Annotated in this window: 64 protein-coding genes (2 of these 64 cut by a window edge); 32 read left to right on the forward strand and 32 right to left on the reverse strand. The window is 40.5% G+C overall.

Annotated features, from left to right (window positions below):
* Both ACPPVU_RS09940 and ACPPVU_RS09945 read right to left on the reverse strand, forming a co-directional pair.
* Nucleotides 1–1,058: the 5' portion of a hypothetical protein gene (locus tag ACPPVU_RS09940; protein WP_426671547.1), read on the reverse strand. The gene continues 2,671 nt to the left of window position 1, outside the view; 1,058 of the gene's 3,729 nt are visible here — the first part of the coding sequence; it begins with the start codon at nt 1,056–1,058; the stop codon falls past the left edge of the window.
* Between the two features lie 200 nt (nt 1,059–1,258).
* Entirely contained in the window at nt 1,259–2,029 is a 771-nt protein-coding gene (locus ACPPVU_RS09945) for a class I SAM-dependent DNA methyltransferase (protein WP_426671548.1), read from the reverse strand.
* Between the two features lie 104 nt (nt 2,030–2,133).
* On the opposite strand from ACPPVU_RS09945, the gene ACPPVU_RS09950 reads away from it, so the two are divergent.
* Complete coding sequence (locus ACPPVU_RS09950) at nt 2,134–2,397, forward strand: hypothetical protein (RefSeq protein ID WP_426671549.1); 264 nt, start codon at nt 2,134–2,136, stop codon at nt 2,395–2,397.
* Nucleotides 2,398–2,472: 75 nt separating this feature from the next.
* Here ACPPVU_RS09950 and ACPPVU_RS09955 read toward each other — a convergent pair whose 3' ends face one another.
* From ACPPVU_RS09955 to ACPPVU_RS10000, 10 genes are all read right to left on the reverse strand, one after another.
* Nucleotides 2,473–2,616 carry a hypothetical protein gene (locus tag ACPPVU_RS09955; RefSeq protein ID WP_426671550.1) on the reverse strand — a complete coding sequence of 48 codons (144 nt, stop codon included), beginning with the start codon at nt 2,614–2,616 and terminating at the stop codon, nt 2,473–2,475.
* A 163-nt stretch (nt 2,617–2,779) separates the two neighbouring features.
* Complete coding sequence (locus ACPPVU_RS09960) at nt 2,780–3,286, reverse strand: hypothetical protein (RefSeq protein ID WP_426671551.1); 507 nt, start codon at nt 3,284–3,286, stop codon at nt 2,780–2,782.
* Nucleotides 3,287–3,445: 159 nt separating this feature from the next.
* Nucleotides 3,446–3,958, reverse strand: a complete 513-nt coding sequence (locus ACPPVU_RS09965) for a DUF6252 family protein (protein WP_426671552.1) — start codon at nt 3,956–3,958, stop codon at nt 3,446–3,448.
* 121 nt (nt 3,959–4,079) lie between these two features.
* The gene (locus tag ACPPVU_RS09970; protein ID WP_426671553.1) at nt 4,080–4,769 is read right to left on the reverse strand and encodes a 3-keto-disaccharide hydrolase; all 690 of its coding nucleotides are present in this window, start codon (nt 4,767–4,769) and stop codon (nt 4,080–4,082) included.
* A 113-nt stretch (nt 4,770–4,882) separates the two neighbouring features.
* A complete protein-coding gene (locus tag ACPPVU_RS09975) occupies nt 4,883–5,230 on the reverse strand; it encodes a hypothetical protein (protein WP_426671554.1) in 348 nt (115 codons plus the stop codon).
* Nucleotides 5,231–5,237: 7 nt separating this feature from the next.
* Complete coding sequence (locus ACPPVU_RS09980; protein WP_426671555.1) at nt 5,238–6,317, reverse strand: hypothetical protein; 1,080 nt, start codon at nt 6,315–6,317, stop codon at nt 5,238–5,240.
* 378 nt (nt 6,318–6,695) lie between these two features.
* Nucleotides 6,696–7,766, reverse strand: a complete 1,071-nt coding sequence (locus ACPPVU_RS09985) for a HAMP domain-containing protein (protein WP_426671556.1) — start codon at nt 7,764–7,766, stop codon at nt 6,696–6,698.
* A 262-nt stretch (nt 7,767–8,028) separates the two neighbouring features.
* Nucleotides 8,029–8,793, reverse strand: a complete 765-nt coding sequence (locus ACPPVU_RS09990; protein WP_426671557.1) for an SDR family NAD(P)-dependent oxidoreductase — start codon at nt 8,791–8,793, stop codon at nt 8,029–8,031.
* A gap of 96 nt (nt 8,794–8,889) precedes the next feature.
* The gene (locus tag ACPPVU_RS09995; RefSeq protein ID WP_426672192.1) at nt 8,890–9,096 is read right to left on the reverse strand and encodes a helix-turn-helix domain-containing protein; all 207 of its coding nucleotides are present in this window, start codon (nt 9,094–9,096) and stop codon (nt 8,890–8,892) included.
* A gap of 37 nt (nt 9,097–9,133) precedes the next feature.
* A complete protein-coding gene (locus ACPPVU_RS10000; RefSeq protein ID WP_426671558.1) occupies nt 9,134–9,799 on the reverse strand; it encodes an AraC family transcriptional regulator in 666 nt (221 codons plus the stop codon).
* A 159-nt stretch (nt 9,800–9,958) separates the two neighbouring features.
* On the opposite strand from ACPPVU_RS10000, the gene ACPPVU_RS10005 reads away from it, so the two are divergent.
* Nucleotides 9,959–10,219, forward strand: a complete 261-nt coding sequence (locus ACPPVU_RS10005) for a (2Fe-2S) ferredoxin domain-containing protein (RefSeq protein WP_426671559.1) — start codon at nt 9,959–9,961, stop codon at nt 10,217–10,219.
* Here the strand turns inward: ACPPVU_RS10005 and ACPPVU_RS10010 are convergent, their stop codons facing one another.
* From ACPPVU_RS10010 to ACPPVU_RS10020, 3 genes are all read right to left on the reverse strand, one after another.
* Nucleotides 10,220–10,750 (reverse strand): ferritin, encoded by a 531-nt coding sequence (locus tag ACPPVU_RS10010; protein ID WP_426671560.1) that lies wholly within the window; start codon nt 10,748–10,750, stop codon nt 10,220–10,222.
* 93 nt (nt 10,751–10,843) lie between these two features.
* Complete coding sequence (locus tag ACPPVU_RS10015) at nt 10,844–11,176, reverse strand: hypothetical protein (RefSeq protein WP_426671561.1); 333 nt, start codon at nt 11,174–11,176, stop codon at nt 10,844–10,846.
* A gap of 620 nt (nt 11,177–11,796) precedes the next feature.
* Nucleotides 11,797–12,126, reverse strand: coding sequence for a GIY-YIG nuclease family protein (locus tag ACPPVU_RS10020; RefSeq protein ID WP_426671562.1), 330 nt, complete (start codon nt 12,124–12,126; stop codon nt 11,797–11,799).
* Nucleotides 12,127–12,226: 100 nt separating this feature from the next.
* Here ACPPVU_RS10020 and ACPPVU_RS10025 point away from each other — a divergent pair, with 100 nt between their 5' ends.
* The 7 genes from ACPPVU_RS10025 to fabF all read left to right on the forward strand — a co-directional run bounded on the left by ACPPVU_RS10025 (nt 12,227) and on the right by fabF (nt 18,191).
* A complete protein-coding gene (locus ACPPVU_RS10025; protein WP_426671563.1) occupies nt 12,227–13,165 on the forward strand; it encodes a helix-turn-helix domain-containing protein in 939 nt (312 codons plus the stop codon).
* A gap of 333 nt (nt 13,166–13,498) precedes the next feature.
* Nucleotides 13,499–14,239: an SDR family oxidoreductase gene (locus tag ACPPVU_RS10030; protein WP_426671564.1), complete on the forward strand. Its 741-nt coding sequence runs from the start codon at nt 13,499–13,501 to the stop codon at nt 14,237–14,239.
* Between the two features lie 188 nt (nt 14,240–14,427).
* Nucleotides 14,428–15,180 carry an SDR family oxidoreductase gene (locus ACPPVU_RS10035; protein WP_426671565.1) on the forward strand — a complete coding sequence of 251 codons (753 nt, stop codon included), beginning with the start codon at nt 14,428–14,430 and terminating at the stop codon, nt 15,178–15,180.
* Between the two features lie 112 nt (nt 15,181–15,292).
* Nucleotides 15,293–16,150, forward strand: coding sequence for an NAD(P)-dependent oxidoreductase (locus ACPPVU_RS10040; protein WP_426671566.1), 858 nt, complete (start codon nt 15,293–15,295; stop codon nt 16,148–16,150).
* A 4-nt stretch (nt 16,151–16,154) separates the two neighbouring features.
* Entirely contained in the window at nt 16,155–16,502 is a 348-nt protein-coding gene (locus tag ACPPVU_RS10045; protein ID WP_426671567.1) for a hypothetical protein, read from the forward strand.
* An 8-nt stretch (nt 16,503–16,510) separates the two neighbouring features.
* Nucleotides 16,511–16,834 carry a hypothetical protein gene (locus tag ACPPVU_RS10050; RefSeq protein WP_426671568.1) on the forward strand — a complete coding sequence of 108 codons (324 nt, stop codon included), beginning with the start codon at nt 16,511–16,513 and terminating at the stop codon, nt 16,832–16,834.
* Nucleotides 16,835–16,952: 118 nt separating this feature from the next.
* The gene (gene fabF / locus ACPPVU_RS10055; protein WP_426671569.1) at nt 16,953–18,191 is read left to right on the forward strand and encodes a beta-ketoacyl-ACP synthase II; all 1,239 of its coding nucleotides are present in this window, start codon (nt 16,953–16,955) and stop codon (nt 18,189–18,191) included.
* A 10-nt stretch (nt 18,192–18,201) separates the two neighbouring features.
* On the opposite strand, the gene ACPPVU_RS10060 is transcribed toward fabF, so the two are convergent.
* Both ACPPVU_RS10060 and ACPPVU_RS10065 read right to left on the reverse strand, forming a co-directional pair.
* Nucleotides 18,202–18,600 carry a type II toxin-antitoxin system VapC family toxin gene (locus ACPPVU_RS10060; RefSeq protein WP_426671570.1) on the reverse strand — a complete coding sequence of 133 codons (399 nt, stop codon included), beginning with the start codon at nt 18,598–18,600 and terminating at the stop codon, nt 18,202–18,204.
* Complete coding sequence (locus ACPPVU_RS10065) at nt 18,585–18,821, reverse strand: hypothetical protein (protein ID WP_426671571.1); 237 nt, start codon at nt 18,819–18,821, stop codon at nt 18,585–18,587. The genes ACPPVU_RS10060 and ACPPVU_RS10065 overlap by 16 nt, the downstream gene beginning before the upstream one ends.
* Before the next feature lie 80 nt (nt 18,822–18,901).
* Here ACPPVU_RS10065 and ACPPVU_RS10070 point away from each other — a divergent pair, with 80 nt between their 5' ends.
* Nucleotides 18,902–19,237 (forward strand): cupin domain-containing protein, encoded by a 336-nt coding sequence (locus ACPPVU_RS10070; protein ID WP_426671572.1) that lies wholly within the window; start codon nt 18,902–18,904, stop codon nt 19,235–19,237.
* Between the two features lie 3 nt (nt 19,238–19,240).
* Nucleotides 19,241–19,885, forward strand: a complete 645-nt coding sequence (locus ACPPVU_RS10075; protein WP_426671573.1) for a CPBP family intramembrane glutamic endopeptidase — start codon at nt 19,241–19,243, stop codon at nt 19,883–19,885.
* Between the two features lie 84 nt (nt 19,886–19,969).
* Here the strand turns inward: ACPPVU_RS10075 and ACPPVU_RS10080 are convergent, their stop codons facing one another.
* On the reverse strand, nt 19,970–20,764 hold the full coding sequence (locus ACPPVU_RS10080) for a LytR/AlgR family response regulator transcription factor (RefSeq protein ID WP_426671574.1): 795 nt from the start codon (nt 20,762–20,764) through the stop codon (nt 19,970–19,972).
* A 204-nt stretch (nt 20,765–20,968) separates the two neighbouring features.
* On the opposite strand from ACPPVU_RS10080, the gene ACPPVU_RS10085 reads away from it, so the two are divergent.
* Genes ACPPVU_RS10085 through ACPPVU_RS10095 form a run of 3 tightly spaced genes read left to right on the forward strand, consistent with a single transcriptional unit; the run spans nt 20,969 to nt 23,321 of the window.
* Nucleotides 20,969–21,598, forward strand: a complete 630-nt coding sequence (locus tag ACPPVU_RS10085) for a YceI family protein (protein WP_426671575.1) — start codon at nt 20,969–20,971, stop codon at nt 21,596–21,598.
* Nucleotides 21,595–22,752 carry an FG-GAP repeat domain-containing protein gene (locus ACPPVU_RS10090; RefSeq protein WP_426671576.1) on the forward strand — a complete coding sequence of 386 codons (1,158 nt, stop codon included), beginning with the start codon at nt 21,595–21,597 and terminating at the stop codon, nt 22,750–22,752. Before ACPPVU_RS10085 ends, ACPPVU_RS10090 begins: the two co-directional genes overlap by 4 nt.
* Before the next feature lie 59 nt (nt 22,753–22,811).
* Nucleotides 22,812–23,321, forward strand: a complete 510-nt coding sequence (locus ACPPVU_RS10095) for a GNAT family N-acetyltransferase (RefSeq protein ID WP_426671577.1) — start codon at nt 22,812–22,814, stop codon at nt 23,319–23,321.
* A gap of 687 nt (nt 23,322–24,008) precedes the next feature.
* Here the strand turns inward: ACPPVU_RS10095 and ACPPVU_RS10100 are convergent.
* A complete protein-coding gene (locus tag ACPPVU_RS10100) occupies nt 24,009–24,698 on the reverse strand; it encodes an HAD family hydrolase (RefSeq protein WP_426671578.1) in 690 nt (229 codons plus the stop codon).
* A gap of 438 nt (nt 24,699–25,136) precedes the next feature.
* Between ACPPVU_RS10100 and ACPPVU_RS10105 the strand changes: the two genes are divergently transcribed.
* The gene (locus ACPPVU_RS10105) at nt 25,137–26,129 is read left to right on the forward strand and encodes an IS110 family transposase (RefSeq protein ID WP_426668270.1); all 993 of its coding nucleotides are present in this window, start codon (nt 25,137–25,139) and stop codon (nt 26,127–26,129) included.
* 221 nt (nt 26,130–26,350) lie between these two features.
* Nucleotides 26,351–26,710, forward strand: a complete 360-nt coding sequence (locus tag ACPPVU_RS10110) for a DUF1493 family protein (RefSeq protein ID WP_426671579.1) — start codon at nt 26,351–26,353, stop codon at nt 26,708–26,710.
* 122 nt (nt 26,711–26,832) lie between these two features.
* Here the strand turns inward: ACPPVU_RS10110 and ACPPVU_RS10115 are convergent, their stop codons facing one another.
* From ACPPVU_RS10115 to ACPPVU_RS10125, 3 genes are all read right to left on the reverse strand, one after another.
* Nucleotides 26,833–28,083, reverse strand: coding sequence for a hypothetical protein (locus tag ACPPVU_RS10115; RefSeq protein ID WP_426671580.1), 1,251 nt, complete (start codon nt 28,081–28,083; stop codon nt 26,833–26,835).
* A gap of 125 nt (nt 28,084–28,208) precedes the next feature.
* Complete coding sequence (locus tag ACPPVU_RS10120) at nt 28,209–28,622, reverse strand: type II toxin-antitoxin system VapC family toxin (RefSeq protein WP_426671581.1); 414 nt, start codon at nt 28,620–28,622, stop codon at nt 28,209–28,211.
* Entirely contained in the window at nt 28,619–28,864 is a 246-nt protein-coding gene (locus ACPPVU_RS10125; RefSeq protein ID WP_426671582.1) for a DUF6364 family protein, read from the reverse strand. The genes ACPPVU_RS10120 and ACPPVU_RS10125 overlap by 4 nt, the downstream gene beginning before the upstream one ends.
* A 198-nt stretch (nt 28,865–29,062) precedes the next feature.
* On the opposite strand from ACPPVU_RS10125, the gene ACPPVU_RS10130 reads away from it, so the two are divergent.
* The 6 genes from ACPPVU_RS10130 to ACPPVU_RS10155 all read left to right on the forward strand — a co-directional run bounded on the left by ACPPVU_RS10130 (nt 29,063) and on the right by ACPPVU_RS10155 (nt 35,500).
* Nucleotides 29,063–29,983 (forward strand): hypothetical protein, encoded by a 921-nt coding sequence (locus ACPPVU_RS10130; protein ID WP_426671583.1) that lies wholly within the window; start codon nt 29,063–29,065, stop codon nt 29,981–29,983.
* 142 nt (nt 29,984–30,125) lie between these two features.
* On the forward strand, nt 30,126–30,767 hold the full coding sequence (locus ACPPVU_RS10135; RefSeq protein ID WP_426671584.1) for a hypothetical protein: 642 nt from the start codon (nt 30,126–30,128) through the stop codon (nt 30,765–30,767).
* 174 nt (nt 30,768–30,941) lie between these two features.
* A complete protein-coding gene (locus ACPPVU_RS10140; RefSeq protein WP_426671585.1) occupies nt 30,942–31,589 on the forward strand; it encodes a family 16 glycoside hydrolase in 648 nt (215 codons plus the stop codon).
* Nucleotides 31,590–31,648: 59 nt separating this feature from the next.
* The gene (locus ACPPVU_RS10145) at nt 31,649–32,290 is read left to right on the forward strand and encodes a hypothetical protein (RefSeq protein ID WP_426671586.1); all 642 of its coding nucleotides are present in this window, start codon (nt 31,649–31,651) and stop codon (nt 32,288–32,290) included.
* 161 nt (nt 32,291–32,451) lie between these two features.
* Nucleotides 32,452–34,866, forward strand: a complete 2,415-nt coding sequence (locus tag ACPPVU_RS10150; RefSeq protein WP_426671587.1) for an ABC transporter permease — start codon at nt 32,452–32,454, stop codon at nt 34,864–34,866.
* A 334-nt stretch (nt 34,867–35,200) separates the two neighbouring features.
* The gene (locus ACPPVU_RS10155) at nt 35,201–35,500 is read left to right on the forward strand and encodes a hypothetical protein (RefSeq protein WP_426671588.1); all 300 of its coding nucleotides are present in this window, start codon (nt 35,201–35,203) and stop codon (nt 35,498–35,500) included.
* Between the two features lie 159 nt (nt 35,501–35,659).
* On the opposite strand, the gene ACPPVU_RS10160 is transcribed toward ACPPVU_RS10155, so the two are convergent.
* The 3 genes from ACPPVU_RS10160 to ACPPVU_RS10170 form a co-directional block, all read right to left on the reverse strand.
* A complete protein-coding gene (locus ACPPVU_RS10160) occupies nt 35,660–36,268 on the reverse strand; it encodes a hypothetical protein (protein ID WP_426671589.1) in 609 nt (202 codons plus the stop codon).
* A gap of 500 nt (nt 36,269–36,768) precedes the next feature.
* Nucleotides 36,769–37,113: a YciI family protein gene (locus ACPPVU_RS10165; RefSeq protein ID WP_426671590.1), complete on the reverse strand. Its 345-nt coding sequence runs from the start codon at nt 37,111–37,113 to the stop codon at nt 36,769–36,771.
* A 6-nt stretch (nt 37,114–37,119) separates the two neighbouring features.
* A complete protein-coding gene (locus tag ACPPVU_RS10170) occupies nt 37,120–37,824 on the reverse strand; it encodes an endonuclease/exonuclease/phosphatase family protein (protein WP_426671591.1) in 705 nt (234 codons plus the stop codon).
* 91 nt (nt 37,825–37,915) lie between these two features.
* Here ACPPVU_RS10170 and ACPPVU_RS10175 point away from each other — a divergent pair, with 91 nt between their 5' ends.
* From ACPPVU_RS10175 to ACPPVU_RS10190, 4 genes are all read left to right on the forward strand, one after another.
* Nucleotides 37,916–39,895: a glycoside hydrolase family 97 protein gene (locus tag ACPPVU_RS10175; RefSeq protein ID WP_426671592.1), complete on the forward strand. Its 1,980-nt coding sequence runs from the start codon at nt 37,916–37,918 to the stop codon at nt 39,893–39,895.
* An 83-nt stretch (nt 39,896–39,978) separates the two neighbouring features.
* On the forward strand, nt 39,979–41,313 hold the full coding sequence (argH, locus tag ACPPVU_RS10180; protein ID WP_426671593.1) for an argininosuccinate lyase: 1,335 nt from the start codon (nt 39,979–39,981) through the stop codon (nt 41,311–41,313).
* Between the two features lie 39 nt (nt 41,314–41,352).
* Complete coding sequence (locus ACPPVU_RS10185) at nt 41,353–41,550, forward strand: YwbE family protein (protein WP_426671594.1); 198 nt, start codon at nt 41,353–41,355, stop codon at nt 41,548–41,550.
* A gap of 19 nt (nt 41,551–41,569) precedes the next feature.
* Entirely contained in the window at nt 41,570–42,253 is a 684-nt protein-coding gene (locus tag ACPPVU_RS10190) for a DUF1345 domain-containing protein (RefSeq protein ID WP_426671595.1), read from the forward strand.
* Nucleotides 42,254–42,345: 92 nt separating this feature from the next.
* Here ACPPVU_RS10190 and ACPPVU_RS10195 read toward each other — a convergent pair whose 3' ends face one another.
* Nucleotides 42,346–43,644: an MFS transporter gene (locus ACPPVU_RS10195; RefSeq protein WP_426671596.1), complete on the reverse strand. Its 1,299-nt coding sequence runs from the start codon at nt 43,642–43,644 to the stop codon at nt 42,346–42,348.
* An 85-nt stretch (nt 43,645–43,729) separates the two neighbouring features.
* Here ACPPVU_RS10195 and ACPPVU_RS10200 point away from each other — a divergent pair, with 85 nt between their 5' ends.
* From ACPPVU_RS10200 to ACPPVU_RS10210, 3 genes are read left to right on the forward strand one after another with little or no spacing between them, the layout of a single operon-like run.
* The gene (locus tag ACPPVU_RS10200; RefSeq protein WP_426671597.1) at nt 43,730–45,016 is read left to right on the forward strand and encodes a DUF2851 family protein; all 1,287 of its coding nucleotides are present in this window, start codon (nt 43,730–43,732) and stop codon (nt 45,014–45,016) included.
* Between the two features lies 1 nt (nt 45,017).
* The gene (locus ACPPVU_RS10205) at nt 45,018–45,233 is read left to right on the forward strand and encodes a PspC domain-containing protein (RefSeq protein ID WP_426671598.1); all 216 of its coding nucleotides are present in this window, start codon (nt 45,018–45,020) and stop codon (nt 45,231–45,233) included.
* 20 nt (nt 45,234–45,253) lie between these two features.
* The gene (locus ACPPVU_RS10210) at nt 45,254–45,508 is read left to right on the forward strand and encodes a hypothetical protein (RefSeq protein WP_426671599.1); all 255 of its coding nucleotides are present in this window, start codon (nt 45,254–45,256) and stop codon (nt 45,506–45,508) included.
* Here the strand turns inward: ACPPVU_RS10210 and ACPPVU_RS10215 are convergent.
* The 3 genes from ACPPVU_RS10215 to ACPPVU_RS10225 form a co-directional block, all read right to left on the reverse strand.
* Nucleotides 45,487–45,999: a GNAT family N-acetyltransferase gene (locus tag ACPPVU_RS10215; protein WP_426671600.1), complete on the reverse strand. Its 513-nt coding sequence runs from the start codon at nt 45,997–45,999 to the stop codon at nt 45,487–45,489. The genes ACPPVU_RS10210 and ACPPVU_RS10215 overlap by 22 nt on opposite strands.
* Entirely contained in the window at nt 45,996–46,754 is a 759-nt protein-coding gene (locus ACPPVU_RS10220) for a GNAT family N-acetyltransferase (protein ID WP_426671601.1), read from the reverse strand. The genes ACPPVU_RS10215 and ACPPVU_RS10220 overlap by 4 nt, the downstream gene beginning before the upstream one ends.
* A gap of 69 nt (nt 46,755–46,823) precedes the next feature.
* Nucleotides 46,824–47,888 carry a M20 family metallo-hydrolase gene (locus ACPPVU_RS10225; protein WP_426671602.1) on the reverse strand — a complete coding sequence of 355 codons (1,065 nt, stop codon included), beginning with the start codon at nt 47,886–47,888 and terminating at the stop codon, nt 46,824–46,826.
* 454 nt (nt 47,889–48,342) lie between these two features.
* On the opposite strand from ACPPVU_RS10225, the gene ACPPVU_RS10230 reads away from it, so the two are divergent.
* Entirely contained in the window at nt 48,343–49,965 is a 1,623-nt protein-coding gene (locus ACPPVU_RS10230) for an amidase (protein ID WP_426671603.1), read from the forward strand.
* A gap of 191 nt (nt 49,966–50,156) precedes the next feature.
* On the opposite strand, the gene ACPPVU_RS10235 is transcribed toward ACPPVU_RS10230, so the two are convergent.
* Nucleotides 50,157–51,104 (reverse strand): bifunctional helix-turn-helix transcriptional regulator/GNAT family N-acetyltransferase, encoded by a 948-nt coding sequence (locus tag ACPPVU_RS10235; RefSeq protein WP_426671604.1) that lies wholly within the window; start codon nt 51,102–51,104, stop codon nt 50,157–50,159.
* Between the two features lie 128 nt (nt 51,105–51,232).
* On the opposite strand from ACPPVU_RS10235, the gene ACPPVU_RS10240 reads away from it, so the two are divergent.
* On the forward strand, nt 51,233–52,150 hold the full coding sequence (locus ACPPVU_RS10240; protein WP_426671605.1) for a DUF72 domain-containing protein: 918 nt from the start codon (nt 51,233–51,235) through the stop codon (nt 52,148–52,150).
* A 76-nt stretch (nt 52,151–52,226) separates the two neighbouring features.
* On the opposite strand, the gene ACPPVU_RS10245 is transcribed toward ACPPVU_RS10240, so the two are convergent.
* Both ACPPVU_RS10245 and ACPPVU_RS10250 read right to left on the reverse strand, forming a co-directional pair.
* Complete coding sequence (locus ACPPVU_RS10245) at nt 52,227–54,050, reverse strand: hypothetical protein (RefSeq protein WP_426671606.1); 1,824 nt, start codon at nt 54,048–54,050, stop codon at nt 52,227–52,229.
* 21 nt (nt 54,051–54,071) lie between these two features.
* Nucleotides 54,072–54,767, reverse strand: coding sequence for a hypothetical protein (locus ACPPVU_RS10250; protein WP_426671607.1), 696 nt, complete (start codon nt 54,765–54,767; stop codon nt 54,072–54,074).
* A 419-nt stretch (nt 54,768–55,186) separates the two neighbouring features.
* On the opposite strand from ACPPVU_RS10250, the gene bla reads away from it, so the two are divergent.
* Nucleotides 55,187–55,809, forward strand: the 5' portion of a protein-coding gene (gene bla, locus ACPPVU_RS10255) for a class A beta-lactamase, subclass A2 (protein WP_426671608.1). 268 nt of this gene lie beyond the right edge of the window; 623 of the gene's 891 nt are visible here — the first part of the coding sequence; the start codon lies at nt 55,187–55,189; its stop codon lies off the right edge, out of view.

Below are 55,809 nucleotides of genomic sequence, written 5' to 3' on the forward strand. Positions count from 1 at the left end.
ATCTTTTCATGCATTTGTTCGTAAGAATTGGATGAATTAATCACAGGAATGACAGGGATGATGAAATCAAAAAATTTCGTTCTTGTTTTATCTTTAAACATATCATCCTTTATGGCGTAAACAAACGTGACTTTTCTAATAATTTGATCAGCGTTATTGATCAATAAATTCATTTCTCGCAGTTTTGTAAAAATTTCGGGATCGTTAAAACGATCTAGGTCTTCTATAAAGATTACGTTAAATCTTGTTACCTGAAAAAAATATAAAATCTCATCAAGGTGTTTGTTCAGAATAGAGGTTTCGCTTTTGGGGTCCAATTCCACCTCTCCTTTAATTAAATTAATCTTGTTAAATTTCGAAGTGTTTAAAAGCCTAAAAACGAAGGCACTTAAATTGACAATTGCAGGAATTGAAAACAAAATGCCTATATATTTAGGCCAGTCGCAATAAGGTTCATGTAAAAGGGTATACCAAGCGAATGTGTCATAAAATGCTGGGAAAAGTAATAAGGATATACCCAAAATTGTCATTAGAACGACTATAACATAATAGGTCATTCTCCATCTACTAATTTTTTGGATTCGATTAAAACGTGAGTCAGGAATGGCTTTACCCTTAACCCTATAGAACATTTGCTGTAATATACTTAGCTCTATAAGTTGATGCCTGTCTTCCGCTGAATTCGGCGATGTCGACCCAATCAAATTAGTCGGGAGTGTTTCATTTTCAGTTATTAATACAGCTTCATCCTGAAAGGAGGCTAATGAAATTTTTAAGTAACTATATTTAGGAAATTTTTTCTCAAAGGTTCGGAGAATACTGCTTTTACCAGAACCGTATGGTCCGGAGAGCGCAATATTTTTCACATTTGGATTCTGTAATCCCCAATTCAGCGCCTCCAAATAATTCTGACTTTGTTTAACATCATCTACCGGTGTTAAATCTTCATATCCATTTGAATTGAGTGAGTCTTTCCCGGATTCAATTTTTGGGTTCAGATATCTTATTTTTTTTGATATAAAGTTGAATGGCTGAATTAAAGCGGACCTGATATTCATCGATAAGCACTTAGGTAATAAAGAATTGAATAAATCGATATAAATATAGGCAGTTTATTACTGTAAAAATAAGCGAGTAATGTATTATTATACAATAATTGTAAATACATGTACACCTAAAGCTTTTAAACATGGAGAAAAGCCAACAGGATTCACAAGCGAAGAACAAAAGGTGAATTTTTTGACTCCCAGATTGGAATTTATGCCTTAAATGCCACCATCACAGGCTGATAATACTCTGATTCCTCAGGCATCAACCATTTAATCCCTGTAAACCCCGCATTCTTAAAAATAGCATCCATTTCATTGCGCTGATAAGCCCGGTATTGTACTTTTCTTAAGCCTGTAGTGAAATTATCAGGTGCACCTTTTATAACGTAATGGTTGAGGGTATAAATGTTATTCTCCAGCCATTCCCAGGTTTGGAAAGTGAATGTTTTGGCGCCATCAATATCAGAAATAATAGGATATGTGCTGATGGGCTTATTTTTTAATAATTCATCGTAATCCCTGGTGCTGGCAATGAACAAACCTCCTGGTTTTATTTTCGATAGTATATTTTTTGCGGCCAATTGCAATTCGGCATCGCTTAGCAAATGAGGTAGGGAGTTGTCACAGCTGATCACTACATCAAAGATATCTTCGATCTCATTCTCGATCCGCAGAAAATCTGCAACTTTGAAATGTATACTGACATTTCTTTTTAATGCTTCTTCTTCGGCCCTTTTAATTGCCAGCGGACTTAGATCTGACGCTGTAACCGTATAACCCATTTGCGCTAAACCAATGGCTTGTGTACCAATGCCACACGAGCAATCTAATAATGTTTGGGCTGATCCATTCGCATATTCTTTGATGATCTTATCCAGGATTTTGGCCTGATTGGCAATCGCCTCATCCCAGTTACCAAAATTAAGATGGTAATCTGCAGACAGCTCATCATAAAATGTTTTTACCGGATTAAGCTCCATTATTGATTAATATAAGTCCACTATAAAGTTATCGACTAAACTTACTATTCGGTTTATCAGATCTAAATTTTTAAATTGTGAACTTTTGCAAAACAGTTCAATTTATGGAAGTATTTTTTATCAGGTATCGAAAAGTGCTGCTTTTCGCAAGTGTATTCATGTTTTTATATTTCTTTTATGAAATGTACAAGGGAATTGAAAGTATAAATTCAAGCAAGAAAGGCGAAGGTATCGGAACATTAATTGACGCTTGTATATCTCTTTTTGTATCGATTTACTTTTTTATTAACGTTCGCAAAGCAAGCAGAACACTCAAAGAAGCAAATACTGTTGCAGAACCAAATAGCGATAAAAATCCAGAAGGATGACAACTCAGAATTTACTGCACAAAAAAAGCGTTCATTGAACGCTTTTTCTTCATAGGTAGATGATATGTATTAATATTAAGCAGCGATCTGTCGCAGAAACGCGATGTTATTTTCATGTTGCTGAGCGGCCTTGAAAGCTTTTAAATCATTTATTAAAATAGCTCTCAGCTCAATGTCAAATGCTTTAAGCAGGATAGTTGTTTTAGTTGAGTTTTTCATAGTCTGGTTATTTATATACTCCATAATATATAAATATGATGCCAGTAGGAGTTTCCTGTTAATACAAGAATTCTCACTCCTGAAATTGTATGCTTTTGTGGACGTTTTTGCTTTAAATTGCTTACTAAATAGTTACCTACAACCAAACAAACAATCCCAATCTTTACTTGATAGTCAGGTTAAATTTCCCGTTAGTAACATTCTTTACAGTTGTTCCATCAGTAAAGAGTAGTTTACCGCTAAATGTACCTTGTATGTTTGTACTGCTCATCGAAGTGATCGTTACTGTTGTAGGATAGGCACCGTTTACATCTGTCGTATAATAAGATGGATGAGCGAGTGAGAATGGGCCTTTATTGTAAAGTACTGATACATAGCTTGAGTTATTAGTGCTGGCATTAGTATAACTGCCTTTTGCAAGGGTATTGTTAGATTCTATCGTGATCGCCATGCTGTCAGAACCAGTGCCGCTGCCATTACCCCCGGAGATTATAAGGTTGGAATTTAAGCTAATTGCAGTACCCAATTCAGCAATGGGATTGGTATTAAAACTTTCATCTACGCCGTCGATTGTTGCAGAAATCGTGTTCACCGGAATGTCGGAAGAGCTTTTTTTACATGAAGAAAATGCGAGTGTAACACAGATTGTAAATAGTAGGAGTTTTTTCATTTGATAATTTAATTTTTTAGTTCAGGTGCCGGTTATTACGATAAAGGCATAAAAGGGTTATGCGGAAATTGTCACCTTTTTATTACATATGCCGATGTGTGCAGTAAATCAGGTAGTTAATTTACCATCTGGCGGATAAGTTTACATTAAGTTATATTGTTAAAATGTCCTATCAAAGCGACCCTGGTCTATCGTCACTTCATCGCCTGCGGGGCTGACGGCCTTCATCGAAAAAATACCGGATATGATACGCTGCTGCCCGTCAAAAAAGGTAATGTCCATTGTGCCTTGCGTACATTTATACCGTGTTGTATCACTAAAAAAAATCGCAACGTTCACATTGGTCGTCAAATCATAGCTCCCTGTAGAGGTAACGTTCGGGACATTAAAGGTAATATACTGGTTCCCGCTGTTAGCAGCAAGGGTAAATGAATTAGACTGTAAATAAGAGTACAGTGCCGGTCCGCTGTCAGGACCTTTACTTTTGGGAAGCCATAATTGCCCGTTCAAATTAAACCCAAAGGTGTTTTTTCCCACATGCGTTTCCGCCGGGAGGGCAGGGGGGACGGCATCAGGGAAGATATGGATCTTAATGCAACCACAGGTTGCCATAACAAAAATAAAAACAAGGCCGGCAATTAAGTTTTTAGGATAAGGAAGTTGGACTTTCATTTTCGGTTAGGATGTTAAGGTTTTAGGATTTACATAAAAGTAAAAATTTACTTTAACATATACAACATTTCAGCCTGCGATCGGCGTCATTCCCATAGTAGTTCTAAGAACTTTTACAACCCTACAGCCTCTTTATCTTAATATTTCTGAGCCACACCTTTTGCCCGTGATGCTGGAACATGATATGCCCGCTGGTTGATTTGGCAAAGTTAGGGTTAGTGCGATATTTACTTTTGGCGATGAGGTCGTTGATCTCTTTTGAGTTTAGTTCGTATTCAACAACTTTAACGCCATTTATCCATTGCTCCACATGACCGTGATCTACGAGTAAACGTGCTGTATTAAATTCGCCTACCGGTTTCAGTACTTTGTTTTTCGGGGTTATCAGATCATACAATGAACCGGCTGAGCGCCTGGGCTCGTGGTCGTTAAAATCAATATCATCCAGTAGCTGGAACTCAAAATTATCCAACCAGTTGGGGCTGTTACCGTTACCTGATTCGTGGCTTGAGTTTTCCTGCACGTTATAAAATATCCCGCTGTTACCGGCTTTGGACATAGCCCATTCTAAAGTCAGGTCGAAATTGGTGTAAGTGTCTTTGGTAACCAGGTCGACATTCGGCACATCGGTTTGCGCTACCAGTGCACCGTTTTCCACTTTCCATGCGTTGGGGAAAGAATCCATTTTGTAGCCCCTCAATTCGTTTACAGATTTGCCGTCGAACAGGTAATGCCATCCATCTGATTGCTGCGCATAGATTATGGTGCCGAGGCAAAGTAGGGATAAACAAAGGATAAGGGTCTTTTTCATATTGATGGATAAATGTCAGGATAAAGCTAAACTTAATTTTTTATCTGTTCAAGAGGGCACAAGGTTGTTACATTATACGTGGTTTAAAGGGAGGTGGGTAAGATAGATGAACTTTAAATAATCCCTCCTGAAGCTGCTGCGGCAGCAACATTAATCAATATCCCTACCATGTTGCTGACCGTTTTGATAGTGGCAGCTATTTCGTCAAGTTTTTCGGCAGCCTCGTTGATCTGATCAGCCAGCTGATCAAGATTGTCGCCAACCCCTTTAAGTGCATCTATCAGGTCTTGTTCCGATTGAATAATGATATTGTTCTGAATATCACGAAGTGCGACAAGTGTATGTTCCAGTGCGGTACGGTTTGCTGATGCAATTGAGGGATCAGTTAGATTGATTTGTACCTGGCCGATTGCGTCAGTAACCTGTTGCAGCGTGAGCGATTTTGCGGTATCTAAATCCATAGCGTGATTATTTTACTTTTTTAATGGCTTTCAGGGTGGTATACATATTCTTGACATCACCGCAATAAGCCTGAACCTCGATAGCGATCTCTTTCAGGTTCTTTTTTTCCTGGACATCAATCAATAATTTATGATGCGCCTTTTTTAAACTTTCAATAGCGGTTAGCGTTTGGTTATACAATAGTTCCAGGTTGTCCAGGTCTTCCAGCATCTGGAAACAATCATGGTCATTGGCCAGGGAAGCAAACCTTTGGTTTTGTATCGTCCCCTTGTAAACAGGGAAGGCGACGGTATCCTTAACAGATGTTTTTGATTTCTCTTTGCCGCTTGATTTTTTTTGAACTTGTTTTAATGACTCAGGACGAAGACTTATCGAATCAGGTAAAGGGTTATAGCTCAGGAAAAATACATAATCCTGATGTACTTCTTTTCGTTCGTTAGCGATCAATTCAGGAAAAGTTAACGGGGTTCCAGTAGGGGATTTTAATGGTCCTTTAAGATGAGCAAGCATGGCATCCGCTAGCTGGGCGATCATCGGATCGGCCTTTTGTACAAACTCCTTCACTTCTTTTGCCTGCCGCGAGCGGATAAATTGCTCGCCACCGAGCGTCACCAATTCGGAAACTGCACCGCCAATGCCGGTGGGCAAGGGGTGGGCACTATTAATGGAATTGTATTGCTCAATCAGCCCGTCTAAATTAGTGCCCAGGCTTTGGGCGGCTGTGTCCAGTTGGGCACTGTGTTCGGGCGAAGTAAGGTATACTAATGATTGTCCGTACTTATCTATGATATGGATCGTCAGATCCAATTCCTGGTTTTTTGCAGTCAGGCTTTTTTTAAGCTGATAGGCAGAATTGATCGACTTATAATGATCTTCTGGTCCTGTTATAGAATTGGCGCTATACATCAGCGCTTTTTCATGTATAGCCAGGTACGAGCTATATAAGCTAACAGGGTACATAGAAAAGTTTGCGGTAAGAGAGCCGAACTCGTTCACCTCGGTTAACTGTGATTTTGTTAGGGATGCGCATCTGCTGAGTAGCAACAGGCTCAACAAAGCGCATAAGGTTTTGATGGTTATCTTCATGATCTAAAAATGCTATCCGATATTATTATAATAATATACAGACGTTTATCATTTTGATTTTAAACATTTTACAGATCAAATATAATTGTATTAATAGTATTTATATATGCGTAGAAATACGCTTTTTAATAGTATATTGATATATGTATAGTTGTGATAGCCGTTAGAACAATGACATTTTTCAGAAGCTGTCTATTTTTGATTTGAACACAAACGATGTAAGTTCATTGCCGTTGACTTCAGTCAACGGAATATTGGATAAAATAGGTGGCTTTAGCCCAAATATCCGCCCGAATAATTCGGCTAAAGCCAGATAAAGGCCCTACTTCACCGTTGACTGAAGTCAACGGCAATGAATGAAATGTTTTAGATGGTTTCTCAGATCTCGTGGAATTCTGTCAAATTCCGTAATACATATATTTTCCCGGCTGATACACGGGCAATATTGATTTCGTCATCCTTCAGATTTGTTATGTTCGGAATAAATATCTCTACACTTTCAAGCTGAAAGACAGACTCTTTACCTGCATGCGCAATTTTTAGAGAACTATTGTCGCCCTGGCTTTCCAGTATCGATTTAAGTATATTATTATTGGCCTGAAATTGGGGGGCAGTTTTGCCTTTTAGTTTATGATCATGCAAGTTTAGCAAGTCTTGTGCGGCTGTGTTGACGAACAATATTTCCTGCTTTTCATTCAAAACGAGAACGGCATCATGTACATGCTCAATAATGGTTTCGATGCGTTGTTGCTCTGCTAATATTTGACTTGAATTATTTTGGTCGAGGTTTTTCAGGTTTTCGGCCATATTGTTAAATGCTGCAGACACTTCTGCAAATTCATCGCTCTTGCTAAAGTAGAGGCGGTGGTTGTAATTTTTCCGGCTGATTTCGCCTAATCCATCTGTAAGTGTTATTAGTGGTTCGGCAATAAAGCCACTGATGTTTACACTAAAGCTAAAAAGGGCTAAAAAAGTAACGCAGCCGATAATACCGAGAATTAGTGTAGCATTGTTTACAGATGCCTGAGCTGCGTCGGTTTTACGCACAATAGCCTGCATATTTAATTCTTCTACCTTACGCAGGTCTAAACGGGCATCGTGTTCGGCATTTTGTTGTTGTGCCAGGCTGATTGCTGGTAGTTTTAATATGCTAAAGGCTGTTCTTAGAGCAGATGTAGCATCGCCTTCACCGTTTTCGGTGATGTTATTCTCCTGTTTTAGCAGTTGTTTATTGAATGCTGATCTCGCTGCATCGCTTAGTGGAAGATTGTTTTCGTCCAGCACCGTTCTCATTTCCCTGGCGAAACTGAGACTCTCATAATTGTTTTTGAGGATGACTTTGGAACTCTCGGATAGCCTGTTGATGAAAAATATAGATAACGCTCCTGCGAAAAGAATGGAGATAAAAATAAGGCTAAAGCCAAGCCTGATCTTATATTTAATTTTCATGACCTTTTTTGTTTTACGTGGTTACTATGATCCGGAACAAAATTTAATAAGGTCTTGTTTAAGATAAAATTACGGAATTTTTTTTCGCATACCAGAGAAATCAGGAAGATAATATACTAATCAGAAGGGTGGAATGCCCTTGCGGAACTAAGTGAAATAGTGGAATGTTATGCGAGCCGGTCGAAGGATGGGGGCAAAGGCCTGCCGCACCGCTCTTCGACAGGCTCAGAGTGACAACCTTTTTAACTTAATACATTGTGTTTTACACAAATATACCACCTGATAACTCAATGCGTTGTGCATTAACCCATTTGGCATCTTCGGTGCATAAAAAGGCGACAACACCACCTACATCATCGGGCAAGCCAACACGGCCCAGGGCGGTTAAACCGGCTATCATTTTATTTAAATTTTCATTGTCTCTAACTGCGCCGCCACCGAAATCGGTTTCGATAGCGCCGGGGGCAATCACATTTACTGCGATGCCGCGTTCGCCCAGTTCTTTAGCCATATATCTGCTTAATACTTCTATTGCGCCTTTCATGGCTGCATAAGCTGAATAGCCGGGAAAGCTGAAACGTGCCAATCCGCTTGACAGGTTAATGATGCGGCCACCGTTATTAATCAGCGGTAATGCTTTTTGTGTCAAAAAGAATACGCCTTTAAAGTGAATGTTCATCAGCTGATCAAACTCATCTTCGCTGGTTTCGGCAAATGAGTTATGGACGCCGATGCCTGCATTGTTGATCAGGAAGTCGAAATGATCTGTTCCGAATGTGTCTTTCAATACGATTTTCAGCTGACCGAAGAACGTGTCGAAGCTTTTAATGTCGCCGGTGTTCAATTGTAAGGCGGCGGCTTTTCGACCTGCCTTTTCAATTTCGGTCACTACAGCTTGTGCGTCGTCTTTTTTACTGTTGTAGGTAAGCACTACGTTGATGCCTTTTTTGGCAAGGCTTAAAGCCATGTCTTTGCCCAGTCCGCGGCTGCCGCCGGTTACCAGTGCTATTTTGTTCTTTGTTTCCATCTTATCTAAATGTTTTGATAGAACAAAATTACAACGGATTGTTTTTAGCTGTTTGCAAACATCAATCCAATAGTTGCAAAATTCAAATATGCGATATTAAGAGCGGAAGGCTAAAGGTGCTAATGTGGTCTGTTTCCTGAAAAAGTTTGAAAAATGTGCTACCTGTTCAAAACCGAGACTGTAGGCTATTTCAGAAATGTTCCAGTCGGTTTGTTTAAGTAATATTTTAGCTTCCTGTATTATCCGGCCGGCAATAATATCTGTGGTGGTTTTACCGGTATTCTCTTTTAATACTTTGTTCAGATGATTTACATGAACAGCAAGGCGATCTGCATAATCTTTAGCGGTTCGTAAACCTACCTAATTTTTGATGCTGCGATTCTATTGGGAATTGCCTCTCTAACAATTCGATAAATAAAGAGGATACCCGTGCAGAAGCGGTATGTGAGGGGTAGAGCGCAGTAGCTGGTTGCAGCTTCTGTCCATAATGGATCAGCTCCAATACATAGTTACGGATAAGATCATATTTGAACGCATAATCAGATGCAAGCTCTTTGTGCATCTTCTTTAGGATTGCGGTTATTTCTTCAGCTTCCTCGTCTGATACCTCAAAAATAGGATAGCCGCCCGGCTGGAAGATGGGCAGGTCATCCAGCACAACGCCGCTTTTGCTTTGTATCAGAAATTCATCGGTAAAAATGCAAAAGTAGCCAGATTGGTTATCATCCTGTGGTACATAGTTGTAAGGTATCTTTGGCGTGGCAAAGAGCAGGGCATTCTTTTCAATGTCGATCACCTTATCAGCATATTCTGCTTTGTTATGACCACGGATCATGCTGATCTTATAATAAGCGCGCCTGTTGTAAGGCATTATGCCCTTTTTGGCTGCGCTGCCCATAAAATCATCTATCTTGAACACATTAAAATGACCGATTTCCTTATTGATCCCTTCAGGAATAAGAATGGAAGTTTGCTGATAAAATTCTTCCAGTGATGTAATTGCCATGACCCTTTGCTTTGCAAAATTCAAATATAGGGGTTGGTGATCAGAGATTGGTGATTAGTAGTCAGGTTTTTACTTCGGCAAATTAAAATGACATTTGCTTATTACTATCTACAAAATAAATGACCAACTTTGATATTAAGTAAAAGTTAAATAAAGGTAATGAGCAAGTTTACAGTGCCTGATAAAGTGCTATACGTGTGCACCGGCAGCAAGTGCGGCAAAAAAGGAGGGAAGGAAATGTTTAAACTGTTAAAATCCTATACCAAACATTTACCGCACGGCAAAGATATAGAAGTGATACGCACCGAATGTACCGACCGCTGCGACTACGCCCCGGTATGCGCCATACAACCCGGCAATATCTGGTTAAAGGAATATCACAAAAAAGAGGTGCTGAAATTACTTGGGCTTGCAGACTGACTAAGCTTCAGGGTTGTACCTGATATCGCCCACATGCTTGTCTATCTGCCATCTGCCGGTACCTTCTTCGCCAATTACTTCGAATAGTTCCAGCGCACGGCGTGCTTTGTATTCTTCTTCGCGCTGTTCTTTCAGGAACCAGTTTAGAAATTCCATGGTTACAAAGTCCTGCGATTTAAGGCAGCGGGCATAGATGTTATTGATGGCATGGGTAACGCTGATCTCCTGGTCAAGGGCTTCCTCAAACACTTCGCGGAATGAATTATATTCCAGTTTAATGTCAGCTATTTCGGGTGATACGGCATTGCCGCCCATATCCAGTATATACTTGTAAAATTTAAGCTGGTGCTGTCTTTCCTCATTGGCTTGTTTAAAAAAGTATTCAGACGAGAAATCGTAACCGTTGCGGTTACACCATGAGGCCATAGATAAATATACGGCTGATGAATATGCTTCTTTCTTAACCTGTTGGTTGAGCAGCATTTCTATTTCGTTCGAAATAAGCGATTTTACACGGATGAGGTCTTTCATAACGGCTTATATTGAGTATGTTAACAATAGATATACACAATATTAACGCTATAGTTTGATATTCAAATCAAATATATGCTATCAGTTTAAATATCAGGCGTATATGCGTTGCAACCTGTCGTGGAGGATGTTATTTAGTTCGAGCATTACAAATGTGCCTTCCAGTATTTCTTTAAGGGCGATGATCTGTATCAGGGTAAGTACGTAGCAATGGTCGCAGGCGCAGATGAAAATGATCTCTACATCCGGAGATTTAGAATCATCCAACAGGGCCTTTTCGATATCGACATTATAAACGGCTTTACGCAGTTTAAGGAGATTGCGGTAATCAAAGCGGGCAAATTTTCCGGCGAAATCAACATACCAGCACCTATCCGTATCACATTGAAAAATTGCACCCTTGTCTGTGCCGAAAACCTCTGTCATTTTTTAATCAGCAATATAAATTGTAAGACGGGTACAAATATGAGTCTTATTTATAATTAATCCAAATAAACCAATCAATTTTTATTTTGTCATGTTGAGCATAGCGAAACATCTTCTTCACCCTGCTAATCGGTTATGCATATAGAAGAAGATTCTTCACTATGTTCAGAATGACAAGTTTGTTTTTTTACTATTTGTCATGTTGAGTGATAACGAAACATCTTCTTCACCCTGCTAATCGGTTATGCATATAGAAGAAGATTCTTCACTATGTTCAGAATGACAAGTTTGTTTTTTTACTATTTGTCATGTTGAGTGATAACGAAACATCTTCTTCGCCCTGCTAATCGGTCATGCATATTGAAGAAGATTCTTCACTATGTTCAGAATGACAAGTTTGTTTTTTTACTATTTGTCATGTTGAGTGATAACGAAACATCTTCTTCACCCTGCTAATCGGTTATGCATATAGAAGAAGATTCTTCACTATGTTCAGAATGACAAGTTGGTTTTTTTACTATTTGCCATGTTGAGTGATAACGAAACATCTTCTTCACCCTGCTAATCGGCTATGCATAACGAAGAAGATTCCTCACTACGTTCAGAATGACAGAGGCTGATTAAAATTCACTGTTGGATTTAGGCGGCCACTCCATAATATCACTATTCAAAAATCGCCACCCAGGATTTTCTTCTTCAATTAATTTTATTTTCTTACTTCTTAACCAGCCTTTGATCTCCTTTTCTCTTTCAATAGCATGGTTAACATATTGATACCTTTCATACCATAGAAGATAAAAGCATTTGTATTTACTTGTAAAGCTTTCCTTTTGATCAATTCCGAAGTAATGTTCATATAGTCGTCTTTCCAAATCGTTTGTTATGCCCGTGTAAAGAACTTTTTTGCTATAGTTAGTTAAGATGTAGGTATAGAAATTGTATTGACGCATGGTTTAGTGAGGGAAAATTAAGAAATGTTCTTGATAAACAGAGGATCACCAGATGATTTTTAGCTGTAATAATAAAACGCTTTTGTTATTTTGCATTATTATGCAGGCAGCAGAAAAGATATTAGTTTTCAATAGCATTCAGGAATTGTACCGATACCTCAACCTGCCTGTCGATAAGATCGATGAGAAAACAGAGTTTGCTATCCATAATCTGAAGGATATACACGCCGAACTACCTTACCGGTCGCCTTTGTTCAAGATCAATTATTTTTCGTTTCTATTTGTTAAAAACGCGAAAGGAAGATACTCGACTGATGAGCAATATTTTGATACCCAACCGGGCACTATTTATTTTACTAATCCGGGGCATTACAAATCATTTGAATGGGAACGGATAGATGAGGTTTACCAGATCAATCTAAGCGAATCCTTTTTAAAGGAAAACGTACATCCCCATATATTCGATGAGTTTTCCTTTCTGCTGGCCGAAACCGTACCACCTCGCAACCTGACGCCAGAAGTATTTGCGGAGTTTGAGCACTTGTACCTGCAAATATTAAAAGAATACGTTTCACATTCGCCGTACCGAAACCGGCTGATCGGTAACCTGTTTGTGGTACTGTTATTAAAGATAAAGGAATATTTCTGGCACGACTACAACCCGATATATGAAGGTAACCGCAGTTCAGTCATCGTTAAAAATTTTAAAATGCTGCTTGAGAAACATTACCGTGACCTGAGCAAGGGCCTGGTAGAAAAAGCTTATCGTGTACAGGATTATGCCGATGCTCAAAGCCTGCACCCTAATTATTTGAATAATGTGATCACTGCCAAAACCGGAAAGTCTGTCGGCACCTGGATCGCTGAAAAAACCATTGCGGAGGCTAAATCACTTTTGCAAAATTCATCCTCATCTATTAAAGAAATATCCTATTTGCTGGGCTTTTCAGAATCGACCCACTTCAGCAATTATTTTAAAAAGCATACAGGTATCTCCCCGGTTTTGCACAGAAATCAGCATAGTAAGGCGGTGTCTTAGTGTATTTGCTTGTCCTATTATTAGGTGGCTCCTATGGAGCCTAGCGACTGATTTTAATTTTCTATAAACAGGGAGCTCCTATGGAGCTATTAAATGGGCTAGGCCAGACTCCATAGGAGTCACCTGTTTATAGAAATCAGATTAAAAGAATTACAAGGCTCCATAGGAGCCTCCTTTATAAACCATACCTCACCGTTTAACGCATCGAGTCAATTGTATTTTTGCTGCTCTCCTCACTACATCTTTGAAACTTGCATGTAATGCTTTGAGATGTGTATCATTCGGGGGGCCTTCTCTCCGCACCTTTGTTATATCATTTAAAACAAAGGAAATATGAAAACGTTAGAATCAAAAGTAATCTTAGTAACCGGCGCCTCAAGAGGCATTGGTGCAGCAGTAGCTCTTAAAATGGCAGATGCCGGGGCTAAAGTAATTATCAACTATGCAGGCGGCCAGGATGCTGCCGAACAAACCGTTAACCAGATCAAACAACAGGGCGGCGATGCCATAGCCCTGCAGGCTGATGTAAGTAAAGCCGACGAAGTAAAGGCCATGTTTGATGCCGCCATCGCCCACTATGGCCGTATTGATGTACTGGTAAACAATGCCGGTGTCATGACGCTAAAACCTTTGAAGGATTCGACCGACGAAGATTTTTCACGCCAGTTTGATATCAATGTACGAGGCACTTTCAACACCTTGCGTGAAGCTGCTACCCGCCTGGCCGATAATGGTAGTATCATCAATTCCTCTACTACCCAAACCCGCGCCAGCTTCCCTGGTTATGGCATCTACGCAGCAACTAAGGCGGCTGTGGACCAGTTCACCCGCATATTCGCAAAAGAAGTTGGCGGCAGGGGTATTAATGTGAATTCAATACAGCCCGGCCCAATAGCAACTGCCCTGTTCCTGGACGGAAAATCAGAAGAAGTAATTGCCAGACTTGCTGCTGCTAATCCCTTCAACCGGTTGGGTACTCCCGATGACGTTGCCCGCGTGGTAACCTTCCTTGCCAGCGACGATGCCAAATGGATATCAGGTCAGAATATTGCGCTAAATGGTGGTATGGCGTGAGGGGAGGAAGTCGGAAGTCGGAAGTCGGAAGTCGGAAGTCGGAAGTCGGAAGTCGGAAGTCGGAAGTCGGAAGTCGGAAGTCGGAAGTTGGAAGTTGGAAGTCGGATGTTGGAAGTCGGAAAGATTGAAGTAAATCGGTGTAATCAAAACAAAATCAGTGTAATCAAAAATAAAAAAACATAGAAATCATGAACACATTAAAAAATAAAGTAGCTCTTATAACCGGATCAGCCAGGGGATTGGGTAAAGCCATTGCGGAACGTTATGCAGCAATGGGAGCAGACATTGTTGTCAATTATTCAAGAGATAAAGCATCTGCCGATGAAGTGGTGAGCAATATCAAAGCAATGGGTGCAAGGGTGATAGCCGTTCAGGCCGATGTGAGTAAAGTAGCCGACATTGCAAGGCTATTTGAAGAAGCAAAAAAGGAGTTTGGTAAAATAGACATCGTGGTAGCTAATGCGGGCATCGAACTGGTAGAAACACCTGTAGAGGAATTTACCGAAGAACAATTTGACCGCGTATTTTCTATCAATACAAAAGGTACTTACTTCACCATGCAGCAGGCCGCGAAAAATGTGACCGACAATGGCCGGATCATTTATATCGCCTCAAGTACAACATCTTTCCCGGTAACAGGAATGGCCGTATATGGCGGGAGCAAAACTACTCCACGTTATTTGGTGGATGTGTTGTCAAAAGAAATTGGGCATCGTGGGGTAACCGTAAATTCGATCATTCCTTTTGCTGTTGACCACTCAGGTATATTTGCAGAAGCAAGCAGTTATCCTGAACTGAGAAAACAATTGCTGGATAGTTGCCCTATGGGTAGACTGGCCGAAGTAGAAGACGTAGCCAATGCAGCAGAATTCTTCGCAAGCGACCTGTCATCATTTGTTAACGGTCAGCACTTATTGGTGAATGGCGGTGCAACAAATTAATCATCCAAAATAAACCATATGGTAAATGTCATATTTACCATATGATAATTTGAACATGATTATATTCTGAGAAATTTGCGTTAACAAATAACATCTTTAAAAACATCATATCATGAACACAACAAAAATTGGCTGGATTGGGCTTGGCAAAATGGGCGTACCTATGTCGCAACAATTAATAAAAGCAGGCTACCCTGTATCAGTTTATAACCGCAGTAAGGACAAGGAAGATTCTTTTAAATCAATGGGTATAGCAACCGCCTTGTCGCCTGCATTATTAGTGCAGAATTCAGATGTAGTTATTATCATGGTGTCTGATGATAAGGCTATCAACGATATTTTTAAGGGAGATAATGGCTTGCTAAATGCGAAAGTGAGCGGTAAGATCATCATCAACATGAGCACTGTTTCGCCGGCTATCAGTAAAGAGATGGCTTTGTTATGTGAAAAGCAAGGCAATCATTATCTGGATGCGCCGGTATCCGGAAGTGTAAAACAGGCTGAAGATGGTCAGCTTGTTATTATGGTTGGCGGCGAAGAAAAAGCATTTGAACAAGCCAAACCTGTATTGGAAAAAATTGGCAGGCTTGCGATGCGGGTAGGCGATACAGGTGCAGGCAATACTGCCAAACTGGTGATCAATACCCTGCTTGGCGTATATGCGCAGGGCCTTGCTGAAGCGGTAGTATTTGCCGGGCAAAATGGTATAAAAAATACAGACCTGTTAACGTTGATCAATAATAGCGCATTAGGCAGCCCCTTTATTAAAATCAAAGGTGATGCTATTATTAACGATAATTACAACGCCGCATTTGCCCTGAAGCATATTGCAAAAGACCTGCGCCTTGCAAAAGACCTTGGCTTGGCTACACCGCTGGGCGAAGTGGCATTTAAAACCTTCCAGGAAGCCGAACCTGCCCTGGGCGAACAGGATATTATTTCGGTTATCAAGCAAATAAATAAGCAGTAAGATCATGTTAACCAGGATCATCAGCGGTCTGCTTACACTTTTTGTAGTGTACATGGGATTTAAACAAGGCTTGGCAATGGTAAGTGCCAAGCCTATAATGCTGGATATGTTTGGTAAATGGCATTTCAGCAATACAGGCATTGTAGCGTTTGGCATAATTACGTTGTTAAGCGCCCTGCTTATTTTATTCCCTCAAACTTTTACTGCCGGTAATATATTGATGGCAATAACCATATTGGTTATTATCGGTCTGCAATTGTCTATTAAGGATGTAAAAGGTGCACTTATTGAAGTCCCTTTTTTGCTGATGAACCTGGTATTGATCTGGTTACAATATCCACTATCTAAATAAAAAACATCATGAACACTGCTATAATCACTAACCGAGTAGCAAAAGAGGCAATCGATGCCTTGCAAGCCGGTGATAAAAATGCCTGGTTTAAATTATTTACTGTTGATGCACTGCTTTTTGATGACGGAAATAAAATAGATTTCAAAGGATTTTCTGAAAGCGCGCTCGGGCATGAACGCTTTACCAGTATAGATAAGATTGAAAATGAAGGGTTAAGCCTCTATGGAAAGTTTCACAGCGATAAATGGGGCAATTTTAAAACCTATTTTAAATTCCATATAAACAGCAGCGGTAAGATACAGCGTCTTGAGATTGGGCAGGCTGATTATTAAATACTTGACTTGTCTGTCAGCAAACAGTCAAGTAACACTCGTTTTACAATCCGATTGTTAATAATACCAATTGGTATTATTTATATTGCTATGTTTGCCGAAATTTTATTGAATAACTATGTTAAATAGGGTAGTAGTAACGGGTTTAGGTGCATTAACACCACTGGGTAATGATGTTAAAACGTTTTGGAAAAATATTGTAGCCGGCAAAAGCGGGGCTGCAAAGATCACTAAGTTTGACTCTACACTGTTCAGGACGCAGTTTGCCTGTGAACTGAAAGATTTTAATGTGACCGACTACCTGGACAGGACCGAAATAAAGAGGACTGACTCCTTTACACAATATGCTTTGATAGCAACAGACGAGGCTATAAAGGATTCGGGCTTTGATTTTAAAGCGATGGACCCTTTTGATGTTGGTGTGATATGGGGAACAGGGCAAGGTGGAATGGAAACATTTGAGCAACAGGTAACTGAATATGCTTTGGGTGATGGCCATCCGCGTTTTAGTCCGTTTTTTGTCCCCAAATTTTTGACTAACATGGCATCGGGCATGATCTCTATCCGCAATGGATTTATGGGGGTTAATTATACGCCGATATCTGCTTGTGCCACATCTAATACAGCCATAATGGAGGCCTTTAACCATATCCGGTTGGGTAAAGCCAAAATCATAGTAACAGGTGGTTCCGAAGCGCCCATAACCCCGGTATCGTTTGGGGGTTTTAGCTCGATGAAAGCCATGTCTTCAAGAAATGATAATCCGCAGCATGCGTCAAGGCCCTTTGACGTAGATCGCGACGGGTTTGTGATGGCAGAAGGTGCAGGCGCATTGGTTTTGGAAGATTATGAGCACGCTGTAAAAAGAGGCGCACATATTTATGCTGAAGTAACCGGTGCTGCAATGACCGCAGATGCTTATCACATGACATCCACTCATCCCGAAGGAATTGGCGCCACAAAGGCAATGCAATTGGCATTGAAAGAATCAGGGATAGGCATTAGCGATGTGGACCACCTAAATATGCACGCTACCTCTACCCATGTAGGTGACTTATCGGAGCTTAAGGCAGTTTTGGCATTGGGTAGCATTGATAGATTGAAGATCAGCGCGACCAAATCCATGACCGGACATTTGCTTGGCGCTGCCGGTGCAGCCGAGGCCATAGTTTCTATACTTTCAATCCGCGACCAGGTGATTCCGCCAACTATCAATACAGAAGTTTTAGATCCGGCTATTCCGTCAAACTTGCATATCGTTTTAAAAGAATCGATTAATCACAAAGTGAAGGTAGCCATGAGCAATACTTTTGGCTTTGGCGGGCACAATGCTACGGTGATATTTAGGGCGGTGTAAGTATATGACATCAGTTAGTTTGTTCAACTAACTGAATTTTATCAACCCTTTCAAAGTGTTTTTTGTTAAGTGTTACTAAAGGGATATTATGATGAATTGCGGTAGCTGCAATAAATAGGTCGGGTATTGCAATTTGCTTTCTTTTCTTTTTCAAGGCGGCATCAATATTTGCAGCTTCTATGGATATTTCTGCATTGAAGGGCAATACCGTAATTTTCTGAAAGAATTCGTTCCAAAAATCAGACTGCTCATTGCTTGAACCTGTATATATTTCGAAATGTGTTACTGCTGAAACTGCGAATATAGAAGGGGTTTGAAGCAAACCAAAAAGTGCACTCTTACTTTTATCCTTTTTCCTGTAATATTCTATAAGAATAGAGGTGTCGAGCAAAACTACTTCGTTCTCCATTTATTCAGTCTGGTTCTGGTTTCCTTATAGATATCATATTGATGATCACCCATGACCGGGCCATTCAATAGGAATTTTTGAAAATCATCAGTACTGGCCTGTCCTTTACCATCTGTCTTTTTTGCTGATAGTTCGGCCTTTAATTGTACAATCTTGGCCGCAGGCAATTGATTAATTGCTTTTAAAAGTTGTTCAAACCCGATGTCTACTTTTAATTCCATATATCAAATTTAGTAAGAAAAATATAGAACTTACTAATCAATGCTCTACAATTGTATATTTAACCTTTCAATCAATCGCAATGGATACTACCATCTTTCGCCAGTTTTCTGACATCGCAACCAAAGAGATCGCACCAGGTTTTTTTTCTAAGCTGATCCACACCGATACCAATACTATCAATTTTATCGAAGTGAAGGCCGGTTGTTCTGTGCCACTGCACAGACATGTTCATCAGCAAAGCGCCTTTGTGCTCGAGGGTAAATTTGAGCTGACTGTTAACGGCGATCCACAAGTTTTAGAGCCGGGAATGTTTGCTGTTATTCCATCAAATGTGGAGCATGGGGGTAAAGCAATTACTAATTGCAAACTGCTGGATATTTTCAGTCCGGTGAGGGAAGATTACAGGGCCTTGTAGTCTATGCCGCTTAGTAAACAGACCAGGATTTGGGTGGATATCATCATGATCGCTTTCGTGATGCTGTTTCCGCATTACGCTCATTTGCCCATGTATGCTTACCCTTTCGTGGTTTTGGGTGTGATATGGATCTACCTGAATTTTAATAAGGAAAGCTTTGCATCTATCGGTTTCCGTTTTGCTGATCTGAAATGGAGGGCTTTTTATGTTGGCGGTGTAATAGGATTGGTGTATGCGGCTTTTCATTTTTGGATATTGGGCCCATTTATTACGCACCTGGGTTTCAAAAGTGCTAACCTTTCCGACTTTAATTTTATCAGGCATCATTTTATTAATTACATTTTCTTGCTGTTGCTGGCCGCGTTCCTGGTTGTGCCTTATGAAGAGATCGTTTTCCGCGGATTTATTTTTAACAGGGTCAGGGTGATGTTTGGCAAATCGTTTTTGATCAGCGCTATCATCACGAGTATCCTGTTTGCACTCTATCATTGGCAGGAGGGATGGGGTGCAGTTATCGCGATATTTATCTTTGCGCTGTTTATTACCTGGCTTTATAAAGTGTTTAAGGGCAATCTGTGGTATTTGATATTTTTCCACTTGCTATATGATACTTTTATGCTGACGATGATCTTGCTGGGGAAGATGTAGGTGTTGGTTGATTAGTTGATTAGGTTGATTGAGTTAAATAAGTTAAACTAATCAACTTAATCCAACTCAATCAACCTAATCAACTTAAGACGCTTCAAGCAAATGCCTGTAGCTTCTTCCTATCGGTATAATCTCGTTATTGCTCAAAACCAATTTATTGCTTTGCGTATGCTTTATTTTATTATTGGCGACCATATATGATTTATGGACACGCACAAAATGTTTGGCAGGGAATAATTCTTCAACAATTTTTAAAGAACCTTTTACAATGATCTTCCCGTCATCGGTATAAATAATAGAATAATCCTTTAAGCCCTGTATATAATAAATTGAATTTAGAGAGGTCTTGAATTTTTTGGTGCCTGATTTAAGGAAGACATAATCGCTGTCGTTATGACTGGTTATCATAATTGAAGCTTCCCGCTTAAGCTCTTCCTGCAGGTTTTTAAGTTCCATGCGCTGACGGTACCAGTCCAAACTGAGATTAAAAGCTGTTGTGATAGCCAGGTACCAGCCTGCGGTAATAAAGTTATACGGAAATGAATACCAGAAACTTCGATAGCTGATGGCGCCTATAACAAAACCATACAAGTAAATATCATATAGGTTTTGCAGCGTAACATATATGCACAGGGATAAAATGAGCAACGCAAAGTAAGCAGGATATCGTTTGGTGGAAAAATAGCGGGGGATAAGATAAAAGATATGAAAATATGATAGTGAAATGATGAGCGTGAGCCTTACTACAGTGCATTCGGCAAAATGACCAAGGCCCGCTTTTTGTATAAGGTAACGCCTATCAAACAAAAACACCATTGTTATTACTACCCAGAATAACAGGTGAAGCAGTTTTTTGGTAGCCGGCCATTGAGCGTTCATAGCAATTTTAAAATGTTTTATGCAATGATCAATATAAAACAGACAAACGACTAATTGAATAGACCAACATCAAATTTAATAGATGAATGATGCTATGGAAAACTATAGATCAATATACGTCTATTAATTGAGGCTTTGGTCTACTATATTTTATCAGGGCAAAAATGGTGGCTAATCTTGTGTTGTAATTTAAAATCAAACAACATGAAAACACTTCTTTTTTGTTTGCTGATGCTCAGCAATGCTGGGATCAGCACCCACACAAATAATTATCCAAAACCCGGCGGAGTTAGCGTTTTAACTGTTGATCCGGCAGTGAGTACGATCAACTGGAAGGCTGAAAAGCCAACGGGGAAACACAATGGAACGATCAGGATACAGTCGGGCGACCTGGTTTTTTACTGCAAACAATTGGCTAAAGGTTCTATAACTATCGACATGAATTCCATAACCGTGTGTGATCTGGTTATGCTTGATAAGCAGAAATTAGAGAATAACCTGAAGGGCGATAATTTCTTTGATACTGATAGTTTCCCTTTGGCAAAATTGGATATTGTTTCGGTTGATCACAGGTCGGAGTCTGTATATCACTTTGTTACCGTTACAGGTAATTTAATGCTGCATGGGATCAGTAAAAAGGTAGTCTTTACAGTGGACATCTCGAAAAATACCGATACCAGCTTTATGGCCCAGGCTGATATCAAGATCAACCGGCGCGACTGGAACATCGCAACAAAGAATGTTAAGTACGATACATTCATTTATAGCGATATCAACCTGCATGTGCTGCTACAGGCAAATAAAGCGAATACACAAACAGCTGCCTCGCTATGAAAAAGGTGCAAATCTTGTTTTTCGCGATCATCGAGTGCGCTTTGATTGCTTGTGCAGTTGGTCATACTTCAAATAAAGAAAATATGATCACCCTGAAAGTTGGCAAAACTCCAACCAGCATCGAAGTTGCGGATTTGGACAATGATAAAATACCAGACCTCGTAATTGCCAATGGAGGCGATAGCAGCGTTACCATTTTGCTCGGAAAAGTGAATGGGGCTTTTACCGAAGCTAAGGGCTCGCCATTTTATGCGGGCTGTACACCAAATGACGTAGTGATAGCAGATTTTAATAAAGATGGCAAGCCTGACCTTGCCTTTGCTAATCATACCAAAAAATACCTGACTGTATTGGCTGGCGAAGGTGATGGAAGCTTTAAACCGTTGAAAGGATCGCCCTTTGCGGTGGATGTTATCCCGCATACTCATGGTGTTGCAGCAGGCGATTTTAATAAGGATGGCAATACCGACCTGGTTACGGACAGTTGGGGGAATGACCGGATAGAAATACTTTTCGGAAATAATAAGCATGGATTTAATACGCCAGGTACTTTTATAAAAGTTGGCAAACATCCCTACCAAAGAATCAGAACGGCGGATTTGAATATGGACGGGAATACGGATATTGTTACCACTAATTTGGATGGCAATAATGCTACTATCCTGTTGGGAAATGGTAAGAGTGGCTTTTATGAGCCACCAGGTTCGCCATTTGCCTGCGGCGACTCACCCTTTGGAGCCGCGGTCGGGGATATCAACGGAGATGGCAAGCCCGATCTGGCGATTGTGAACTCGCCTACCATTACCTCAAGCAATACCGGCAGGGACGGGCTTACTATATTGATCGGGGATGGCAGTGGCAAATTTGTTATTATGCCGGGTTCGCCCTTTACTGCCGGTAAAAGTCCCAGCAGAGTTGCCATAGGCGATATCAATGGCGATGGTATTAATGATATTGCAGTCGCAAATTATAATAGCAACAGTATCACCGTATTTCTGATGAACAGGCATGCAGTGGTATCAAGCTATACAGTACCGGTTGGTCAAAAGCCGGACGGTATTACCATTGCGGATGTGAATGGTGACGGTAAAAACGAAATACTGGTAACCAATAGTCTTGATAACACGCTCAATATAATTGAAACGGCTAAATGACACGTCGGCATTTTATTATTAATCGTAAAAAAATTAGGTTTGCAGCTTTAAAAATTTATATGCCTATTACCCAAGCTACCCTATTCGATGCTGCCGAACTAACTAATCTTGTCAACAGCGCCTATCGCGGTGCATCATCCCAAAAGGGCTGGACGAGCGAGGCGCATCTATTGGGAGGCATCCGTATTGATGAGCCTACCATGGCCGAATATCTGCAAGATCCAAACGTTACGATGTTAAAATACACTAATGATGAAGGGCAGATCATCGCTTGCGTTTATCTTGAACTCAAGGAGCAAAGGCTGTACCTGGGCATGCTTACCGTATCGCCAACGTTGCAGGCAAACGGCATTGGTCGGCAGTTGCTGCAGGAAGCAGAGATCGTAGCCAAACAGTTGAATTGTGGTGCTATATTTATCACAGTGATTACTACCCGCCACGAATTGATCAAATGGTATGAACGCAGGGGGTATCATACTACCGGGAAAATTATTCCATTTCCTACTGATACTAAATTTGGTGTGCCTAAGCAGGTGATTGAGTTGGGGGAGTTTGAGAAGGAAGTGTAAGATTTTGGGTTCTGAATTAATTGGGGGATTCAATTCATGTGTAGTCCCGCTCAATTGCCGCGGGAGGGCTGTTAGTTATTCACCAGTCATTTGTTTTTTATCGGTGTTCATGATTGCTATCGCAATTTTGGCTTGATCCAAAAGTAACCAAAAGATCAAGACAGAAAAAAGCTTCAGCCCGCCCTGCCGGTTCTTAACGCTTTTCTGGATGCTCATTCTTCGCATCACGCGAAAAGGCTAAACCGTCATTCCCGCCATACACCCGGCCCGCTTTTTTGTCAGCCCAACGCTCTTTTGTTTTGGGTTCATTTAATGAAGCAATATTTTTTATTTATTCCTGATCCCGTCAGTGGAACAGCTTCGGGCGAAATCAGGCAAAACGATGGTGGCCTTGTGAGTTGGAAAGAGCATAGCAATAGTTGCCGAAGTATCGGCCTGGTGGGAACGCAGTGGGGCAACATTTTGCAGCCCGTAGTTTTGGCTGATTTGCAGGGCAAAGGCCCCTGTGCGGCAAAGAAGCCTTTCTGTGACAGCCTTTATTCACCAGTGTTTGTTTTTTATAGGTGTTCATGAGCTCGCTACACTTCGGTTTTGGTTACTTTTGTGGCGACAAAAGTAACTAGGCCTCCGCGGCTATGAGCGGACAGAATATCTTATTTAAACCTAAATACTTTCAATACCGAAAATCTACACTGGCATCAGCCCTAACACTTCCTTCAAATGTTCTACGTGCCTGAAATTCTCATGGTCCAGCTTGGCTTCGACCTGCTCATGCGCCCAGGTGGTGTGGTAGGGAACATGGATAGCATGCCCGCCGATGTTTAATACAGGAATGACGTCTGATTTTAATGAGTTACCGATCATCATAAACTCATTAGGGAGGATATCGAGGTGTTTGATCAGCTTGAGGTAATCATCCTCACCTTTTTCGGACATGATCTCGATGTGATGGAAATAACGGCTCAGTCCGGATTTTTTTAGTTTTCGTTCCTGGTCCAGCAGGTCGCCTTTGGTGGCTACTACAATGCGGTATGGGCCTTGCAGGGCTTGTAGTACTTCTTCTACATTGTCGAGTAGCTCAATAGGTTCGTTCAGTAATTCCTTGCCGTAACCTATGATCTTTTCGATGGCTTCATTGGTGAGGTTGTTATCGGTTACTTTTAAAGCCGCCTCGATCATGGAGAGGATATAGCCTTTTATTCCATAGCCGTACAGGGGGAGGTTTTCAATCTCGATCTTCAGCAGCTCGCGCGATAGGGCATGCTGCGGCAGAAATTCTTCCAGCAGGCTGCAAAACTTCTTTTCGGTGTTCTGAAAATAAGGCTCATTTACCCAAAGGGTATCATCAGCATCAAAGGCGATCACTTTTATTTCCATCTGCTCAAATTTATACAATTATAAGTTATTGGGACTGATTCAAAAACTGTGAGATATATAATTATAAGATTGCTCCGGAGGAGCAAAATGTCGGTTGCATAAAAAAATAAACAACTTAATTGCTCCTTAGGTGCAATATTTCTTCATGCATGGCTGATGATGTTTTGCACCTACCTTTGGTCTAATTAAGAGTATTTTTTATAAATATTGTTATTGTTTGAAACGGGGGGTCTGGGGGGTGTTAAAAACTAAAAACTTTGTGAATAACGTTATGATAAAGGGCAGGGTGAACTTGAGCTCCTACTAAGTTTACAGAACTATGCTCCGTATTAGTCCCTGCCCTTTATGATTGCCCAAGGCCCAACTAGAATACTAACCTTGCTACAACAAAGGTTTTTTCGGCAAAAGGCAATCTTTATAAACTTAAATTATAAACGTATGAGAAAGTGGAATGTTATTCTGGGGGTGGATGTGTCGAAGTTGACACTGGACGTAAGTAGTTACGAGCTTGGGCAGCACATCAAAATCGACAATTGTTCTGCGGGGTTCAAGGTATTTCAGAAGTGGTGTAAAACTCATAACATCGATTTGCAAGAAACCCTGATAGTGATGGAATACACGGGTGGTTATGAATACAGGTTCATTCAATTTTGCGAGGCTTTTTCTATTTCATATTGCAGGGTGCCTGGACTTGAAATAAAAAACTCCATGGGTATGACCAGGGGGAAAAGTGATGAGGCCGACTCCTTTCGTATCAGCAAATATGGTGAACAAAGGATAAAAGACATTGAGCCTTCAAGGCCGTTGGATAAAACCATCCTGATACTTAAACAGCTCTTATCTTTTCGTAAACGATTGGTACGGGAAAATGCGGGCTTGCAAAGCACATTAAGCGAGCGCCAGCACATGTACGAGATAAAGACAGCCGATACAATTACCCGTGTTAGTAAGGCAAAAATGAAATCAAACACGGTGTACATAAACCAGGTGGAGAAACAGATAATGGAAATAGTTAAAGCCAATGACGCTATGTTGTTAAACTACCGGATAATAACCAGCATCAAGGGCATCGGTAAAATAAATGCATGGATGACCATCGCTTATACCGAAAACTTTACCAGTTTCCCGGATGCAAGAACGTACGCAGTGTATGTGGGTGTGCTTCCATTTGGTCATAAATCGGGAACAAGTGTCAAAGGCCGCACAAGGGTCAGTAAACTTGCAAATAAGGAACTGAAACAGGAGTTGAATCAAGCTGCAAAAACAGCGATAGCGCATGACCTTGAACTCAAAGCATATGCCGAAAGAAAGTTCAAAAACAAATGCTATCCACTGGTATTAAACAATGTTAAATTCAAGCTGATCCTCCGAATGTTCTCCTTAGTAAAAAGAGGTGAAATGTATGTGGATAACTACAAACGATCAGCCTGAAAAAAAGCAATTTTAAATTAATTTGGATATATGGTAAACCTAGAATACGGAGCAAAGATTTCTTATTGGCTTTCTGCTACCAACCTGTTACCCCTAATGGGGTAAATTAAAAACGGAAAGGAATCTACAGGAAAAACATTTCATTTTTTTTAAGAAATGATGCAACCGTTTTGAAAAAGTGTCGTCTTATAACCAAAGCGATCAAACAAAATTCGATTATAATGGAAGAAGTACTGCCTGAATTAAAAGAATTTATTGCCGGATATTGCGAACGATATAAGATACAAAAGGTTGATCCGGAAGCGTTGACTGTAGATACCAGTATTGATCTGGATCTGGATATTTTTGATATCGAGATCGATCTTTTCCTGGCGGAGTTTGCGGATACTTTCAGGATCGATAACTCTAAATTTACCTGGTATAAATATGGGTACCCAAAGGGATCAGTAGGTGTGGAGGTAATGAAAACGGTGTTCGGTTACAGGTATACCTGGGTAAAAAAGGTGGCTAATAAACTGTATAAACCTAAGTTTAAGGTTCAAAACCTGCAGGAAGCCATGAAAACAGGGAGACTGGTATAAGTGGGAAGGTATAATGCCTGCCTAACGGCAGGTAGACAGGGAATGGAGTGATTCCGGCTGGTGGGTCAGCTTTCAAATTCTAAGCCTGCTGGCCTGGGATTGCTCCATTCTCTGCAATGCTTCTAAAATGCTTCAAATATTACTTTATTCTTCTGCTTCAGCTCAATATTCCTGACTGAACCTGTTCCCTCGAACATATACCACATACCAACAATATTTTCGGGCAAGGGCAGTCTTGAATGGAAAACCACTTTCCCATTTACGTAATACGCCAGGCTGCTGCCTTCACTGCGGATATTCACTTTTACCCATTGGGTCAGATCAGTACCAAAACCCGACAAATCGGTACTTTTTCCTGATATCATGTTTGCCCCATCGATCATATTCAGCTCAGAGATGCATCCTTTGATAGACAAAGGCACAATAACGGGAATATTATCTGTTACCAGGCTGATATTCATAAACTGGCAGGTGCCCGAGCCTTCATGATAATCGTTTTTTACCTCGACGCTGAAATCGAAATCGCTGATAGGTACGGGAGTAAAATTACCTACATTGGCGTATTGAACCATCGGCGGCTGCGGACTTAGCATAATATTTTTTTGCTTCAGATCAGCCACAGAAAGCGACATAAGCCCATCCTTTAGAAACTCTGCCGGGTTAAGGTAAACAGGTATCGGCTCATGATTGATTAAACCAAGCCAGCCAATAGTTGGTATCAGCAGGGTATGTTCTTTAACAACGGTTTTGTTTACCAGCAGCTTAGCGTGGTAAAAACCCGGATAATAATAAACTGAAGTATATTGGTGTTTGCCAGGATCAACCCATGCCCTGGTACGGTTATCCCACGATTGCTGTATAAAAACTGAATCGCCGGCGGCTGCTTTGGCATCATAAGTAAATACTACTGAATTAGGTATATTCCTTGTAACCGGTTTGCTGCTGAAAAAGTAAGTGCCCTTTGCCGGTTCTTTTTTAACATGCATGCTGATCAGGCCAACTGCGGCAATGGCAATAACAATTAATCCAACAGTTATCCACCGGCCTTGTTTAGCTTTAGGTTTTACAGGAGCTTTTTCAACTTGTTTTGTAATGACTGCGTTGGCAGTGATCTTTTGCCGGGTAAATGCGCGCCAGCTTTCGAAGCCGGCAAACCGGGCTAAAGTATCCAGCGTGGTTGTACTGGGCATGTGATTGTACTCAACCTTTCCCCATATCCTTCGCAAAGTGCTGGCGCTTAAAGATACTTTGGTTTTATCAAAAATAAGCTGATTAAGTATCTCAAAATCTTTTCCTTGCCAGGTCGAGTTATCACCCCAGTCGAGCTGCTGTTCAATAATAGCCAGTAATTGTTTCAGTTCAGAAGCACTCATGCTTGAATTTTGGTTATTCGAAGATACAGTTATCCATTCTTTAAGACGCAGGGAAAATGATTCTGTGACAGGATTTTTAGCTCAAAATGATAAATTTTCAGTACTTGAAATCTCAACAGCAGGATCTATAAATGATTTAATAATTCATCAGGAGGTAATACAATAACTCCTGCATCTTTAAAATCCTTTATGTTTCTCGTTACAATAAAGTCTGCGTTAGCAATAGTATTAGCTGCAAAAATCTGGATGGCATCTTCAAAATCTTTATGCTTAGACAACAAGCTTTTTTTAATTATAGCCACGTCCACCGGAATGAGTTCTATAAAATCAAGTAAAGAAAGTAATATCTCCCGCAAAGCTGTTTCACCAAAATACTTTTTTAGTAAATAGTGTGAGGTAGCATAAGAGTGTGATGAGGTGTATAATTTTACTTTTCTCTTTTCGGCAAGATCAAATAGTTCGATAGCAAATTTACTGTAAGGGGGGCGATCTGCCAGAAGGTCAATCAATATGTTGGTATCAACAAATACTTTTTTCATAAATGCTTATTCTCGAAATAAGCATTTAATGCTGCCTTCTCATCAAAATCTTCCGGAAGCTTAACAACACCTGCTATTTTCTTTAGTTTAGGGGAAATGTCATTCTTGTTTGTGTTCTCTTCTGTAAGTGTTTCAAGATAGTTTTCAATTAGCTCAGATAAACTCCGACCCGTATGTTTAGCATATAGTTTGGCCTTCTTTATAGTGCTTTCTTCTACAGTCAATGTTAGTTTCGTTGTCATTGCACGTGTGTTTTTTATAAAGATACGTATTTTTTATAATCTGTCAAAGACATGCCATGAAATATTTGCTCAAAGTGCATTTCTTATTAATGATCTTATTTTCAAAAAGATACAACTTGAAAAAACTTGAACAAGGTATGAATTGCCCCTATCTGATTGTAAATATAAGTTTGTGTAACATCAATTACTAACACAATTATGAGCAAGTTATTTTTATTGGCGGTGGCCCTCTGTTTTTTAACAAGCACCTCGCTATATGGACAAAAAAGCATCTGGAAAACGAAAGATGCTTACCTGGGGCAAAAGCCGCCGGGCGATACCCCCGAAGTATTTGGCGCTGGCATGTTGGCAAAAGCTGACACCTTTGCGTTTGACCGGGTAGCTTTTTCAGATGACGGGACTGAGTTCTATTTTCCCACCAATAACACCTGGTTTAGCGGCGTAAATGACAGGGTTTGCTATATGAAATTTGAGAACGGCAAATGGAACGGCCCTTTTGTTTTGAATGCACATTATTATGCGCCAACTTTTTCGGTCGATAATCAGACGCTTTATTTTTTAGGCGGACAGGGTGATGGTAAGCATTCATTTGTATGGCAGTCGCACCGCACAGCAACCGGGTGGAGCGCACCTGAGGTCTACCTTAAAAAGAGTTACGGTCTTTATGATTTTATGCCGACCAGCAGCGGCACTTGTTATGCAGGCAGCAATGTGCATCTGGATAAAAGGGGAGATTACCAGGACTACGATATCAGCGAACTGAAAATGTCGGCAACGGATACTACCATCCGCAGTATTGGGGAGCCATTAAATACACCGGGCTTTGACGGAGATTTTTTTGTGGCGAGGGATGAGTCGTATATCGTCATTAGTGCCAAAGAACAGAAAGATTATGAATGTGAGCTCTGGATCAGTTTCCATAAAAAAGATGGCAGCTGGACCGCGCCTGTAAGTCTTGGCCCCAAGATCAACGATGGTCCGGCTCACCGCTGGGGCGAATATGTGACGCCTGATGGTAAATACCTCATTTATTCAACCGGTCATAGTCCGAAAGATTGCCACCTGGCCTGGGTAAGATTTGATCATTTACTGGAGAAATTGAAGAAGGAGAGTTTGTAAGTATTTGACTTATTTTTGAAATTATATTTCGTGTTAATTGTTTTATTGAAATATAATTTTGTTTATATTTAATTTTCGAAATAATAATTGAATAAACCTAATAAAGTATACTAGGAAATATCACCACTAAAACCTTATATAAATGAGAAAAATAATATTAGTACTTACACTTTTATTGCTAATTGCAATCTTGAACGGTTTCGGCCAGACTAACCCAGCTGGAGAAATGCAAAAGAATTATACACTATATAACCGGTCGATGAGTCCTGGCGAAGAATCCGGGAGCGTTCATTTGGATGCTCGCACAGGTGAGGGGATCGCCTGGATCAAAGACAAGAAATTTAAACAGGGGACTATTGAGTTTGATGTAAAAGGGAAAGATGCGTTCATGGCTAGTTTTGTTGGGATCGCTTTTCATGGTGTAAACGAAGCAATTTATGAAGCTGTTTATTTCCGGCCTTTTAATTTTCAGTCGACAGATCTCACTCGGGTAATGCATGGAGTGCAATATATTGCGAGTCCTAAGTTTGATTGGCCGGTACTGCGGAGTACCTTTCCAGGCAAATACGAGCAGCCTATTTCTCCGGCGCCTGACCCCAATTCCTGGTTACATGTACGTATAACAGTAGAAAGTAAAAATATTAAGGTATATGTCAATGATGGCACAAGCCCGGTACTTAATGTAGAGCCACTTGTAGAAACAAAAGGGGATATGATTGGCTATTGGGTCGGCGGTGATTCTGCTGGTGACTGGAAAAATTTTAAGATTACCCCATTGAAATAATAATTAGCCCAGAGCCCTTGTTGGTGTTGTCACCAATAAGTGTGCGCAAAGGCCTTATTATGTTGATAAATAATAAGAGATTTTTGTTGGCGACAACACCAATAAGGGCGAAAATATTGATAATCAATTAACTATATATGACATGCTGGCTTGCATGTTTTTAAATTCTAACTTATGAAAAAACAGTTTTGTTTCCTCTTTATTATGACACTGTTGATAGCGTTAAGCAGCTGCGATCGGAGTGATCCTGAAATGCTAAAGTATTATAAAGTTTATAACCGGTCGATAAGTCATGGAGAAGATACTGGTAGTGTTCATTTGAATAAAAGAAATGGTGGTGGAATTGCCTGGATGATTGGTAAAAAATTCAAATACGGGACTATTGAATTTGACGCGAAAGGGAAAGACGACTACCAGGCGAGCTTTGTGGGCATCGCTTTTCACGGTGTTAGTGATACAACCTTTGAGAGCGTTTACTTCCGGCCTTTTAATTTCCGGGCGGCTGACCCGAGCCGAAAGGCCCACTCTGTGCAATATGTTGCACTTCCCCATTTTGATTGGTCGACACTCCGGGAAAAATACCCGGGTGAGTATGAACAGCCTATTTCTCCGGCACCTGATCCAAATTCCTGGTTTCATGTACGTATAATGGTGGCGGGTAAAAATATTAGTGTATATGTCAATGGCGCTAAGACTGCTTCACTTAGCGTAGAGCCCTTGATGCAGACTGATGGAGAATGGATTGGCTATTTGGTGGGCAATGGTTCGGCAGGCGACTGGAAGAATTTTAAGATTACCCCCCTTGAACAGGCGGCGAAATAGAAAAATGTTCGTTCGAGATGATAGAGTTTAATAATTAAGACAAATAAAAAAATTCAGCTATGAAAATACTACTCACATGCCTCTTATTAATAACAGGCAACGCGTTGATCGCGCAGCAAAAGAAAACACATGATTTTACTCATATCGATGCCTCCAAATGGATCATCCCTAATTCGGATGGGCAGAGTTATAGCTTCGACACTTATAAAGGTTCGAAAGCATTGATCATGAAAAAGAATTTTGACAACTATAAATTCGGTGGTATTGCTTATCCAAGAGGATTGAATTTTAAGGATGGTGAGAGTGAACTGGATATGGCATCGACCAATGGGAAAGAATACCTGGGCCTGGCCTTTCGTATTCGCGACGCACATCATTATGAAACACTCTATTTCAGACCGGCCGGATCAAACACTATTAATGCCATACAATACATGCCCGAAAAGAAAGACGAATTTAACTGGTGGGACTACGAAGCCGATAAGTATCAGGCAAAAGCCACGCTTCCGGCAACGGACTGGTTCCACATAAAAGCAGTGGTAAAAGGACAAACGCTGACTGTTTATGTTGATCATCAGCCTAAACCTGCCATGGTTTATAAAGCGCTAGATCCTGACATGAAAAATGGTTCAGTTGGTTTCTGGTTTGGTAATAGCTCTGCCTGTGCTTACAAAAATTTAATCGTTAAAACCTATTTGTGAAAGCTAAAAGCAGAATGCATAAAGCTGAAAGTTAAGAACTGATCATCAATAATAAATTCAAGAATTTCTATTAATTTAAATATTTAGTAATCAATAATTATATGGTTGGTATAATATTTATATTAGTTGAATAACGTCAAACAATTACCAAAACTCTTGTCATGATAAAAAACTTTTTCACAATCGCCTGGCGCAATGTCATCCGCCATAAAACACATACAGCTATCAATGTAATAGGACTGGCACTCGGTATGACCTGCTGTCTTTTTATTTTTCTGTGGGTGCAAGATGAAAAGGGGATAGATAATTTCCATCAGAATGGGAAAAATCTATATACGGCGTATACAACTATGACCGCAGACGGCAAAACCGAAGGTAACTACATCACGCCATACAATATCAATAACAATAAATTCAGTTTTTTACTGGAGGATATAAAGCAGGCAATCCCAGAAGTTAAAAACACTGCGTTTTATGCCACCGGGTATGATCTTCCATGGGGGCATGCAGAAACATTGCAGGTAGGTGAAAAAATGGTAAAGATGGAAGGCTCACGGGCAGGTAGCGACTTTTTTAAAATGTTCAGTTATCCTGTTATAGCAGGCAATGCTGAAACGGCCCTGAACGACAGTAGGTTCATTGCTATTTCGAAGCATACGGCAGAGGTGTTTTTTGGCAGTCCTGCAAATGCCATTGGTAAGACTGTGCGATATGAAAATAAGTATAATTTTGTGGTAAGCAGCGTTTTTGAAAATGTAACTGCTCAAAGTTCCCTCAAATTTGATTTTTTATTGAATTGGGAGTTGCCAAAAAATGGACAGCTGGAATGGGCATCTAATTTTTTTCAAACTTATATCCAACTTTCAGACAATGCGGATGCTAAACAGGTAGAAGCAAAGATTAATAAATACCTTCAGTCCCGGTTAGGTATTATTAAAGGAGTACAGATACATGTGGGGCTTCAACGATTTGGAGACCAATACCTCCACAATAATTTTGTAAATGGGAAACCTGCCGGTGGCCGCATCGAATACGTAAAGATATTCAGCGAAGTAGCTGTTTTTATACTAATAATTGCTTGTATCAATTTTATGAACCTGGCTACAGCGCGATCTGTAAAACGCGCAAAAGAAGTAGGGATAAGGAAGGTAGCCGGATCAAGCCGTGGAAATTTAATTGCACAGTTTTTGGGTGAATCCCTGGCCTTTTCTTTTTTGGCAACGATATTGTCTGTTATCTTGCTATTACTGCTGCTGCCTGCATTTGATCAATTTACGGGTAAGCAGTTTGGTTTTCCGCTTACTCAGGTATCTTTTTGGGTTTCTTTGATAAGTCTGATGCTCATCACCGGTCTCATTGCAGGCAGTTATCCTGCGCTATATCTCTCTGCTCTAAAGCCTGTCCGTATTTTAAAAGGTACGCTCCAATTTACCTTGGGAGCTGTTTGGTTCCGTAAAGGGTTAACCGTTTTTCAGTTCGTGCTTTCTATCATATTATTGATCTCAACTATTGTGATTACACGGCAAACCAACTATGTTCAAAATACCCACTTGGGCTATGATCGCGAAAATATGGTCTACATGCGGATCGAGGGTGAGCTGTCGAAGAAAAACAAATATCTGTTGTTTAAAGAACAAGCGTTAAAAATGCCAGGCATTGCCATAATTGACAGAACGACCGAGATTCCGCAGGCGATGAATTTCGTAGTAGAAGGTGATCAAATTATGTGGCAGGGTAAGGAACAGAATAGCACAGTTGGGGTTAAACCGGCTTCTGTCGGCTTTAATTTTGTGAAGTTAATGAAATTGCAGATAACCGAAGGGCGTGATTTTTCACAAACTAATCCAACCGACTCGACAGACGCTTTTATGGTAAATGAAGAAGCAGTTAGGGAGATGAATATGAAGCATCCAATAGGCCAATGGGTAAAGGTCTTGAAGAAGAGGGGGCATATTATTGGTGTGTTGAAAGACTACCATACCCAATCGCTCCACGAGCCAATCAAACCCATCTTTTTAGATGTGAAAGAAGGAATACACTTTGGTGTGATTGTTGCCCGGATAGAGCCGGGGAAAACCAAACAAGCTTTGGAAAGCCTGGCGGCCGTTTACAAAAGCATCAATCCCAATTATCCCTTTTCGTACCAGTTTGTCGATCAGGAGTATCAAAAACTATACAGCAGCGAGCTCATTATTTCTACACTATCGGTCGTGTTTGCGGTTGTGGCTATCGGGATATCCTGTTTAGGTCTGTTAGGGTTGGTGATGTTCTCGGCTGAGCAGCGTATTAAGGAGTTTGGTGTGAGGAAGGTGTTGGGCGCATCGCTCGGTCAGCTGGTGGCACTTTTTGCAGCCGATTTTGTGAAACTGATCCTTGTTGCATTCCTGATAGCGGCACCGTTGGGGTGGTTGGCTATGCGGTCGTGGTTGGAGGATTTTGCCTATCGGATCGATCTTTCGTGGTGGATATTTATCCTTGCCGGGCTAAGCTCATTGGCAATAGCGCTGTTTACGCTGAGTTATGAGGCTTTTAAAACGGCGGTGGCTAATCCTGTAAAAAGTTTGCGATCAGAGTAATCAATTATACTGATACAAAATAAATTACGTTAGAACTTCAAAAGCGGACAATTTACGTTCGCTTTTGATACATTAAGAAGGCATGATTTTTGCTGCAAACGACTGATAATCAAAAGGATTTTAGGCTGGCATTATATTTACGGCAATTATATAAAATATTTAATGCCGCATAGCGGCAGAAAGAGACTTGTATCTGTAACATGGGTGCGAGGTTTAGTTGATAGGCGTTCCGGGGTGAGATACGGAACGCTTTTTTTGTGGGCTTAGCGTAAAGAATGAAAGAAAGGATTTATCTTGTGTACACAGTAGCACTGACCATTATTACAATTTATAAATGAATCAAATCGAATTACTATTTAAAGATAAAGGTGTTCTAAGGCGTAACGTAAATGTATACCCAAAACAGATTGCTATAGATTTTATCAATGAATGTCGAAAGCATAATATAGGTATCTGGGGAATAGATGCTTTTATCATTAAGGAAAATTTCCATCAGCCCAGTATGAACAATAGTATCGATTTTACAGCTAGTCCATTTAAACAAGAAAAGCCGGAAAATGTGTGGGATACCGCTATAGCTTTTTTGAGAGAGCGGGACGATGTATATTATTATGAAATCGTATGTGAACAGTGATTTCAAATTCCCGCCCAGCTAAGTGTGCCGCTTGGCTGATATTTATGGTGACATTGTTTTGCCACCGCCCGTTCAAGCGTTCCGCTTGAATGCTAACAATTTAAGCGTCCCGCTTAAATTAATAAACCACTTTCAGCGGACTTTCGGGATTAGCACTATCTACATCTGAGTTAAACTTTCTATATGGTTTTTTATGTGTTTGACTAATGTGGTCTTATTTTGATATCCCTCTTCGGGGAATGATATAATTTTGATATGTTTTATTAGCGTTATGAATTTTTCCTCTCCCAAATATCCGGTTAAGCCAATATCAATCGCCATATGGATGGTATTGATATCGCCCTCTATATGATCTACTATTATATCCATATCGAAAGTTTCATCTTCTTCGAATTTATATAAGATGTACCTCCAGTTATTACTATCAATCCAGATATCTTTTCCATTTTCATTGGCCATTTTCCATATTCCTTTCCAGTCTTTGGGTGGCTTCGACGACAGAAAAGTCCAACCCGGACATACAGGAGCATAGGTTATAAATTCTCTTGTAACTTCTAATTTGTTAATATCTAAATTTGGAGAGATAGCAAAATAATATTCTCCTTTTTTGTAAGGTCCTATTTCCCAATCAAATGAGCCTAACTTATTCACGCTGTCATCTATTTTAGAAATTAAGTCAGGTCTTGTTGGGGCTCGTAATAGATCATCGGAAATCAATTTAAACCATTCCCAGAATTTAACTATCTTATTGATATCAGTTTCTTTCACAGTATTTTTAGATTACAACATAGTTTAATATAATACCTAAATAATAAAGTCATTGTATTGCGTATGATGAAGACATCTATCCAATCTGCTACGGTTAAGGTGACACAATAAAGTTCGTCGTTTGAAGCATTACGTGACATGAAATAAATATGAGGATTTATCATTAAAATAAAGTCTGCTGTTTTTAATTTAAGCGGGACGCCTAAATTGGGGGTGCAATACCAAGGAAATGCTAAGGTTTTAAAGAGTTTTTTATTATTTCCAGAATCCGTTCATTTTTCACAATCCACATTCCTAATCGCTCTTCGGTAATGCCTTCTTTAAGTTTATAACTGTTTACCGGGTTCGTATCTTCAAAAATAGTTCCCCGCCCAGCTAAGCGTGCCGCTTGGCTGATATTTATGGTGACAGTGTCTTGTCAGTAGTTGATAAAATATAAAAATCTGATTATCAGATTTTTATATAAATGTTCAGGGTGTTCATACTGTATCGTGAACACCTTAGTTATAAATTTTAAACGGGCGTACTTCGGCGTAGCCATCAAATTCGTAAACGGGTAATTCGCGGGCTATTTCAACGGCTTTGTCCAGGTTGTTGGCTTGTAATAGTAAATATCCGCCAACAATTTCTGTCCCCACTTTGTGAATGTCATCAATAACTTCGGCATTATGGCCCTTGATCATTTTGCCGTAAAGCGATAAGGCATTTCCACCAACCAGGTTGCCTTCTTTGGCATATTTAACAAACCAGTTGTTCCATTTTTCGCGGTGTTCTTTCATGTCCTGTTCGGCGTGCTCATCGGCCCGGCCATCGGGTTCGCGCAGTATTACTATAAATTGTTCCATGATGTGTCAAATATCGAAATTGATAATTAAAGGTAAATGATCACTGTATTTTTTCCAGTCGTTATAATTTCCAATTTCTATATCGGCCAATTTTAAAATAAAATCTTCGGAAGCAAAGCAATAATCAAGATGATAGGGTTTGTCGGCGTTTTTATATAAGTTAAATGTAGGGTGTGGCTCTTTACCATGCAGATGTCCGCCATGATGATGATAGATACTTTTTATTCCCTTCAAATCCAGCGCATCAACCAAAGCGGTGTGATTGCCAATCCTGCGTGGTTTATCCCATATAGAATTACTGTTGAAATCACCTGCCAGAATGGTTTTTTCTGGTTTTATCAGATGCTCATAATGATGAATGGCTTTCCATACTTGCCCCACATATTGATTGCCTTTGTCAAGCGGATTATTCGCCCATATTGCAAAAAGAGTGAAATCTGAATTTGCCCCTGTTACTGAAATGGGGAGGATTGTTTTTAAAGACGATGTGTGATCAGGTAGTAATTTAAGCTGATAATCGCCAAATGAGAATACGCCAAGCCCTTTATGCTGATTATCGCCATGCCAAACCACGCCCGTTGGAGGATCTGGAAAAGTCAATTTATCGGGATGCTCGCATTCGGATATAATTAATATATCGGGCTTGTAACGCAGCACTTGGTCGGCCTTTTTCCTGAAAGCCATATTACAATTCCAGGCAATTATCCTCATAAATTGAACCTACATAAATTATCACAAAATATCAATGTATGCCCGTCGGCCTGTCAATTCTTTTTACATTTATGCACCAATAAAACCAATTATGCCTGCTTTTAGATTAACTATCCTGTTGCTGTTGATTTCTGTTTTGGGTGCATTTGCCAAACAGGGCATCAGCGTTTCATCGCCTGATAAAAAAATAGAATTCAATTTGAGCAAGGATGCATCTGGCTTAATATACAGGCTGAGTTACAAGGGGCAATTGCTGGTTGATAATTCAAGACTTAGCATCAGCTTTAAAGAGGGTGGCAAATTCGGGCAAAACATCAGCATAGGTAAACCCGAATATAAAAAGATGGAAGAAACCTATGATCTGATAGTCGGAAAAAGTAGCAGGGTGCATAGTTTGAGCAATGAGGTAATGATTCCCGTTATAGAAACTGGTGGTTTAAAAAGGCAACTCAATATAGAGGTAAGGGTTTTTAATGATGGTGCGGCTTTTCGCTATGTTATCCCCGGCAAACCCGGCTGGCAAAATGTGGAAATAACGGATGAATCTGATTCTTTTAATTTGACACAGGACCCTGCGGCGTTAACGCTTTTCAGAGAGAATTATACCACCTCGCACGAGGGATTGTATGATAGGCTGCCTGTCAGCAAAATCAAACCGGATACACTAATGGATCTACCGGCTTTGTTTGAGTATCCTAAAGGCATCTACATGGCTATTACCGAAGCAAACTTATTAGATTATGCCGGGATGTATTTGATAAAGCACAACGGTGTTTTGCAAAGCAGCCTATCGCCATTGCCACATCAAAAAGAAATAAAGGTGATCGCAAAGCTGCCACATAATAGTCCATGGCGGGTTATGATGATCAGCGACCGGGTAGGGGATTTGATTGAATCAAATATACTGACCAACCTGAGCGAACCTTGCCGGATAAAAGATGTATCATGGATAAGACCTGGCAAAACTACCTTCCACTGGTGGAACGGCAATGTAACACCAGATACTTCATTTGCCCCTGGAAATAATTATGAAACCAATATGTATTACGTGAATTTCTGCGCGAAATATGGTTTGGGTTACCATTCGGTAGTTGAATATGGTTTACATGAGTGGTATGTGAATGATGGTGCAGGGTTTCAGCCTGGTCTGCATGCAGATCCGTCGAAAGCAGTTCCGGGATTAGATATGCAGCAGATATGTGATTCGGCAGCAAAAGTTGGGGTCGGCATACGTGTTTGGGTGCATTTTTATGCTTTGTATCCAAAATTGGATGAGACCTTCGCCCAATATGAAAAGTGGGGTATCAAGGGCCTGATGTGTGATTTTATGGATCGCGATGACCAGGAAATGGTGAACATGCAGGAAGAGATATTGCAAAAGGCAGCACAGCATCATTTGCACATCCAGTTCCACGGCGCTTATAAACCGACAGGCACAAGTCGTACTTACCCCAACGAATTTACCCGCGAGGGTACATTGAACTACGAAAATGACAAATGGGGCATGCGCGTTACGCCGGATGCCGATCTCAATATTATTTTCACCCGCGCTTTGGCCGGATCGACGGATTATCATTTGGGTGGTTTCAGGGCCGCAAATGCAAAAACATTTAAGCAACACTATACCGCGCCAATGGTGCTGGGCACACGTTGCCATATGCTGGGCATGTATGTGGTTTTGGAAAATGAACAGGGCATGGTATGTGATTATCCGGATGCATATATCGGTCAGCCGGGGTTTGAGTTTTTGCAGCAGGTGCCACTTACCTGGGATGAAACGAAAGTTCTGAATGCCAAAGTAAGTGAATATGTCACCATAGCCCGCCGCAAAGGGGGCGAATGGTATATCGGTACTATCAACAAGAATACTTCTTACAATATAAAAACAGCCCTTTCTTTTTTACCTGCCGGGGATTATACTGCAGAGGTATACAGCGACGCCCCTGATGCCGACAAAGACCCGAACCATTTGGTTAAAGTAGTGCAGAAAGTAACTAATCAAAGTGTTATCAATACCGATCTGGCGGCAGGTGGCGGACAAGTGATGAGGATTTATAAGGCCCGAAAATGACCGAGGTGCCTGTACTTAAACAAGTTCATGACTTTCTTACTTATCATCCACTATAATTTTGCGATTAATCCCATATTTGCACTATGAGCAAGCTATGGCAAAAAACCACTAATGTAAATGAACTGGTAGAAAACTTTACCGTTGGCCGCGACCGTGAATTTGACGAGCAAATGGCCGCTTTTGATGTTTTGGGATCGCTTGCCCATACCCGCATGCTGCAAAGTATCGGATTGATGGATGAGACTGATCTTGCCCTTATTCAAAAGGAATTGAAAGCGATCTATAAAGATATACAGGCAGGCAATTTCAGCATTGGCGAAGGGGTAGAGGATGTGCACTCGCAGGTTGAATTGTTGCTTACCCAACGCATCGGCGATGCCGGTAAAAAGATACATAGCGGCCGCTCACGCAACGACCAGGTGCTGGTTGATTTGAAATTGTTTTTCAGAAGTCAATTACAGGAAGTTGTAGAGGAAACAAATACGCTGTTTACTGTGCTGATCGAATTAAGCGAAAAACATAAAAACGTATTGCTGCCCGGTTATACCCATTTACAGGTGGCTATGCCATCATCATTCGGTCTGTGGTTTGGCGCTTATGCAGAAAGTTTGGTGGATGATCTGGAGGTAGTTTTAGCCGCTTATAAGATCACCAATAAAAACCCGTTGGGCTCAGCTGCAGGATATGGCTCGTCATTCCCGCTTAATCGTACCATGACCACCGAATTGCTTGGTTTTGACAACCTGAACTACAACGTAGTTTATGCGCAAATGGGTCGGGGCAAAACAGAAAGGATCATTGCGCAGGCAATCGCAAACGTTGCGGCAACTCTTGCTAAAATGGCGATGGATCAGGCATTATACCTGAGCCAGAATTTTGCTTTTGTAAGTTACCCCGATACCCTGACCACAGGCAGCAGCATTATGCCACATAAAAAAAACCCGGACGTATGGGAAATTATGCGCGGTAAATGTAACCGCCTGCAGGCCCTGCCAAATGATGTAGCCATGATGACCACCAACCTGCCATCCGGCTATCACCGCGAGTTACAGCTATTGAAAGAATTGCTGTTCCCCGCTTTTGCAGATCTTAAAAACTGCCTGCATATGGCCACCTTTATGCTACAGCATATCGAAGTGAAAACTGATATCCTGAACGATCCTAAATATACTTACCTGTTCAGCGTGGAAGAAGTGAATCGCCTTGTGTTGGGCGGAACACCATTCCGCGATGCTTATAAACAAGTAGGTTTAGCTATTGAGCAGGGAAATTTCAATCCGGATAAAAAAGTAAACCATACCCACGAGGGTAGTATCGGTAATTTAGGTAATGAGCAAATAAAGGCATCGATGAATAGTTTGCTGGGTAATTTTAATTTTGATAAAGTGAAAGTTGCTATAAAAAACCTTGTTGCTTAATCGGTGTAATCAAACCAAAATCAGTGTAATCCAAAAACAATGAACGGTCAAAACAGAAACGATATTTATCCCGGACTTGAAGTTGATATCATTTTAAAAAAAGATCAGCGCAGCGGGAAAAGGACGAGAGGGATAGTGAAAGACCTGCTCACCAGTTCAGCATATCATTCACGCGGGATAAAAGTGAGATTGGAGGACGGACAAGTGGGCCGGGTTGCCGAAATAATTGAAGAATAATTGTAGATTAGTTATTAATATGCCCCGAAAAATTACCAATAGCCGCGCGCTTATATTCCGTTTGGATGCGCAATATCGTTTGCTAATCGCACTTATATTCAGTGCTATTTTCTACTTTTTCTGTCCCAAAGCTACTTCCTGGCCTGCCCAGGTATTGTCTCTCTGGATCGTATTTGCTTTGACGATCATCCTTTTAGATTGGGTATCTATTTTGTTTACACATCCTATGGAAGTAAAGAAAATTGCCAAGCTACAGGATTCAAGCCGCTACTTGCTATTCCTTTTTGTCATTTTCGCTTCGCTGATCAGTTTGGTTGCTATCATCTTTTTATTGAAATCATCTAAGGGCCATTCTGTAGCAAGTCACGTGTTGCTGGCTATGGCTGCGGTTATCGTTTCGTGGACACTGGTGCATACGATATTTACCATGCGTTATGCGCATTTATATTATGACACAGATAAAGATGATGGTACACCGCGAAAAGGCGGGGGCTTAGAATTTCCTGATGAGTCACAGCCTGACTACCTCGACTTTGCTTACTTTTCATTTGTTATTGGCATGACCTTCCAGGTATCAGATGTAGAAATATCCTCAAGACTAATAAGGCGCCACGCACTGGTTCATAGCTTGATCTCATTTGCATTTAACACGACGATCGTGGCATTAAGCATCAATGTCATATCTGGGTTAGTGGCGCAATAGCCTCATCCACAACCCTTCTCCAAAGGAGAAGGGAGTAAGAAATATTGGATTTTTAAAGTCCTCTCCTTTGGAGAGGATTTAGGTGAGGCTCTTTAATCTTCAATCTTAGAATGCTTCTTTGTATCCGGCATGATAATATATGCTAACAATGATATAGCTATACAAACACTCACATACCAGTAAAAATACTGCGGATGGTGATGCTCTTTAAACAACAAGGCCAGTGATTCTGCAGTGCCGCCAAATATAGATACCGCCACTGCATAAGGGAATCCTACACCTAATGCCCGAACTTTTACCGGGAAAAGTTCAGCTTTAACAACGGCATTGATAGAAGTATAGCCACTGGTTATAATAAGTGCACACATAATTAAAGCAAACGCCGGCCACATTTCTTTAGTGGTGCTTAGTGATGTCATTATAGGGACAGTAACCAGCGTACCCAAAATGCCAAAGCCGATCAGCAAGGGTTTTCGGCCTATCTTGTCAGATAATAAACCAAACACAGGCTGCAATAGCATAAATACGATCAGGGTTAGGGTTGATATCATGGTCGCTTCGCCATTACTGAATTTTGCTGTGTTCACCAGGAACTTTTGCATATAGGTGGTAAAAGTGTAAAAGGCAACAGTTCCGCCTATGGTCAGGCAAATAACCGTTAACACGGCTTTGGGGTGTTGTGCGAGCGCCTTTAGCGTTCCTCGGTCGGCCTTTGAGCGTTCTTTCTGGAATGATGCCGGTTCCTGTAAACTCCGTCTCAAATACATCACAGTAATAGCCAAAAATGATCCGAATACAAAAGGGATACGCCATCCCCACTGATGTAATTGATCTTCTGTTAAAAATACTTTTTGCAGTAATACCAATACCCCGGCAGCAATAAGTTGACCCATGATAAGGGTCACATATTGAAAGCTGGAATAGAATCCCCGGTGCTTTTTGGTAGCCATTTCGCTCAGGTAAGTGGCACTTGTGCCGTACTCTCCTCCAACGCTTAATCCTTGTATAATTCGGGCCACAAGCAACAATATAGGCGCTGCAATACCGATCTGCTTATAACCGGGTACTACCGCAATAATCAACGAGCCAATACTCATCAGCAAAACTGAAAAAGTAAGCGCTGTTTTACGCCCTTTTCTATCTGCAAATGTCCCCATCAGCCAGCCACCTATCGGTCGCATTAAAAAACCAATAGCAAATATCCCTGCAGTGTTTAGTAATTGTGCAGTTTGGTTTCCTTTCGGGAAAAACACCCCGGCAAAGTATAGGGAGAAAAAAGAATAGATATACCAATCGTACCATTCTACCAAATTGCCCAGCGAGCCGCCGATAATAGATTTGATGCGATGGATAACAATATCGGTTGGGGTATCTGTAGCAGGTGGTTGCATTAATCGGCTATGTTGATCTTATAAAAGTAAATTAATCTATTTTAAAACCAATTGCTTTTAACCGAATGTTAGCTATCTTAGAATAATGTTTTTTACCGAAGACTTTATCCAATACATCTGGAAATTCCGCCTATTTGACCGCGAGAACCTGCAAACCACCACAGGAGAAACTATCGAGGTCTTTTCAGCGGGATTGCAAAACAGCGATTCTGGTCCCGATTTCCATAACGCGCGATTAAAAATCGGCGATACTACCTGGGCCGGTAATGTGGAACTGCATCTCAACTCATCCGACTGGCATAAACATAATCATACTGATGATAAAGCCTATGGCAGTGTGATCCTGCATGTAGTAAACCGGGACGATCAGCCTATTATATTACCTGACGGACGCAGAATACCTACATTGGAATTGCACAATCGTATATCGCCTGATCTGTATAACCGCTACCATTACCTGGTATTTGGTAACCAGCAGATCATTCCCTGCGAGGGCAGTATCCGCTTTGTGGATGATCTAACCCTGCGCAACTGGCTCACAAGAGTATTGGTTGAACGGCTTGAAAAACGTTCAGGCACAGTGATGGCCGCATTGAATAAAAACCGGGGCGATTGGGAAGAAACTTTTTACCAGTTCCTGGCTACACAGTTTGGGTTTAAAACTAATGCCCTGCCTTTTGAGCTGATGGCTAAATCATTACCTCAGCTTACATTAGCCAAACACAAAAATAACCCGCTGCAAATTGAAGCTTTGATATTTGGGCAGGCGGGGTTTTTAGATGAGGAATTTACAGATGAATATCCCAAAAGTCTGAAACAAGAATATTTATTCCTTCAAAAGAAATATAATCTTGCTCCCGTAGAAAAACATTTATGGAAGTTTATGCGGCTTCGTCCCCAGAATTTTCCTACTATCAGGTTGGCTCAGTTTGCGGCATTGGTGATAAGGTCCAACCATTTGTTTTCTAAAGTACTTGATATCAAGGATACTGCAAGCCTCAGGAAATTATTCACAGACCTCGAAGTCAACCAATATTGGGAAAATCATTACCGGTTTGATGTGGTTTCTAAGCCTGTAACAAAAAGTTTGGGACAATCGTCCATTGATATTTTATTATTGAATACCTTTGTATTGTTCCTGTTTAGTTATGGTAAACACAACCAGCAGGAATACTTTATCAACAGAAGTTTAAAATTGTTAGAAAAATTGCCGGCTGAGCAGAATAAAATTGTAACAAATTTTGATTTGATTGGTATAAAGGTAAACACCGCATTTGATTCGCAGGCTCTGCTCGAGCTTAAAAATAATTACTGCGATCATAAGAAATGTCTGCAGTGCGGCGTTGGAAATAAAATACTAAGGATGGCCTGATATGTTGCAACGGATTATTACATTTTTTGAAAGATATTCATTTGGCGTATGCACCTACCTGGGAGAACGCTTTAATATCTCTATTTCAAAAATTCGCCTGTTTTTTATCTATTCTTCATTCCTTGCAGTAGGCTTTCCGCTGATATTTTACTTCTTTGCCGGCATAGTGCTTGATTTTCGCAAGTACATCAAGCGCAAACATACCGGTGTTTATTAATAGTAATTTATTAGTGCAGTATGGAGAAGAATATTTACATCCGCCTATTGGGCGAAGGGGAACTGGTTTACAGGGCGGTACCGGCAACTGAAATACGCGAAAATCTTTATCACTTAAAAGGATATAATATTTATGATCCTGAAGAAGAGAACTGGGAGTTTGCTCCGGGTGCCCTTGTAGTTGTGGAAGAACGAAAACTCACTGAAGGGGTTGGGTTGGTCGCGATCAGGGAGCATGTACCGGTTAACACAAATCAAAAGGAATCTAACTCATAGACCAGATAACTGTCTTCGGTTTCGCCAGTCTTTACAAACCCGCATTTTTCCAGCAATTTCACAGATGGCTGATTGTTAGCTTTTGGCTCAGCCAAAATGGTTTTGAGTCCGAGTGTTTTAAAGCCGAAGTCGATTACTTTTAACAAAGCTTCCTGCATAATGCCTTTGCTGTGGAATTGTGGCAATAATTCATAACCTATTTCGGCCTGGTCCTTTTCTTTTATAATGTTCCAGTAAACAATGGTGCCGATTAATTTGGGCTCATCTTTTAGCGTGATAACCCACATAAACGATTCATTATTAAGTTGATTGGAAATGATCATGTTGATGAACTGGTGTGCCTCATCAATAGAGGTTGCCGTAACTCTGTCAATCAATTCGTTCACCCTTTCATTTGAGCGAAGCAAGAATATTTCGTGTGCATCAGTTAACCGGAGTTCGCGAAGAATAAGCCGTTCAGTGGTTAGATTGGTAAATGGCGGGAAATTCATTTTGTAACGGTTTTAATTTCACCTAAAAGCATATAACCGGCTATTTCCAAACCACCCTTTAATAAAGTGGCCTTAGATGCTTTATTGCTGATATTACAACGTGCAGCCGGGACACGACCCGAAATAAAGCAAGCTTTTTTTAGCTCCTGGATCACTAAACTGCCATATCCTTTTTGTCTTTGATCCTCACGCACTTCCATGTACAGATCTGCAAAAGGCTTATTGTAATGCAGTAAGAAACCTCCGGTAGCTACTATATCATCTTTTACTTCCAGTACGTAATTCCCGTCAGGCTCATGGTTATGCTCAAACAAATGTTCATCAGGCATTCTTTCGCGAAATGTGGCGCCCGCGATCTCAAGTGTCGTGATGCGTCCGTCTTTAAAAAGTATTACATCCGAAGATATATTGTACCCAAATTCATACAGCATGGAGGATAACAGAAGATCGTTGCTCTGGCATTCGATATAAGTCGTTCCTGATGCGGCGATCAATTTTTCAAAGATGGTGCTGGTATTTTTGCGCCAGGCGGGCATTATATAAAACTCAAATATTGCCTCTCTTTCGGTCAGATCATCCTTGCCTTTTACTGACCCGTAACCGATGTTAGTTCCGTCCATATCGATCAGGTAGGAATCTGACCATCCACGCTCGTGACAAGCATTATATCTGATCTGGAAATTGCATTCCTGCAGAAACAATGCCCTTAAATGAAGGATATTGTTCAAATCGGTTTCTATAATTTGCAGGTCCATCAGAGTATAATATATTAACTAAAATTAATACTTCTTTCGGACTTTCCGACTTCCGATCTTCCGGACTAACTAAACGATACTTTCCAGCATTTTGATGTACAATTCAATCCCTTCCTTTATCTCATCAACATAAACAAACTCATCCGCAGTATGTGACCGGGCTGAGTCGCCGGGGCCTACTTTTAATGAAGGAATATCCAATAACGATTGATCCGACGTAGTAGGGGAGCCATAAGTTGTTCTGCCTAAAGCAATCCCTGCCTGCACGATCGGGTGGTTTTTATCAATTTTAGATGGTTTTAGACGAATGGATCTGGGTGTCACATCGCATTTAACATGCTGACGGATGATCTCCAATACTTCTTCATTGCGATACGCATCCGTTACCCGCACATCAACAGTAAAAGTGCAGCTTGCAGGCACCACATTATGCTGAGACCCCGCATTAATAATAGTAACCGACATTTTTATCGACCCAAACTCTTCTGACTCTTTAGGGAAACGATAAGTTCTAAACCATTCAATGTCAGGTAACGCTTTGTAAATTGCATTCTCGCCTTCCTCGCGGGCAGCATGTCCGGCTTTGCCATGCGCTACACAATCCAATACCATCAAGCCACGCTCGGCTATGGCCAGTTGCATCAGCGTAGGTTCGCCAACAATACCAAAATCCAGATGGCCCAGTTCGGGGATGATCAACTCAAGGCCATTTACACCAGATATCTCTTCTTCAGCAGTAGTAGCCAGGCAGAAGTTATATTTCATTCCCTGTCTGTCGTAAAAATACAGGAAGGTATTAATCAGCGATACCAAACAGCCCCCGGCATCATTGCTTCCTAAACCGTATAGTTTTCCATCTTCAATTTTAGCATCATAAGGATCACGTGTATAACCCGAGTTTGGTTTTACCGTATCATGATGAGAATTAAGTAATATAGTAGGTTTGGATGCATCAAAGTGCTTGTTCCACGCCCAAATGTTATTCAATTTGCGGTGGGTTTTTACTCCCTTGTCAGTCAGGAATTTCTCTATCAGATCCGCCGTCAGGTTCTCTTCTTTACTAAAGGAAGGTATAGCTATCAGTTGCTGTAACAGTTCTACAGCCTGTATATGTAATGTAGTTATTTCAGTCATAAATTTGGGAAAAATCCCGCAGCAAAAGTAAACGTTTTTCGGTAAGTAAACACAACAGAGGTTCTGTATACGGCAATTTTACAATTGGGTTTGAGTCTAAAATATAATTTGGAAATATAACCGTTTTTACCCCAACCTCCTCCTGCCCCTGATTGAAGGAGAAGGTTGGGACCCTTGTAATCTTACGGGGTTTCAACTAATCACTAATTACTGATCTCCCGTCACTGATTATCAGCTAGTGTCAAGTCAGCAGTCTTTAGTCGTAAGTCATAAGTCGAATTTTTCCCATTCCCTTACTTAGAACTCAAGACTTTAGACTCAGGACTAAACGTCAGTTCTTAATTGACACGACACTAATCACTCATCACTAATCTCCGGTCACTAATCACTAGTCACCGCCCTTTGATTATTCTTCAAAATTGTGTTACTTGTGGCAGCTTTATCTACAATTATCATGCAACGAAGAAATTTCATAAAAACAGGTTCATTAGCCGGATTGACCACATTGGTGATCGGCGCCTGCAACACCGTTCCGTCAAGTAAAAAAGAAGATCAGACCGATTGTAACTGCACGGAGGATAATTTTGAACTGAACGAGGTTACAATCGATACGCTGCAACAAAAAATGCAGAACAAGGAATATACATCACGGGCTATTACCGACATGTACTTGAAACGCATCGATGCAATTGATAAAGCCGGGCCGAAGCTTAATGCTGTGATCCAGATAAATCCTGACGCATTGGATATCGCTGATGCAATGGATAAGGAACGTGCAAACGGTAAAGTGCGTGGACCTTTACACGGCATCCCTGTACTGATAAAAGACAATATCGATACCGGCGATAAAATGATGACTACCGCAGGAGTATTAGCCTTAGTGGGAAATATTGCCAAACAGGATGCATTTATCATCAAAAAACTGCGTGAAGCAGGTGCTGTATTATTGGGTAAAACCAATCTGAGCGAATGGGCTAATTTTAGATCGACACACTCTACCAGCGCCTGGAGCAGCAGGGGAGGGCAAACTAAATGTCCTTATATTTTAGATAGAAATCCAAGCGGATCAAGCGCCGGTTCAGGTTCTGCGGCGGCGGCAAATCTTTGTGCTATTGCGATTGGGACGGAGACTGATGGCTCTATTGTCTCGCCAGCATCAATTAACGGTCTGGTTGGTATTAAACCAACAGTAGGCTTATGGAGCCGCTCGGGCATTATACCGATATCTAAAACACAAGACACTGCAGGGCCAATGGCGCGTACGGTAAAGGATGCTGTGATGCTGCTGGAAGCACTTACCGGAGAAGATCCGCAGGATACTTATACCGCTACAAGCAAGGGGAAAATTCAGCCTGATTACACCAAATTTTTGGATGCAAACGGACTACAAGGCAAACGCATTGGTGTTGAAAAGGATGGATTGAAAGTGAGCCCCGGTATGGATAAATTGTTCCAGGATGCTATTGCGGTTTTGAAAAGTAAAGGCGCTACCATAGTTGAAGTAGAGTTATACAAAGAAATCAAGCAAGCAGGCAAAGATGAGTTTACGGTGCTATTGTACGAGTTTAAAGATGGGGTAAACAAATATCTCAGCACAGCCAATTCAAAAATGAAGACTTTGGCGGATGTGATCGAGTTCAATAAAAAGAATGAAGCTAAAGCCATGCCTTATTTTAAACAGGAAACGCTTGAACTGGCAAATAAAAAAGGTGATCTGAGTACTAAAGAATATCTTGATGCGGTAAAAAATACCACCGGAATAACCCGCAATGCTATCGACAAAATATTAAAAGATAATAAGTTGGATGCCATTGCCGCACCAACCAACGGCTTTGCATGTTGTATCGATTTGGTAAACGGCGATTATGATAATGGCTTCTCCTTTTCCGGCCCGGCAGCTATGGCCGGTTACCCGCATATTACCGTGCCAATGGGGGCATATAACGAATTACCGGTTGGGATATCTTTTATAAGTACCGCTTACGATGAAGCTGGGATTATTAAATTAGGTTATGCCTATGAACAAGCATCAAAGAAGAGGGCCAAACCGAATTTTAAGAAGGATTTATTAAGCTAAATGACAACATTATCCCATCGGGATAAAATGTCGGTAGAAAAAGAGGTATAATTTTTTGCTCCGTCAGGTGCAATACGTTTTCGCCATGCATATTCCGTATTGTACCTACGGCACATAATGCTTTCTTAATCATTTTTTTTATCAACATTTTGCTCCGATGGAGCAGGTAAAGGCGCAATGTATTGCGTCCTTTACGATAACCTCAACTCCATTTGTATATTAGCCCTCTCATAAGGAGATGGCGGTCCTGTTATCTTCTCGAATCCTAATTTTCTATATAAGCTGATAGCCGGTTTCAGTTTCGTATTGCTTTCCAGGAAAACTGCATCAGCGCCTAATTCCCTTGCTTTGTCGATACAAGCCTGTCCGAGTAAAGTACCGATACTCTTACCTTGTGCTTTTGGTGATACGGCCATTTTTGCCAGCTCAAATTTCTTACTATCCATTTTGATCAATGCGCAGGCACCTACGGCCTTGCCATTATAAAGCGCGATGAAAATGTGACCACCTTTATCCAAAATATATTCTTCGGGATGATCGAGCGCTTTATGGTCCGATTCTTCCATTACGAAATGTTGGGTTATCCATTCTTCGTTCAGGTCTTTAAAGGCTTTTCGGTATTGCGGGGTATAGTCGACCAAAGTCACCTGGCCTCCCTCACGTTTTTTCTTTTCTTCCTCAACACGGCGCAATAAGCTTTTTTGCTCCAACAGGTATTCCCATTCCTCAATTGCTTTCCATAAGTCATACTGGCTTTCGCTGAACGCCTTATCAATAGCTGCCGAAACATCCTGATGCTGTTGCTGAAGTTTTATAGCGGCGGCTTTACCCTTTTCTGTAAGTGATATAAAGTTTTTGCGCTGGTCGTCTTTATCCCGGCGTTCGGTTACAAAATCATTCTTTACCATTTCGCGTACAATTTGACTTACCGAGGCATGTGTTTGCCCTATCTCATTTGCAATGGCTGTGATAGAATTTTCTTCAGTCTCAGTCAGTACATAAAACACCGGCCACCAGCGCGGCTGCATGTCGATATCATATAATTGAAACACTTTGGCTGCATCATTGGTGATCATATCACTTAGACCACGCAGCCTTGAACCTATTGCTTTTTTACCCACTTTATTGTAGAACTCCATATCTTTTATAATTACGTAAGTACTTACGCAATATTAATTACTTTGTTTAAAAAATCAAAATTTTTAATGTCAAAAATTAATTGCTAATCAATTTAGTAGATGCTAACTTGCTTCAAAATTACAGACCTATGGAATTTGGCCGCGTAGATCCCCACGAATTAGCATTAATAGATTTTACCCTTCCGCCCGATCCGGAATTAACCATAAAGACTTTAAAAGACGCAAAAGGCAAAGGCGACCTGCAAGTGCATGTAGGTTGCGCCAAATGGGGCAGAAAGGAATGGTTGGGCAAGATCTACCCACTCAAAACCAAAGAAGCCAACTTTTTGGATGAGTATGTAAAGCATTTCGACTGCATAGAACTGAACGCTACCTTTTACCAGGTTTACGGTCCTGATACCATAGGAAAGTGGAGAGATAAGGCTGCGACTAACCCGGGCTTCAAATTTTGCCCTAAATTTTCACAAACCATCAGCCACATCCGCCGCCTCAAAAACGCTGAAGAACTAACCACCCAATATTATAACGGCATTATGGCATTTGGCGATCAGCTTGGTCCGCTGTTTTTACAGGTCGGTGATAACTTCACACCCAAAAGTTTCCCCGAATTAAAAGCCTACCTGGAGCATCTGCCAAAAGATGTCCCGGTATTTGTGGAGGTAAGGCACAAAGACTGGTACGCTGTAAAAGAGAACCGTGATAATTTATTTAATGCCTTGCATGAGTTGAACATCGGCGCAGTGATCACCGATGCATCCGGCAGGCGCGATTGCGTGCATATGGAACTGCCCACACCGCACGCCTTTATTCGTTTTGTGGGAAATAGCCTGGATAAAACAGACTACAAACGCGTAGACGACTGGGTAACCCGTATTAAAGAATGGAAGGAACAAGGCCTGCAATCCGTATGGTTCTTTATGCACCAGCACGATGAACGCTATTCGCCCGAATTGTGTGATTACGTGGTGGATGAATTAAATAAGGCATTGGGATTAAAGCTTCATCGCCCTCAGTTTATTGAAAAGGATAAAGGAATGTTTGATTAGAAATTAAGTCTAAAGGCCACACTTAAATTAAGTGTGGCCTTTAGACTTAAATAAAATTTCAACAGGCATAAGATTTTTAATACGATTGCATTACGTACTTGCTGTTATAATGAGGAGAGTTCAGGAATGCAGAATTGCCAGGGTAAAAATTTAGCTCACTAAACCCATCATACTGATCTAGTTCAAAGGATTTCAATGCCAGTTTACTCAGATCAATACTTTGTACTCCCAGGTATTTTGAAAAATCAGGAAGTTTTATGTTAGTATAATTTGCTGCTGAAGGGGAATATAAATCTACTTGCAGACGAGAACCCGCATTAAGATTTAAGAAATTAGCATGGTAGTAATCAAATGTTCCGGTGCAGGAAGGCACAAAATCTGCAAGTGTTGACCCTGCCACAGTAAAGGAGGCCCCAAAAGTAGCTGCCTGATCTGGTATCGTTTTTCCGGATGTTAAAATTCTATAATTTAGACTGCCGACACTATAATCCATTAACACATCATATTCCTCATAAGTTTCTGATGGATAATAAATGTTGAGCTGATTATATTGCGAACGCGTAAATCCGAAATTATAAAAGTTAGAATAATTGCTATCTGGCTTTGCACAAACCTCAACTTGAAAATTATTACCTGGAGCTGTAATAGTTTTTGTTAACGGAGTTTTTGTTAGTTGGGAAAGATCAACATTATAATCAGTTGCTCCAACTGGCATTGTGAAGAAGTTATAAGAATATTGGTTATTCTTTAATATTTGCACCCAAAGTTTATTATCAGCATAATAAGAAGACTTTATATTAGTGCTATCACTAAGGTTATTAATGAATCCCGAGAACTGGTCTGTACTGACATTTAACAGATCAAAACCAGTTGAATTCTTTAAATGTAGATTTATTGCTTTAGACTGTGTTTGAGGTAAATAGTTTGGGTTAACAGTATAAGTACTTCCTTTTCTTACCTGTAAATATCCTGTTAATTGAGGGGTTGTATTTGGGTCCTGTGGAATGTCAATCTCAAAGAAGTTAAAACGTGTTTTTTCAAAGGGTTGCAGTGATGAAATTTTAAAAGTTGAAGTACCAAGTATATACTTTACAGAATTCAGCACATTCCCATTTTCATCGGTGACCACAAAATATGTACTGCTATACATAGAATAATAATTTGGATTAAGATTCACAGTTAACAGCGTACTTGAATTCACATCCACCTGGTTATAAGCAAAAGGGCTAAATACGACCTGTAGTGATCCTCTATTTGTTTGTACTTCTAAATTATATTGATTTAAAGTGACAACGCTTAAACTTTTAGTAATGACCTGATTACCTCCCTTTGAGGTAAATGTGATGGCTCCTTTTGTTCCACCTTTAACATACAGGTAATAAAACCCGTTGATCAATCCAAATTTATAGACTGTAGAGTTAGAGTCTGATTTAAAAGTAGGTACCGTATTACTTTGTACAAAGCTTTGTCCTATGGTAATTAGTCCATCGGTAGTGGTTGCAGTAAAGGATAAGGCCTGCTTATCGGTGACAGAGTACGCACTCACCTTTGCATTAAAACGTATAAAGGTATCGGCAACGCTGGTCTGGTCTTTTGATGATAGGTATATGTTATAGGTGCCTTTGTCTAATGTTTTATCATAATTACCTATATTTTTTACATCTATGCTATCCTTATAACTGGAAACAACAGCATTGCTTGCATTTAACAGGTCAAATTTAAACAATACCGTACCGCCTGCTACATTGCTCCAGGGGCTATTAGCAAATGAAGGATAATTGACCGACTGTACTGTAACTGAAGGTACTATCGGAACGGTAACATTATTAGTGACATCCTTTTTACATCCGTTAAGAACAAATGCAATCGCAGGAATTATGAAGTATAAATATCTTTTCATTGTGATAAGGTTCAGCTGAGATTATTGAATATTAGCTTTCAGGTTGAAATGATGTAAGTGTACTGCTATACTTGTTGTATTAAGTATTGGGGACAGGTCATACTGATTGAGTGCGCTTACTGTAAGATCTTTCATATATTGATAACCCGAGGTGCTTTCAGTAAAAGTTATCCTGCCGGCTGTAGCATCAGCAACATATATAAAATAATACCCGTTTGCTAAACCAAAATTAAGAGCCGTGCTTGTTCCGGTCGGCGTGAAGGTTGGCACGGTAAGCGTATCTATCATGCTTTTACTAATGGTGATAACGCCATCGTTTGTAGTAGCGGCAAAGTTTATCGCCTGGTCTTTATTTATTAATAAATTACTTACCTGTGCATTAAACCTTATAAAAGTGTCGGCTACAGCGGTACTTTCGGTCTTCAAAGTAATGTCATAAGTTCCCGCTAAAACCTGCTTATTGTAGGACACAGCATTTTTTAAATTTAAACTATCTTTTATCGGCAATGCACTTAATGTATCTGTATTTGCGAATGTGAAATTTATAAGTGCTTCTCCACCCAATACTTGTTGCCATGTGCTATTAGCTATAGCATCAACTGATGGGATAATTGAAACTTTAAATAAATTGCTTTTAACTGTGTTTACGGGATGTTCTTTAGAGCAACCGGCACATAAAATAGCGGTTGCAAAAACAATAGATAGGATCTTTCTCACTGTGTAAGGTTTAGACTTTAGGTTGCAAATTAATATTCGAAAATATCAAATTTATAGGACTTGACAAACTTTGGTGGTCGGATTTTGAGGAATAAAAATTTAATATAGCTTAGTAAAGTTATTCATGTAGCTGATAATTAATGCATTTAAAAGTGTCAGTTATACGACAGAATTGGCGTGTTTTTACTTATAAATAGTTTTTTTGTTTCTTGTAAAATATGATCTAAGCCATTATTAACAAAGAATTCCTGTAGCCGTGATGGTGCTCATACCTGTTGTTTATTCTTATATCTATTACAAAAAACACTACCCGCTTAATCAGAACTCATAAAAAATACAAGCGAAACCATGTCGGCTAACGATGAATATAATTTCCAGCTGGATTAAAATTCATACCAAATAATTGCGTTATTAGGGGTATGAAAAAGATTTTCTTACCCCTAATTCTATTAAGTTTTTTCCTGGCTCCTCAATTTGTTCTGGCTCAGCAGGATTCGTTACGCGCACAGATCGTGCGGATCACTTCACAGTCTAAAGGAATAGTCGGTGTATCCATTTTGGGCCTTGAGAGCCGTGATACGCTGAATTATAACGGTAGCTCCCGTTTGGTAATGCACAGTGTAATGAAGTTCCCAATTGCCATGACTGTTTTGAACCTGGTTGATAAAGGCAAATACAAGTTGGATAAAATGATGAAAGTGGGTAAGGATGATATGCATCCAAATACCTACAGCCCCCTGCGCGACAAATATCCTAACGGCACAGAGATCACATTGGGTGAATTGCTAAGTTATATGGTATCCTTAAGCGATAACAATGCCTGCGATTTTTTACTGAAGAAGATTGGTGGCCCTGAGGTAGTTCAAAATTACTTATATGGCCTTGGGATAAAAGGGATAAATATTGTAGCATCAGAGGCTGATATGGCAAAAGCCTGGGAGGTACAATATACCAACTGGTGCAAGCCTACTGAAGTGGTACGCCTGTTGGACGTATTTTACCAGGGCAAGGCACTCTCAAAAACCAGCAATGATTTTTTGAT

The organism is Mucilaginibacter sp. McL0603, from assembly GCF_049992945.1.
GTDB lineage: Bacteria > Bacteroidota > Bacteroidia > Sphingobacteriales > Sphingobacteriaceae > Mucilaginibacter.

Coding starts and splice junctions, on each gene's coding strand:
- ACPPVU_RS10015 (WP_426671561.1), bottom strand. CDS start 11,176: ATGACAGAGGTTTTCGGCACAGACAAGGGTGCAATTTTTCAATGTGAT.
- ACPPVU_RS09975 (WP_426671554.1), bottom strand. CDS start 5,230: ATGGATTTAGATACCGCAAAATCGCTCACGCTGCAACAGGTTACTGAC.
- ACPPVU_RS09955 (WP_426671550.1), bottom strand. CDS start 2,616: ATGAAAAACTCAACTAAAACAACTATCCTGCTTAAAGCATTTGACATT.
- ACPPVU_RS10235 (WP_426671604.1), bottom strand. CDS start 51,104: ATGGAGTTCTACAATAAAGTGGGTAAAAAAGCAATAGGTTCAAGGCTG.
- ACPPVU_RS10225 (WP_426671602.1), bottom strand. CDS start 47,888: ATGACTGAAATAACTACATTACATATACAGGCTGTAGAACTGTTACAG.
- ACPPVU_RS10210 (WP_426671599.1), top strand. CDS start 45,254: ATGGAGAAGAATATTTACATCCGCCTATTGGGCGAAGGGGAACTGGTT.
- ACPPVU_RS09960 (WP_426671551.1), bottom strand. CDS start 3,286: ATGAAAAAACTCCTACTATTTACAATCTGTGTTACACTCGCATTTTCT.
- ACPPVU_RS09965 (WP_426671552.1), bottom strand. CDS start 3,958: ATGAAAGTCCAACTTCCTTATCCTAAAAACTTAATTGCCGGCCTTGTT.
- ACPPVU_RS10115 (WP_426671580.1), bottom strand. CDS start 28,083: ATGAGTGCTTCTGAACTGAAACAATTACTGGCTATTATTGAACAGCAG.
- ACPPVU_RS10155 (WP_426671588.1), top strand. CDS start 35,201: ATGAATCAAATCGAATTACTATTTAAAGATAAAGGTGTTCTAAGGCGT.
- ACPPVU_RS10175 (WP_426671592.1), top strand. CDS start 37,916: ATGCCTGCTTTTAGATTAACTATCCTGTTGCTGTTGATTTCTGTTTTG.
- ACPPVU_RS09970 (WP_426671553.1), bottom strand. CDS start 4,769: ATGAAAAAGACCCTTATCCTTTGTTTATCCCTACTTTGCCTCGGCACC.
- ACPPVU_RS10095 (WP_426671577.1), top strand. CDS start 22,812: ATGCCTATTACCCAAGCTACCCTATTCGATGCTGCCGAACTAACTAAT.
- ACPPVU_RS10130 (WP_426671583.1), top strand. CDS start 29,063: ATGAGCAAGTTATTTTTATTGGCGGTGGCCCTCTGTTTTTTAACAAGC.
- ACPPVU_RS10010 (WP_426671560.1), bottom strand. CDS start 10,750: ATGAAAGACCTCATCCGTGTAAAATCGCTTATTTCGAACGAAATAGAA.
- ACPPVU_RS10215 (WP_426671600.1), bottom strand. CDS start 45,999: ATGAATTTCCCGCCATTTACCAATCTAACCACTGAACGGCTTATTCTT.
- ACPPVU_RS10190 (WP_426671595.1), top strand. CDS start 41,570: ATGCCCCGAAAAATTACCAATAGCCGCGCGCTTATATTCCGTTTGGAT.
- ACPPVU_RS10100 (WP_426671578.1), bottom strand. CDS start 24,698: ATGGAAATAAAAGTGATCGCCTTTGATGCTGATGATACCCTTTGGGTA.
- ACPPVU_RS10170 (WP_426671591.1), bottom strand. CDS start 37,824: ATGAGGATAATTGCCTGGAATTGTAATATGGCTTTCAGGAAAAAGGCC.
- ACPPVU_RS10020 (WP_426671562.1), bottom strand. CDS start 12,126: ATGCGTCAATACAATTTCTATACCTACATCTTAACTAACTATAGCAAA.
- fabF (WP_426671569.1), top strand. CDS start 16,953: ATGTTAAATAGGGTAGTAGTAACGGGTTTAGGTGCATTAACACCACTG.
- ACPPVU_RS10145 (WP_426671586.1), top strand. CDS start 31,649: ATGAAAATACTACTCACATGCCTCTTATTAATAACAGGCAACGCGTTG.
- ACPPVU_RS09945 (WP_426671548.1), bottom strand. CDS start 2,029: ATGGAGCTTAATCCGGTAAAAACATTTTATGATGAGCTGTCTGCAGAT.
- ACPPVU_RS10045 (WP_426671567.1), top strand. CDS start 16,155: ATGTTAACCAGGATCATCAGCGGTCTGCTTACACTTTTTGTAGTGTAC.
- ACPPVU_RS10110 (WP_426671579.1), top strand. CDS start 26,351: ATGGAAGAAGTACTGCCTGAATTAAAAGAATTTATTGCCGGATATTGC.
- ACPPVU_RS10245 (WP_426671606.1), bottom strand. CDS start 54,050: ATGAAAAGATATTTATACTTCATAATTCCTGCGATTGCATTTGTTCTT.
- ACPPVU_RS10085 (WP_426671575.1), top strand. CDS start 20,969: ATGAAAACACTTCTTTTTTGTTTGCTGATGCTCAGCAATGCTGGGATC.
- ACPPVU_RS10080 (WP_426671574.1), bottom strand. CDS start 20,764: ATGAACGCTCAATGGCCGGCTACCAAAAAACTGCTTCACCTGTTATTC.
- ACPPVU_RS10075 (WP_426671573.1), top strand. CDS start 19,241: ATGCCGCTTAGTAAACAGACCAGGATTTGGGTGGATATCATCATGATC.
- ACPPVU_RS10050 (WP_426671568.1), top strand. CDS start 16,511: ATGAACACTGCTATAATCACTAACCGAGTAGCAAAAGAGGCAATCGAT.
- ACPPVU_RS10065 (WP_426671571.1), bottom strand. CDS start 18,821: ATGGAATTAAAAGTAGACATCGGGTTTGAACAACTTTTAAAAGCAATT.
- ACPPVU_RS10185 (WP_426671594.1), top strand. CDS start 41,353: ATGAACGGTCAAAACAGAAACGATATTTATCCCGGACTTGAAGTTGAT.
- ACPPVU_RS10135 (WP_426671584.1), top strand. CDS start 30,126: ATGAGAAAAATAATATTAGTACTTACACTTTTATTGCTAATTGCAATC.
- ACPPVU_RS10230 (WP_426671603.1), top strand. CDS start 48,343: ATGCAACGAAGAAATTTCATAAAAACAGGTTCATTAGCCGGATTGACC.
- ACPPVU_RS10150 (WP_426671587.1), top strand. CDS start 32,452: ATGATAAAAAACTTTTTCACAATCGCCTGGCGCAATGTCATCCGCCAT.
- argH (WP_426671593.1), top strand. CDS start 39,979: ATGAGCAAGCTATGGCAAAAAACCACTAATGTAAATGAACTGGTAGAA.
- ACPPVU_RS10025 (WP_426671563.1), top strand. CDS start 12,227: ATGCAGGCAGCAGAAAAGATATTAGTTTTCAATAGCATTCAGGAATTG.
- ACPPVU_RS10035 (WP_426671565.1), top strand. CDS start 14,428: ATGAACACATTAAAAAATAAAGTAGCTCTTATAACCGGATCAGCCAGG.
- ACPPVU_RS09980 (WP_426671555.1), bottom strand. CDS start 6,317: ATGAAGATAACCATCAAAACCTTATGCGCTTTGTTGAGCCTGTTGCTA.
- ACPPVU_RS10105 (WP_426668270.1), top strand. CDS start 25,137: ATGAGAAAGTGGAATGTTATTCTGGGGGTGGATGTGTCGAAGTTGACA.
- ACPPVU_RS09950 (WP_426671549.1), top strand. CDS start 2,134: ATGGAAGTATTTTTTATCAGGTATCGAAAAGTGCTGCTTTTCGCAAGT.
- ACPPVU_RS10220 (WP_426671601.1), bottom strand. CDS start 46,754: ATGGACCTGCAAATTATAGAAACCGATTTGAACAATATCCTTCATTTA.
- ACPPVU_RS10000 (WP_426671558.1), bottom strand. CDS start 9,799: ATGGCAATTACATCACTGGAAGAATTTTATCAGCAAACTTCCATTCTT.
- ACPPVU_RS10070 (WP_426671572.1), top strand. CDS start 18,902: ATGGATACTACCATCTTTCGCCAGTTTTCTGACATCGCAACCAAAGAG.
- ACPPVU_RS10240 (WP_426671605.1), top strand. CDS start 51,233: ATGGAATTTGGCCGCGTAGATCCCCACGAATTAGCATTAATAGATTTT.
- ACPPVU_RS10060 (WP_426671570.1), bottom strand. CDS start 18,600: ATGGAGAACGAAGTAGTTTTGCTCGACACCTCTATTCTTATAGAATAT.
- ACPPVU_RS10140 (WP_426671585.1), top strand. CDS start 30,942: ATGAAAAAACAGTTTTGTTTCCTCTTTATTATGACACTGTTGATAGCG.
- ACPPVU_RS09990 (WP_426671557.1), bottom strand. CDS start 8,793: ATGGAAACAAAGAACAAAATAGCACTGGTAACCGGCGGCAGCCGCGGA.
- ACPPVU_RS10040 (WP_426671566.1), top strand. CDS start 15,293: ATGAACACAACAAAAATTGGCTGGATTGGGCTTGGCAAAATGGGCGTA.
- ACPPVU_RS10120 (WP_426671581.1), bottom strand. CDS start 28,622: ATGAAAAAAGTATTTGTTGATACCAACATATTGATTGACCTTCTGGCA.
- ACPPVU_RS10125 (WP_426671582.1), bottom strand. CDS start 28,864: ATGACAACGAAACTAACATTGACTGTAGAAGAAAGCACTATAAAGAAG.
- ACPPVU_RS10205 (WP_426671598.1), top strand. CDS start 45,018: ATGTTGCAACGGATTATTACATTTTTTGAAAGATATTCATTTGGCGTA.
- ACPPVU_RS10005 (WP_426671559.1), top strand. CDS start 9,959: ATGAGCAAGTTTACAGTGCCTGATAAAGTGCTATACGTGTGCACCGGC.
- ACPPVU_RS09985 (WP_426671556.1), bottom strand. CDS start 7,766: ATGAAAATTAAATATAAGATCAGGCTTGGCTTTAGCCTTATTTTTATC.
- ACPPVU_RS10200 (WP_426671597.1), top strand. CDS start 43,730: ATGTTTTTTACCGAAGACTTTATCCAATACATCTGGAAATTCCGCCTA.
- ACPPVU_RS10165 (WP_426671590.1), bottom strand. CDS start 37,113: ATGGAACAATTTATAGTAATACTGCGCGAACCCGATGGCCGGGCCGAT.
- ACPPVU_RS10090 (WP_426671576.1), top strand. CDS start 21,595: ATGAAAAAGGTGCAAATCTTGTTTTTCGCGATCATCGAGTGCGCTTTG.
- ACPPVU_RS10030 (WP_426671564.1), top strand. CDS start 13,499: ATGAAAACGTTAGAATCAAAAGTAATCTTAGTAACCGGCGCCTCAAGA.
- ACPPVU_RS10195 (WP_426671596.1), bottom strand. CDS start 43,644: ATGCAACCACCTGCTACAGATACCCCAACCGATATTGTTATCCATCGC.